General features: G+C 61.4%; 49 protein-coding genes and 1 tRNA gene (1 of these 50 cut by a window edge). 30 read left to right on the top strand and 20 right to left on the bottom strand.

The window, feature by feature from the left end; translation table 11 throughout:
• Both ABD937_RS04695 and rimO read left to right on the top strand, forming a co-directional pair.
• A protein-coding gene (locus tag ABD937_RS04695; protein WP_345253788.1) for a hypothetical protein crosses the window boundary here: on the top strand, nt 1-159 show its 3' portion. The gene continues 312 nt to the left of window position 1, outside the view; only the last 159 of its 471 coding nucleotides appear in the window; the start codon falls outside the window, past its left edge; its stop codon occupies nt 157-159.
• A gap of 429 nt (nt 160-588) precedes the next feature.
• Nucleotides 589-1,899, top strand: a complete 1,311-nt coding sequence (rimO, locus tag ABD937_RS04690; RefSeq protein ID WP_345253787.1) for a 30S ribosomal protein S12 methylthiotransferase RimO — start codon at nt 589-591, stop codon at nt 1,897-1,899.
• Between the two features lie 135 nt (nt 1,900-2,034).
• On the opposite strand, the gene ABD937_RS04685 is transcribed toward rimO, so the two are convergent.
• Nucleotides 2,035-2,187 carry a DUF2256 domain-containing protein gene (locus ABD937_RS04685; RefSeq protein ID WP_345253826.1) on the bottom strand — a complete coding sequence of 51 codons (153 nt, stop codon included), beginning with the start codon at nt 2,185-2,187 and terminating at the stop codon, nt 2,035-2,037.
• Nucleotides 2,188-2,420: 233 nt separating this feature from the next.
• Nucleotides 2,421-2,705, bottom strand: a complete 285-nt coding sequence (locus tag ABD937_RS04680) for a hypothetical protein (RefSeq protein ID WP_345253786.1) — start codon at nt 2,703-2,705, stop codon at nt 2,421-2,423.
• Between the two features lie 273 nt (nt 2,706-2,978).
• On the opposite strand from ABD937_RS04680, the gene ABD937_RS04675 reads away from it, so the two are divergent.
• The 6 genes from ABD937_RS04675 (at nt 2,979) to ABD937_RS04650 (ending at nt 12,343) form a co-directional block, all read left to right on the top strand.
• A complete protein-coding gene (locus ABD937_RS04675) occupies nt 2,979-5,300 on the top strand; it encodes a M61 family metallopeptidase (RefSeq protein WP_345253783.1) in 2,322 nt (773 codons plus the stop codon).
• Between the two features lie 396 nt (nt 5,301-5,696).
• The gene (locus ABD937_RS04670) at nt 5,697-6,482 is read left to right on the top strand and encodes a helix-turn-helix domain-containing protein (RefSeq protein ID WP_345253782.1); all 786 of its coding nucleotides are present in this window, start codon (nt 5,697-5,699) and stop codon (nt 6,480-6,482) included.
• Nucleotides 6,483-6,532: 50 nt separating this feature from the next.
• Nucleotides 6,533-7,120 (top strand): hypothetical protein, encoded by a 588-nt coding sequence (locus tag ABD937_RS04665; protein WP_345253781.1) that lies wholly within the window; start codon nt 6,533-6,535, stop codon nt 7,118-7,120.
• Nucleotides 7,121-7,330: 210 nt separating this feature from the next.
• Nucleotides 7,331-10,387, top strand: a complete 3,057-nt coding sequence (locus tag ABD937_RS04660; protein ID WP_345253780.1) for a choice-of-anchor L domain-containing protein — start codon at nt 7,331-7,333, stop codon at nt 10,385-10,387.
• 118 nt (nt 10,388-10,505) lie between these two features.
• A complete protein-coding gene (locus ABD937_RS04655; RefSeq protein WP_345253778.1) occupies nt 10,506-11,468 on the top strand; it encodes a hypothetical protein in 963 nt (320 codons plus the stop codon).
• An 89-nt stretch (nt 11,469-11,557) separates the two neighbouring features.
• A complete protein-coding gene (locus tag ABD937_RS04650) occupies nt 11,558-12,343 on the top strand; it encodes an RMD1 family protein (RefSeq protein ID WP_345253776.1) in 786 nt (261 codons plus the stop codon).
• 210 nt (nt 12,344-12,553) lie between these two features.
• On the opposite strand, the gene ABD937_RS04645 is transcribed toward ABD937_RS04650, so the two are convergent.
• On the bottom strand, nt 12,554-13,441 hold the full coding sequence (locus ABD937_RS04645) for an alpha/beta fold hydrolase (protein ID WP_345253774.1): 888 nt from the start codon (nt 13,439-13,441) through the stop codon (nt 12,554-12,556).
• Between the two features lie 173 nt (nt 13,442-13,614).
• On the opposite strand from ABD937_RS04645, the gene ABD937_RS04640 reads away from it, so the two are divergent.
• The 3 genes from ABD937_RS04640 (at nt 13,615) to ABD937_RS04630 (ending at nt 16,877) form a co-directional block, all read left to right on the top strand.
• Complete coding sequence (locus ABD937_RS04640) at nt 13,615-14,427, top strand: aldo/keto reductase (protein WP_345253773.1); 813 nt, start codon at nt 13,615-13,617, stop codon at nt 14,425-14,427.
• A 45-nt stretch (nt 14,428-14,472) separates the two neighbouring features.
• Nucleotides 14,473-14,898 carry a hypothetical protein gene (locus ABD937_RS04635; protein ID WP_345253772.1) on the top strand — a complete coding sequence of 142 codons (426 nt, stop codon included), beginning with the start codon at nt 14,473-14,475 and terminating at the stop codon, nt 14,896-14,898.
• A gap of 428 nt (nt 14,899-15,326) precedes the next feature.
• Nucleotides 15,327-16,877 carry an ArnT family glycosyltransferase gene (locus ABD937_RS04630; protein WP_345253771.1) on the top strand — a complete coding sequence of 517 codons (1,551 nt, stop codon included), beginning with the start codon at nt 15,327-15,329 and terminating at the stop codon, nt 16,875-16,877.
• Nucleotides 16,878-16,990: 113 nt separating this feature from the next.
• Here ABD937_RS04630 and ABD937_RS04625 read toward each other — a convergent pair whose 3' ends face one another.
• The 4 genes from ABD937_RS04625 to ABD937_RS04610 form a co-directional block, all read right to left on the bottom strand.
• Nucleotides 16,991-17,923 carry a DMT family transporter gene (locus ABD937_RS04625; protein WP_345253769.1) on the bottom strand — a complete coding sequence of 311 codons (933 nt, stop codon included), beginning with the start codon at nt 17,921-17,923 and terminating at the stop codon, nt 16,991-16,993.
• A gap of 168 nt (nt 17,924-18,091) precedes the next feature.
• Nucleotides 18,092-19,699, bottom strand: a complete 1,608-nt coding sequence (locus ABD937_RS04620) for a catalase (protein ID WP_345253767.1) — start codon at nt 19,697-19,699, stop codon at nt 18,092-18,094.
• 326 nt (nt 19,700-20,025) lie between these two features.
• Complete coding sequence (locus ABD937_RS04615) at nt 20,026-20,508, bottom strand: hypothetical protein (RefSeq protein WP_345253765.1); 483 nt, start codon at nt 20,506-20,508, stop codon at nt 20,026-20,028.
• 126 nt (nt 20,509-20,634) lie between these two features.
• Nucleotides 20,635-22,149, bottom strand: coding sequence for a S41 family peptidase (locus ABD937_RS04610; RefSeq protein ID WP_345253763.1), 1,515 nt, complete (start codon nt 22,147-22,149; stop codon nt 20,635-20,637).
• Nucleotides 22,150-22,368: 219 nt separating this feature from the next.
• On the opposite strand from ABD937_RS04610, the gene ABD937_RS04605 reads away from it, so the two are divergent.
• Both ABD937_RS04605 and bshC read left to right on the top strand, forming a co-directional pair.
• Nucleotides 22,369-23,895 carry an aldehyde dehydrogenase (NADP(+)) gene (locus ABD937_RS04605; RefSeq protein ID WP_345253762.1) on the top strand — a complete coding sequence of 509 codons (1,527 nt, stop codon included), beginning with the start codon at nt 22,369-22,371 and terminating at the stop codon, nt 23,893-23,895.
• Between the two features lie 186 nt (nt 23,896-24,081).
• Nucleotides 24,082-25,671, top strand: a complete 1,590-nt coding sequence (bshC, locus tag ABD937_RS04600; protein ID WP_345253761.1) for a bacillithiol biosynthesis cysteine-adding enzyme BshC — start codon at nt 24,082-24,084, stop codon at nt 25,669-25,671.
• A 50-nt stretch (nt 25,672-25,721) separates the two neighbouring features.
• Here the strand turns inward: bshC and purE are convergent, their stop codons facing one another.
• From purE to ABD937_RS04575, 5 genes are all read right to left on the bottom strand, one after another.
• Nucleotides 25,722-26,276 (bottom strand): 5-(carboxyamino)imidazole ribonucleotide mutase, encoded by a 555-nt coding sequence (gene purE, locus ABD937_RS04595; protein ID WP_345253760.1) that lies wholly within the window; start codon nt 26,274-26,276, stop codon nt 25,722-25,724.
• Nucleotides 26,277-26,357: 81 nt separating this feature from the next.
• A complete protein-coding gene (locus ABD937_RS04590) occupies nt 26,358-27,674 on the bottom strand; it encodes a TolC family protein (protein ID WP_345253759.1) in 1,317 nt (438 codons plus the stop codon).
• Between the two features lie 3 nt (nt 27,675-27,677).
• Nucleotides 27,678-30,791 (bottom strand): efflux RND transporter permease subunit, encoded by a 3,114-nt coding sequence (locus ABD937_RS04585; RefSeq protein ID WP_345253758.1) that lies wholly within the window; start codon nt 30,789-30,791, stop codon nt 27,678-27,680.
• 116 nt (nt 30,792-30,907) lie between these two features.
• Nucleotides 30,908-32,023 (bottom strand): efflux RND transporter periplasmic adaptor subunit, encoded by a 1,116-nt coding sequence (locus ABD937_RS04580; RefSeq protein ID WP_345253757.1) that lies wholly within the window; start codon nt 32,021-32,023, stop codon nt 30,908-30,910.
• Nucleotides 32,024-32,134: 111 nt separating this feature from the next.
• Entirely contained in the window at nt 32,135-33,292 is a 1,158-nt protein-coding gene (locus tag ABD937_RS04575; RefSeq protein WP_345253756.1) for a 5-(carboxyamino)imidazole ribonucleotide synthase, read from the bottom strand.
• A 271-nt stretch (nt 33,293-33,563) separates the two neighbouring features.
• On the opposite strand from ABD937_RS04575, the gene ABD937_RS04570 reads away from it, so the two are divergent.
• A complete protein-coding gene (locus ABD937_RS04570) occupies nt 33,564-34,823 on the top strand; it encodes an erythromycin esterase family protein (protein ID WP_345253755.1) in 1,260 nt (419 codons plus the stop codon).
• A gap of 47 nt (nt 34,824-34,870) precedes the next feature.
• Here ABD937_RS04570 and ABD937_RS04565 read toward each other — a convergent pair whose 3' ends face one another.
• Nucleotides 34,871-35,551, bottom strand: a complete 681-nt coding sequence (locus ABD937_RS04565) for a hypothetical protein (protein WP_345253754.1) — start codon at nt 35,549-35,551, stop codon at nt 34,871-34,873.
• 89 nt (nt 35,552-35,640) lie between these two features.
• On the opposite strand from ABD937_RS04565, the gene hppD reads away from it, so the two are divergent.
• Nucleotides 35,641-36,780: a 4-hydroxyphenylpyruvate dioxygenase gene (gene hppD / locus ABD937_RS04560; protein WP_345253753.1), complete on the top strand. Its 1,140-nt coding sequence runs from the start codon at nt 35,641-35,643 to the stop codon at nt 36,778-36,780.
• Between the two features lie 220 nt (nt 36,781-37,000).
• Nucleotides 37,001-38,182, top strand: coding sequence for a L,D-transpeptidase family protein (locus ABD937_RS04555; protein WP_345253752.1), 1,182 nt, complete (start codon nt 37,001-37,003; stop codon nt 38,180-38,182).
• Between the two features lie 72 nt (nt 38,183-38,254).
• On the opposite strand, the gene ABD937_RS04550 is transcribed toward ABD937_RS04555, so the two are convergent.
• Complete coding sequence (locus ABD937_RS04550) at nt 38,255-39,508, bottom strand: aspartate kinase (RefSeq protein ID WP_345253751.1); 1,254 nt, start codon at nt 39,506-39,508, stop codon at nt 38,255-38,257.
• Nucleotides 39,509-39,660: 152 nt separating this feature from the next.
• Nucleotides 39,661-39,954 (bottom strand): GNAT family N-acetyltransferase, encoded by a 294-nt coding sequence (locus tag ABD937_RS04545; protein ID WP_345253750.1) that lies wholly within the window; start codon nt 39,952-39,954, stop codon nt 39,661-39,663.
• 212 nt (nt 39,955-40,166) lie between these two features.
• Here ABD937_RS04545 and ABD937_RS04540 point away from each other — a divergent pair, with 212 nt between their 5' ends.
• From ABD937_RS04540 to trpA, 7 genes are all read left to right on the top strand, one after another.
• On the top strand, nt 40,167-41,579 hold the full coding sequence (locus ABD937_RS04540; protein ID WP_345253749.1) for an anthranilate synthase component I family protein: 1,413 nt from the start codon (nt 40,167-40,169) through the stop codon (nt 41,577-41,579).
• Between the two features lie 71 nt (nt 41,580-41,650).
• Nucleotides 41,651-42,229: an anthranilate synthase component II gene (locus tag ABD937_RS04535; RefSeq protein WP_345253748.1), complete on the top strand. Its 579-nt coding sequence runs from the start codon at nt 41,651-41,653 to the stop codon at nt 42,227-42,229.
• A gap of 36 nt (nt 42,230-42,265) precedes the next feature.
• Entirely contained in the window at nt 42,266-43,258 is a 993-nt protein-coding gene (gene trpD / locus ABD937_RS04530) for an anthranilate phosphoribosyltransferase (RefSeq protein ID WP_345253747.1), read from the top strand.
• A complete protein-coding gene (gene trpC / locus ABD937_RS04525) occupies nt 43,255-44,058 on the top strand; it encodes an indole-3-glycerol phosphate synthase TrpC (protein ID WP_345253745.1) in 804 nt (267 codons plus the stop codon). The genes trpD and trpC overlap by 4 nt, the downstream gene beginning before the upstream one ends.
• On the top strand, nt 44,048-44,701 hold the full coding sequence (locus tag ABD937_RS04520; protein ID WP_345253744.1) for a phosphoribosylanthranilate isomerase: 654 nt from the start codon (nt 44,048-44,050) through the stop codon (nt 44,699-44,701). The genes trpC and ABD937_RS04520 overlap by 11 nt, the downstream gene beginning before the upstream one ends.
• Before the next feature lie 11 nt (nt 44,702-44,712).
• Nucleotides 44,713-45,909, top strand: coding sequence for a tryptophan synthase subunit beta (gene trpB, locus ABD937_RS04515; protein WP_345253743.1), 1,197 nt, complete (start codon nt 44,713-44,715; stop codon nt 45,907-45,909).
• A 337-nt stretch (nt 45,910-46,246) separates the two neighbouring features.
• The gene (gene trpA / locus ABD937_RS04510; RefSeq protein WP_345253742.1) at nt 46,247-47,032 is read left to right on the top strand and encodes a tryptophan synthase subunit alpha; all 786 of its coding nucleotides are present in this window, start codon (nt 46,247-46,249) and stop codon (nt 47,030-47,032) included.
• 160 nt (nt 47,033-47,192) lie between these two features.
• Here the strand turns inward: trpA and ABD937_RS04505 are convergent.
• Nucleotides 47,193-47,265 (bottom strand) — tRNA-Gly (locus ABD937_RS04505).
• A 62-nt stretch (nt 47,266-47,327) separates the two neighbouring features.
• On the opposite strand from ABD937_RS04505, the gene hisH reads away from it, so the two are divergent.
• From hisH to ABD937_RS04475, 6 genes are all read left to right on the top strand, one after another.
• Nucleotides 47,328-47,918, top strand: a complete 591-nt coding sequence (gene hisH, locus ABD937_RS04500) for an imidazole glycerol phosphate synthase subunit HisH (protein ID WP_345253740.1) — start codon at nt 47,328-47,330, stop codon at nt 47,916-47,918.
• Entirely contained in the window at nt 47,918-48,631 is a 714-nt protein-coding gene (gene hisA / locus ABD937_RS04495; protein WP_345253738.1) for a 1-(5-phosphoribosyl)-5-[(5-phosphoribosylamino)methylideneamino]imidazole-4-carboxamide isomerase, read from the top strand. The genes hisH and hisA overlap by 1 nt, the downstream gene beginning before the upstream one ends.
• Before the next feature lie 139 nt (nt 48,632-48,770).
• Nucleotides 48,771-49,529 carry an imidazole glycerol phosphate synthase subunit HisF gene (gene hisF, locus ABD937_RS04490; protein WP_345253737.1) on the top strand — a complete coding sequence of 253 codons (759 nt, stop codon included), beginning with the start codon at nt 48,771-48,773 and terminating at the stop codon, nt 49,527-49,529.
• Between the two features lie 97 nt (nt 49,530-49,626).
• A complete protein-coding gene (locus ABD937_RS04485) occupies nt 49,627-50,415 on the top strand; it encodes a DUF2452 domain-containing protein (RefSeq protein ID WP_345253736.1) in 789 nt (262 codons plus the stop codon).
• The gene (locus tag ABD937_RS04480) at nt 50,415-51,140 is read left to right on the top strand and encodes an FkbM family methyltransferase (RefSeq protein WP_345253735.1); all 726 of its coding nucleotides are present in this window, start codon (nt 50,415-50,417) and stop codon (nt 51,138-51,140) included. Before ABD937_RS04485 ends, ABD937_RS04480 begins: the two co-directional genes overlap by 1 nt.
• Nucleotides 51,137-51,853, top strand: coding sequence for a pyridoxine 5'-phosphate synthase (locus tag ABD937_RS04475; protein ID WP_345253734.1), 717 nt, complete (start codon nt 51,137-51,139; stop codon nt 51,851-51,853). The genes ABD937_RS04480 and ABD937_RS04475 overlap by 4 nt, the downstream gene beginning before the upstream one ends.
• A 106-nt stretch (nt 51,854-51,959) precedes the next feature.
• Here the strand turns inward: ABD937_RS04475 and ABD937_RS04470 are convergent, their stop codons facing one another.
• Nucleotides 51,960-52,994 (bottom strand): MBL fold metallo-hydrolase, encoded by a 1,035-nt coding sequence (locus tag ABD937_RS04470; protein ID WP_345253733.1) that lies wholly within the window; start codon nt 52,992-52,994, stop codon nt 51,960-51,962.
• Between the two features lie 120 nt (nt 52,995-53,114).
• Between ABD937_RS04470 and ABD937_RS04465 the strand changes: the two genes are divergently transcribed.
• Nucleotides 53,115-53,465, top strand: coding sequence for a hypothetical protein (locus ABD937_RS04465; RefSeq protein ID WP_345253732.1), 351 nt, complete (start codon nt 53,115-53,117; stop codon nt 53,463-53,465).
• Between the two features lie 78 nt (nt 53,466-53,543).
• Here the strand turns inward: ABD937_RS04465 and ABD937_RS04460 are convergent, their stop codons facing one another.
• The 3 genes from ABD937_RS04460 to hisIE all read right to left on the bottom strand — a co-directional run bounded on the left by ABD937_RS04460 (nt 53,544) and on the right by hisIE (nt 56,248).
• A complete protein-coding gene (locus tag ABD937_RS04460) occupies nt 53,544-54,413 on the bottom strand; it encodes a hypothetical protein (RefSeq protein ID WP_345253731.1) in 870 nt (289 codons plus the stop codon).
• Between the two features lie 73 nt (nt 54,414-54,486).
• Nucleotides 54,487-55,632 (bottom strand): redoxin domain-containing protein, encoded by a 1,146-nt coding sequence (locus ABD937_RS04455; protein ID WP_345253730.1) that lies wholly within the window; start codon nt 55,630-55,632, stop codon nt 54,487-54,489.
• Between the two features lies 1 nt (nt 55,633).
• Complete coding sequence (gene hisIE / locus ABD937_RS04450; protein WP_345253729.1) at nt 55,634-56,248, bottom strand: bifunctional phosphoribosyl-AMP cyclohydrolase/phosphoribosyl-ATP diphosphatase HisIE; 615 nt, start codon at nt 56,246-56,248, stop codon at nt 55,634-55,636.
• Nucleotides 56,249-56,452 lie beyond the last annotated feature (204 nt).

Raw genomic sequence — 56,452 nt, 5'->3', positions numbered from 1 at the left:
CCCGACGACTTCTACCTCCGGCCCATCGCCGGCGTTGAAGCCCGCTTCAAGGGCACGGCCATCAATATGGGCATCGAATGGCGGCCGATGTTCCAGCTTACGAACGGGGGCAGCAATACGCTCACGCGCTTCAGCATCCCGATACGCATCGCATTCTAGGTTGCTCGCAATGGTTTTCGAGCTATCCCGCCGCAAGCGGCTAGCATTTTTTAAAGAGGAACGAGGGTTTCACGCGGAGATGCAAAGGCGCGGAGCTCGCAAAGAGTGTCACGATACGCGGAATGGTCGTCACTGCGAGCCTGTTCTGAGCGAAGTCGTAGGAAAGCAATCTCCAACCTTACGCAGAGTGGTCAAAAGCCAGCGCTACGCGGGGTGTCTGAACCAGTAAGTGGCGGCTGCAGGCAGATAGCTGCGTTCACTGCGTCTTGGCGGCTCCGCGTGAAACCCGCGTGCCGCTTTGGGCGACTCAAGGCCGCCAGCGGCCGGTTCACAAACGCATACTTTGGTTTCCGACCTCAGCCCTACAAAATCCTAAAATGACCGCCGCCCGACCCGCGTGCCGGCCGGATGCGCTACCTTTGCGGGCTCATGAAAGCGAAAACCCTCCGGAAAGACAAGGTCAACATCATCACGCTCGGGTGCTCCAAGAACATGGTAGACAGCGAGATCCTGAGCGGACAGCTCCAGGCGAACGCCATCGATGTGGTGCACGAAAGCGGCAAGCGCGACCATAACATCGTGATCGTGAACACCTGCGGCTTTATCGACAAAGCCAAGGAGGAAAGCATCAACACCATCCTGGAGCAGGTGAACCTGAAGCAGAAGGGCCGCCTCGACAAGGTATACGTCACCGGGTGCCTCTCGCAGCGCTACCGCGACGACCTCGAGCAGAGCATCCCGGAGGTGGACGCCTGGTTCGGTACGATGGAAATGCCGCTCATCCTGAAACGCTTCGAGGTGGATTATAAGGCCGAGCTCATCGGGGAGCGCCTGCTTGCGACGCCCCAGCACTACGCCTACATGAAGATCGCCGAAGGTTGCAACCGCACCTGCTCGTTCTGCGCCATCCCGCTGATGCGCGGCAACCATACGAGCCGCTCCATCGACGACCTGGTGGCCGAGGCCCATACACTCGCCAAAAGAGGGGTGAAGGAGCTGCTGCTCATCGCCCAGGAACTCACGTATTACGGCCTGGATCTCTATAAGAAGCGCGCGCTTCCGGACCTGCTGAACCGCCTTGCCGACGTGCCGGGCATCGAGTGGATCCGCCTGCACTATGCCTACCCGCACAAGTTCCCGATGGAGATCCTCGACGTAATGAAGGCCCGCCCCAACATCTGCAACTACCTCGATATGCCGCTGCAGCATGCGGCCGACGCCATGCTGAAGGCCATGAAGCGCCAGATCACCCGCGCCGAGATGGAAGACCTCGTGCAGGCCATCCGCGAAACGGTACCGGGCATCTGCCTCCGCACCACCCTCATCACCGGCTTCCCCGGCGAAACCCTCGACGATGTGGAGGAGCTCAAGGGCTTCCTCGAGCGCCAGCGCTTCGACCGTGTGGGCATCTTCACCTACTCGCACGAGGAGAATACGAGCGCCTACGCGTTCGAAGACAACGTACCGGCCGAGGAGAAGCAGCGCCGCGCTGAAGACATCATGGCGGTGCAGCAGGAGATCTCGCTGGAGAAGAACCAGGAGCACGTGGGCAAGACCCTGAAGGTGCTGGTCGATAAGAAGGAAGCCGGCCGCTACCTGGGCCGCACCGAGTTCGACTCCGTGGAAGTGGACAATGAAGTGATCATACAGACCGATAAGAAGCTGCCGATCGGCGACTTCGTGAACGTCGCCATCACGAAGGCCTACGACTACGACCTGGAAGGCACGGTAGTAGGGTAGGAGCCTTTTTCCGGCGCCGCTCTGCCGCCTCGCCTCCGGAAGGCCCCTGTCGTTACCGGCCGCTTTACGGATGTATTGCCCCATGGTCAGCAAACCAATAATAAACGAAGCCCCGGCACTGCTGCCGGGGCTTCCTTATTTCCGGGCCCGCTGGCCGCGACAACGGTCGCTGCAGTACCTGACCTCTGCCCACACCTTTACCCACTTCTTCCGCCACGCGAAGGGGCGCCCGCAGGCGGCGCAGGTTTTGGAGGGGAGATCGGCTTTGCGGGGGGCTTTCTTCGGCATCGGGCAACAAAAAGCCTGCACCGGGGTGCAGGCCATAACATTTTCCGTACAACAAAGGGGAGTGTGAAAAAGTTTCATGTGAAACGATTTCACTTTTACCTCGGATCGCCAGCCTGTGGGGCAAAGGAGTACCTAAGGGTTTCGCAACCGTCCGTGCTGATACAGCTCCAGTCTGATGTTTCTGTTCCAAAGGGCTTGACGCGGCCAGAACCGCGGCAAACCCGCTTTCTTTCTTAGGCAACCTTGGCGATCACCACGGGCATGCCGTATTGATCGTCCTTGGCCCACTGCTTGAGCAGGTCGCTCTTAACGGGCTCATAGATGTCCTTCAGGTCCTGATCGGTGGGCAGCTCCTTCATCGGGAACAGCACCAGGAACTGGGGCTCCACGTAATCGTAGTGGCGGTCGGTCGTGAAACCTTTCACCTGCACGTACTTGAAACCACGGTCTTCGATCTGCTGGAGGGTCTTGAGGTTGAACGGGATGGTGTTGGCCAGAACGGCTCTTTCTCGACGCATATGTTCAATTATTTAAGGACTGTAATGAAAACGATTAAAGGTCAGATAAGTTTAGATACAGATTCAATGTTGAAACAATATTTAACATTGGGCTGACAATCGGCGGCGTAAAACCGCCAGATTCTAACCGTTCTCTAAGGTGTGGGGTTGGGAGACGCCCCGTTTTTCACCTTTTTCCCGGTATTTGACCACTGATACCAATCCCGGGCCACGCACCGGCACAGGCTGCTTTATTTGCACCGGGCGCTTTCGCCTTCCTCAAAATTCCCTACAATGAACCGCATCTACAAATGCCTTCTGGCCGTGCCCATGGCGCTGCTCAGCCTAGCCGCCGGCGCACAGGACCGCTACCGCTACGCGATCGATCTGACTGCCCTGAAGAACGACGCCCTCACCGTGGACCTTCAGACCCCGCGGGTAAAAACCGCCACGACCACCTTCTCGATGCCCAAGATCATCCCGGGCACCTACGTCATCGCCGACTACGGTAAGTTCGTGCACGACGTGCAGGCCTTCGACGCCGCCGGGAAGGCCCTCCCTGTAAAGCAGCTCAATGACAACCAGTGGCGCATCTCCGGCGCCGACCGCATGACGCGGATCCGTTACGTGGTGGAAGACGTGTTCGACGCCACCGGTGTGAAGCACAAGATCTACCCGATGGCGGCTACCAATTTCGAGGAGGGCAAGAACTTCTCGCTCAACTTCCCCGGCATCTTCGGCTACCTCGAGGGCTTGCGCAACATCCCGTTCGACCTCTCGATCGACAAGCCGATGAACATGTGGGCCTCCACGAGCCTGCCCGCCGCAAGCAGTACGCCGCAGCGCGATGCCTTCAGCGTTCCCAACCTCGACGAGCTGTATAACTTCCCCGTATTCTACACGGTACCCGATACGGCATCGGTGCAGGTCGGCAACTGCCAGGTGCTGGTGTCGGTGTACTCGCCCGGCAAGAAGATCCAGGCTAAAGAGATCGCCGGCTGGATGAGCGGGCTGCTCGACGCGGCGCGCCAGTACCTCGGCGGCCGCCTCCCCGCCGACCGCTACGCCTTCCTGTACTACTTCCACGAGCCCGGAGCAAAGCATTCCTTCCCTAAAGGCCTTGGCGGTGCCCTCGAGCATCCGACGTCGTCGTTCTACTACCTGCCCGACGCCGGCTCCGAAGCGCTGAAAGAAGGCATCATCGACATGTCGTCGCACGAGTTCTTCCACATCATCACGCCCCTCACCATCTCGTCGCGCGAGGTGAAGGAATTCAATTTCGACAAGCCGGTGATGTCGCAGCACCTCTGGCTCTATGAAGGCGTCACCGAATACACGGCGCACCACGTGCAGGTGAAGTACGGCCTCATCCAGCCGCAGGAGTTTCTGGAGCGGATGTCGCAGAAGATCACCACCTCGCGCCAGCAACACCGCGACACGCTGGCCTTTACCGAGCTGAGCAAAGGCGCCACCGACAAATGGGCCGACGAGTACGGCAATGTATACCAGAAGGGCGCCCTCATCGCCGCCTGCCTCGACATCCTGTTGAATCATAAGTCGGGCGGCCACTACGGTCTCCGCAACCTGACCTACGACCTCGGCGTGCGCTACGGCCAGCACCGTGCCTTCGAAGACGCGGAGCTTTTCGACGCGATCGCCGAGCTCACCTACCCGGAAGTAAAGGAGTTCCTGGTGAAGTACGTAGCCGGCAGCGCGCCCATTCCGTATGAATACTACTTCGGGCTTGCGGGCGTCGACTTCGCACCGAAGCGCGAGCAGCGCATCTTCTCCTTCGGCGGCATCAACATCTTCCCGAACGACAAGGGCGTGATGAAGATCAACCCGCCCTTCCAGCCCAACGAGTTCGGCAAGGCGCTGGGCTACAAGCTGGGCGACGAGCTGTACAGCGCCAACGGCATTCCGCTGTCTGGCCCCGACGACGTGCAGGCCGTAAAGGCGAAGATGAAAGAGGGCGAGCCCTTCGCCGTGCGCATCGGCCGTAGAAATACGGCTGGCGGCATCGACACGCTGACGCTCACGACCACTACCGCCAAGGTGACCCAGGTGGAAACGAACAAGCTGCGCTTCCTGCCCAATGCGACCCCGCAGCAGCTGCGCACGCGCAACGGCTGGCTGAAGGCAGGTGCCGCGGCCCAGGAAAAGGCCCGCCCGGCGGCCCGTCCGGCCGACGTAGCCAGCATCGACGCCATCATAGCTGCCACCTACGACGTGATCTCCGGTCCTGCCGGCCCGCGCAACTGGGACCGCTTCTACAGCCTCTTCCAGCCCGGCGCCAAGATGGGTGCGTCGGTGCAGACGCCCAACGGTGCGAAGTTCTTCGGCATGACGCCAGAGGAATACGAGCGCGGCAACGGCCCGCTGTTCCAGAAACAGGGTTTCTACGAGGAGGAGCTGAAGCGCACCGTGCAGCAGTTCGGCAATGTGGCCCACGTGCAGAGCGCCTACCAGTTCCGCTTTACCCCTGGCGGAAAGATCGAGCAGCGCGGCATCAACTACATCACCCTCGTAAAAAGCGACGGACGCTGGTGGATCGCCAACCTCTCCTGGCAGGACGAGGAAAAAGACCTGCCGCTGCCGAAGGAGATGGAGAGATAATGTGCTGATTCGTTAATGTGCTAATGGGTTAATGGGTCGCTTTCGACTCGATTACCCAGGAACAAAGGGCCGCCGGGAGGCGGCCCTTTTTCGTAACGGAATTGCGACTCCGAACGAACCAAGCATAGCGCGCTGGCTTACGGCGGCGAAGGAGGCTTTCATACACCCTTGTCGCAACGGGTATAAACGTCGGCCCTGGGCGAATGGAAGGCGGGAAACAAGCGGCGGTACAACTGAGGTCGTTGATCGGAAAGCGCGCCGCCCGATTTCAATACGCGGTTTCGGCAACTCATGACGGATCGCGGTGAGGAGGCTGGCCCCGCTGACTACTTTAGTGCCGGTATCGACCCTTAACCGGTACCGCTTTTACCGGTGCACGACTTCTACTCCATCCCCATGCAGGCTGCCCTTCATTCCAGCGTGCAGAACCTCTGGCAGATCAACCGCAGCTACCCGGGAGCGGTGCAGGAGCGCATACTCCCCAAAGGGACCGTGGAGCTGATTTTCAACTTTGATACCACCGGCTGTATCCGGGGTGTGGTGGGGACCGGGCCGATCACGGTTCCCAGGTGCTTCGTCAACGGCTTCAACCAGCAACCGGTACACCTGCAGGTGCCGGGCCGGCACCACCTGTTCGGCGTCGTGTTTCAGCCGGCGGCGCTGCTCGGCATGTTTCGCATACCGGCCACCGAGTTCGCCGATCGTTGTGTCGACATGACCCTGGTGGACGGGGCGTTCGACAGCCTGTGGCACGAGCTGCTGGAGGCCTCCTCGTTTGCGGCACGGGTTGCGGTGGTCTGCACCTGGCTGCTCGGGAGGCAAGCCGAGCTCTGCCCGCGCGGGCTCGAGTTCAATCGATTTCTGTCGGAACACGACATCGAAGGACTATCGGTAAAAAGCCTTTCGGAGCGGATGTGCTACTCGCCGCGGCAATTGAGCCGGAAGCTAATGGCCCTCACCGGCCGCAACACCGAAGAGAACCTGCTGTTCCGCCGCTACCTGCGCGCGCTGCACCTGCTCCATGGCACTGATGCCCCGCTCACCGACATTGCCTACGACTGCGGCTTTTCCGACCAGTCACATTTTATCCGGACCTTCCGGTCGAGCGCCGGCATGACGCCTGGTGCCTACCGGCGCCAACGCAGCCACCTGGCGGGCCACCTCTTCGAAGATGTCCGTTAAATACAATCCCGCGGCGGCCAGCGCGGTGACCTTTGCAAAAAGAAATCACCATGTCAACACCAACGAACGCCTCCACAGATCGCCGCGCCCGTGCCGGCTTTACCCTCTTCTGCATTTCCTTTCTGCTGTTCTGCGCCGCCCTGGGCGGCACGCTCTACCAGTTCATCGCCGAGATCCCTAACTGGAGCGGCGGCACGCGTGCCGAGTTTGCCGCTTACCGGGGCTTCTTCCGGGTCAGCCATGCCGGGTACTTTTTCCAGACCCTGGTGCCGGCGCTGATCCTCACCTTGCTTGCCGCCACGGTGCTCCTGCGCAACCGCCCACGCAACACCAACCGCCTGCTGCTGGCCGCACTCGCTGGCGTCGTCAGTATCGAGCTCTTTACCGGTATCTACTTTCTGCCGCGCATCTTCATCATCTTTCTGGAGCCGCTCGCCGGCGTGTCCGATGCCGCGCTCTACATGGCCTCGCGCGAATGGCAGGTGGCCAACATCATCCGGTTCGGGATGACGCTGGGAACCCTGGTGCTGTACCTCCGCATCGCGTACCGGCTCGTGGCCAGCCAGGTGCTGGCGAGTAGCAAGCGCACGGTCACACAGCCGCAGCGCACCGCCGTAAACGCGCCGGTGCCGGCCTGATGCAAAGGGCTATCTGGTAAACAGGCCGCGTCCGCGCGGCCTGTTTGTTTTTGCGCGGGCGTACCGCGGGTGAACGAAAGCGCCGCGAATCTTGTTGAGTCCGGTGGATCTGTGCTTGCCGCCACCGCCTCTATGAACGTAACGCGAGGCCCCGGAAATACAGCCCCGCGGCAGGGTGATTTTCGGTAATTTTAATGCCTATCCAGAGCTATGCGCGCCGCTTCCTTGTTCGTCAGCCTCTTTTTTTACCTGCTGCTTTCGCTACCGGCACATGGCCAGTTGGTGGTAACGGAGTCGGCGGACGCCCAGGCATTGGCCCAAAAGCTCGTGGGGGCGGGTGTGCTGGTGTCGAACGTGACGCTCCGCGGGCCAACCGTCAGCGCGGGCTTCTTCGCCCATGTGGGAGGCACTAACCTGGGACTCGACAGCGGCATCGTGCTCACCAATGGCAGGGCCAGGAGCCTGAGCGGCCCGGCGAGCAGTATCATCAGCCACACTTTCGGCTTTCCCGGCGATGCCGACCTGCAGGCCATCGTGGGCCGGCGCACCGCCGATGCCAACGTGCTCGAATTCGACTTCGTGCCGCTGGGCGACAGCATCCAGTTCAACTACGTGTTCAGCTCCGACGAGTACCCGCAGTATGTGTGCTCCGAATACAACGATGCCTTCGGGTTCCTGCTCAGCGGGCCCGGCATCGTGGGCGTCCGGAACCTGGCGGTGGTACCGGGTACCAATATCCCGGTGTCCATCAACTCCATCAACAACGGGATCCCCGGCCCTCCGCCGGATGGCGACATTGCCCTTTGCCTGGACCAGGGGCCCGGTGCGCCGTTTACCGCCTACTATACCAGTAATGCCGGCAACCTGCAGCTCACGCACAATGGCCACACGGTGGTGATGCAGGCAGGCACCCGCGTGCAGCCCTGCCAGACCTATCACCTGAAGCTGGTGATCGCGGACGGTGGCCCGCGCAACGGTCCGCCCGACGATTCGTACGACAGCGGTGTCTTTCTCGAAGCACGCAGCCTCAGCTCGCCCACGCTCTCTGTCGTAAGCCTCAACCCCGACGACAACGGTCAGCCCTACCTCGTGGAAGGCTGCCATACCGGCGGCATCCGGATCCGTCGGAGTGCCGCTTCGCCGCTTCCCGAAACCGTTAGCCTGGTGGTGTCCGGCTCCGCGCAGCCCGCGGCCGACTTCGTTGCGCTGCCGGCAACCGTGCAGATACCCGCTAACCAGGTCTTCGTGGAAGTGCCGATCGAGGTGCTCGTCGATAACCTGGCGGAAGGAGTGGAGCGGCTCCGGATCGGGGTGGCTGCCGGCTGTGGGGGCCCTGCCTTCATCTCCGACGAGATCGAGATCGAGCTGCGCGATTACGACACGCTGGCCATCACCCCTAACGGCGGCGGCTTCTGTAAGGATGTGCCCCTGTCGCTCCAGCTGACCAACACCTATACCTCCTACCAGTGGACGCCGGCCGCCGGTATCAGCAACGGCGGCACGGCCAACCCGGTACTGCTGCCGGTAGACGGGCAAACCTATATCTGCGAGGCGGCAGTCGGCAATTGCCGGGCCCGCGACTCCGTGCGCTTCGTGCAGAAGCGCCTCACCCTGCTTTCCAAGACCGACGTGCTGTGCAGCGGTGCCCGCACCGGGGAAGTAAGGCTGGCGCCGAATGACGCCTGGATGCAGCCTGTAACATACAGTGTCGATAACGTAGCGGCCGGCAGCAGTCCTGTGCTGGGCGGACTCTCCGCGGGCCCGCATAGCATCCGGATCACCGACGCGGCCGGCTGCTCCGACAGCATCACGGTCACGATCCTGCAGCGGTATCCCGATCTCGCCTTCACCGAAACCGTGCAGCCGGCGCCCTGCCAGGGTGCGAACGGCTCGGTGACGCTGGCCGGCACCGGCGGGCTTCCGCCGTACCAGTTTGCCGCCAACGGCGGTGGCTTTTCTGCCGGCACGGTGTTTTCCCTCGTCAACGGACCCCACCAGCTCAGTGTCATCGATGCGAACGGCTGCACGGCGACGCGCACGGTGACCGTCGGCGTTTCCGTGTCGATCCGCTTTAGCGCGCTGATCACGCCGGCAGGCTGCTCCGGCGACGGGCAGGTGCAGCTGCAGGTCGAGAGCGGGGGAGGAAGCCCGTTCACCTATGCCATCAACGGCGGTGTCTACGGCAGCAGCAGCACCCTGAGCGGACCGCCTGGGCCGGCTACCGTATCGGTCCGGGACGTCAACGGGTGCGCGAAAGACAGCAGCCTGACCATCCCCCTTCTGAGCGACCTGGTCGTTGATGCGGGCCCGCGCGATACGATCTGCGAGGGCACCAGCGTGCGGCTGGCGGCGCAAACGAATGCGACGACACTCAACTGGAGCGGGGGAACTTTTTCGGACCCGGCTGTAGCCGATCCAACGGTGTCCCCCGCGGCTGATTCGTGGTTCCGGCTTTCGGTCGTGCGAGGCCGCTGCACCGGCGTCGACAGTGTGTTCATCAAGGTATGGCCGGCCCCGAGGCCCAATGCGGGGCTGGATACCGGCATTTGCGTCGGGTTGACCGTGCGGCTCCGGGGCAGTGGCGGCGTTCAATACCAGTGGCGCCCGGCCGCGGCCCTCAACGATCCGCGTTCCCAGGAACCAATCGTGCAACCCGAGCGCGATACGGAATATTACCTCGACGTAGTAGATGCCAACGGCTGCTCCTCGCTCCGGCCCGATACGGTCTTTATTGACGTGGTGCCCGCGGTGCGGGCCTTTGCCGGGCGCGATACCGTAGCGGCCGTGGGCCAGCCCCTGCAGTTGCGTGCCCTCGACCTGGGCAACAGCGGGGTGACGTCCTACCAATGGACACCGGCGGCAAGCCTCGATTTCCCCGACCGGCCCGATCCCGTCGCTCTCCCGGACAGGGACACGCGCTACCGCGTGGTGCTCCGAACGCCGCAGGGATGTACGGGCACCGCGTATGTCAACGTCAAGGTGTTCGACCGCGCGGATATCTATGTGCCCGATGCTTTCACCCCGAACCGCGACGGCCGCAACGACGTGCTCCGCGGCATTCCCGTCGGGATCCGGACCTTTCGCTTCCTGCGCATCTACAACCGCTGGGGCGAGCTCATCTTCGAAACCACCACCGAGCGGAGCGGGTGGGACGGCACCGTGCGCGGGCTGCAACAGGACACCGGCGTATACATCTGGGTGGCCGAAGGGATCGACCATCGCGGGCAGCCGGTGAGTCGCCGGGGAACGGTAACGCTTATCCGCTGATCACGCCCGCTTCGGGTTCTTTTACGACGATACATGCGTGGTTTCCGCCGCTTCAGGTCACTACCGTTCCTGCTTTGACAACGTCCGGATAATTTAGTATCCGGGAAAAAATCATCGCATGAAATCAATGCTAATGGCCATTTGTTTATTCCTGAGCGCCGCACTCCACGCACAGCCTGCCCTGCAGCAATACACCGCGCTCTCCGGCACGCTCCGCATCGGCCCCGGCGCGAAGGATGTGTTGCCGCTGGGCGAGCGGGGCTACACCCTGCTGCTTCCGGAAGGTCCGTTGCTTGGGCTGATCGTTTCGCTCGACGACCGCCGCCCTGATACTGCCGCCAGAGCCCTCGTAGCACTACGGGCGGCGGCGCGACCCGCCGGCCTCGGTATCCTGCACCTTTCCTCCGGGATACCCATCGACCTCTTTCACGACGATACCGGCCCCCGCCGCGCCGACTCCCTGCTGCGGCGCCTGTTGCAGCAATACGGTAAACCCGGACTGCCGCTGTTTTTCCTGGGCGTAAACCTGTCGGGGCACCGCGCGATGCGCTACCTCCGCTACCAGGAGCGCGCGAAGCGGCCGCCGCTCAATGTAAGGGGCATCGTTTTCTGCGACGGCGTGCTCGATTGGGTGCGGATGTGGCACGAATCGGATAAAGGCCTCCGCGACCGCTTCGCCGAGAGTGCCGTCTTCGAAGGACGCCTCGTGACCTACCTGCTCCAGAAGTTTTTGGGCGGCACGCCCCGTGCCCGCGAGGATGCCTACCTCGAGCTGTCGCCGTACAGCTATTTCGATCCGCGCAACCGCCACCTCCACCTGCTCCGGAACCTGGCCGTGCTTGCCTATTCAGAGCCCGCCACCCATTACTGGATGAACGTGAAGGGCAAGACCGTATTCGATACCAATTTCCCCGATATGGTGGGCATCGTGAGCGAGCTGAAACGCACCGGGCACGCCGACGCCACCCTGCAGCTTTTTAACCAGCCCGACGACAACACCGACCGGCGGAACCCCGACTACACCTGGGGACTCGTTGATAAAAAAGTGCTCGTAGGCTGGATGCTGGAGCGGTGCCGCTGAAAACGCCGGGTGCACTGCTGTGCAGTGGTACAATTGTTTTAGCACCTGCTCCGGAGCCGGCGCCGCCGGCCGGTTAAAGCGCAGGGAATATGATCATGCAGGTTCAGGCATACCAGGTGGCCGACAGTATCGACATCAAAGGCTTTCGCACGGTGTTCAAAGCCGAGCTCTACCACAGCGATGCCGATGAGCTGCTGTACCGGATGGCTGATCACCAGCTGCTCTACGTGTTCAAATACGGGGTGGTGTGCCTGCTCAATTACGACCCGGTGACGGCTGCCTCGGTGCTGCAGATCATCCGGCCACACAGCAGGAACCCGCACGAGGAGCCGATGGTAGAAGACTTCATCATCGAGACCGACGCCCCCGAGAACAAGATCAGCAACAACAAGATCGAGGTGGTGCGTACCGATATGGACGTGCTCCGCCTCGTGATGCTGAACGTGTCGCAATCGGTGGCCCTCGATTACTTCGAAGACCAGGCCTCCCGGCTGCTCGGCGAGACCAACACGCATACGAAGCACCTCGAGCAAAAGGGGCGCCTTTCCATCTCGGGCCGAAAGCTCCAGCAATTCATCGCACACACCCTCATGCTGCGCAACAGCATCGTGGAGAACCTGTACATCTTCGATTCGCCGCCCGAAACCTGGGAAGACGAAAGCCTCAACCGCGTAGACATGGGCATGCGCCGGGTCTTCGACCTGCAGGAGCGCTTTCGCAACATCTCCGAAAGCCTCAGCATCGTTAAAGATAATCTGGAGCTGTTTCGCGACATCCTCAAGTACAAGCACAGCAACACGCTCGAGTGGATCGTGATCATCCTCATCGCCGTAGAGGTAGTGAACATGGTGCTGGAAAAGCTGAAAGGTGATTAGATGATGACTCAAAATCGAAGCCTCCGCGCTATGCCGTCAGGCGTGAGGCGTGAAGCGTGAGATGACGTGTCCAACAGGGGCGGCTTTCTGCGCACGCCTCACGCCTGACGCTACACGAATATTCAAGGAGCACCCGATGTAGCGACTGCCTCAAATGGTACACACATAAGAAAAGGCCGCCGGGGCGGCCTTTTCTTATGCTGATGTGGTTCAGAAAGGACGAGCGTCGCCGGAAGCAGCGCCCACTGCCGGAGTGGCCGCGCCAGCCCCGATAAAGCGGAGCAGGTCGGCATTGAGCCGCTCGCGGTGCGTATAGAAAAGCCCGTGCGGCGCGTCTTCGTACACGATGTATTCGCTGTTGGGGATCATGCGGGCCGTGCGGGCACCCGAGGCATCGATCGGCACCGTTTTGTCGGCATCGCCGTGGATGATGAGCGTGGGCACGCGCACCGCCTTCACGTCCTCACGGAAATCCGTATGCGCAAAGGCAAGGGCGCACTGAAGCGTGGAGCGCTGGGTGGCGTGCGCCGCCAGCATCCGGTAATATTCGAGCAGCGGCGTGCTCACCGGGTGATGCAGCAGCCCAACGCCGAAGAACTTCTTGCCAAACTCGTCGAGGAAGGCGATGCGGTCTTCGCGGATGCTGGTGAGCATGTCGGCAAACACGTTCTCGGGTACACCCTCGGGATTGTCTTCGGTGCGGCCGAGGTAGGGCGTTACGGCGCTGATGAGCACGATCTTCGCAACACGGTCGCTGCCGTAGCGGCTCAGGTAGCGCACCACCTCGCCGCCGCCCATCGAGAAGCCGACGAGCGTCGCGTCGCGAAGGTCCAGTTGCGTCATGAGCTCGTGCAGGTCGCCCGTAAGGCTATCGTAATCATAGCCGTCCCAGGGCTTGCCCGACTTGCCGAAGCCGCGGCGGTCGTACTTGATCACGCGGTGGCCGGCGTTCACGAGGGCATCGATCTGGTATTCCCACATTTCGCGGCTCAGGGGCCAGCCATGCAGCAGTACCACCGGGCGGCCTTTGCCGTAATCACTATAGGCGATCTTCATGTCTTCGCCACTGGCGGCGTCCTTGAAATTCAGGGTTTTCATCTTGCTTCGTTTAATAGAGGAAATCAAGGGCCGAAAAAAAGGGTGCCGGCTCCCTTTGTGCAGCAATGCGTGGCAAGCGGACGTTACGGCTTCGACAAGAGGGCGCTGTTGCCGGCTGAGCTGCTGCCCGTGGTGGGGAAGATGCAGGGCATTCGGCTTGCAATAGGAACGCTATGGAACAACGCGTCATCCCCGCCACCGGCGAAGCCCTTCCGGTGCTTGGCCTGGGTACCTGGCAATCGTTCGACCGCCAGCCCGGCAGCGACCTTTCGGCGCAGCGATCGGTCGTAGAAATACTGGAGCGCGGCGGCGGGCGGCTCATCGACTCGTCGCCGATGTATGGGCATGCAGAGGCAGCGGTGGGCGCCGTTACCGGCGGACGGGCACCCTTCTTCTATGCCACCAAGGTGTGGACCGAGGGGCAGGAAGCCGGCGTCCGGCAATTGGAGCGCTCGATGACCCTCATGGGCTGCCGGGTACTCGACCTTGCGCAGGTACACAACCTGGTGGATTGGCGCACGCACCTGCGCACGCTGCGGCGTTGGAAGGAGGCCGGCCGCGTGCGCTATATCGGCGTCACGCACTATACCGAGAGCGCTCATGCCGCGCTCGGGCAGGTGCTGATCGATGAGCCGCTCGACTTCGTGCAGGTCAACTATTCGATCGTGGAGCGGGCCGCCGCAAGCCGCCTGCTCCCGCTTGCGCAGGAGCGGGGCGTGGCCGTGCTTGTGAACCGGCCGTTTGGCGAAGGGCGCCACCTGCGCGCGCTCGCGGCAAAGCCCCTGCCTCCCTGGGCGGCCGGGCTCGGCATTCAATCCTGGAGCGCCTTCCTGCTGCGCTACATCCTCGGGCACAGCGCCGTTACCTGCGTCATCCCGGCAACGGCCAACCCGGCGCATGCCGCGGAGAATTATGCAGCCGGCAGCGGTCCTTTCCCCGACGCAGCTGCCCGGAAGGGGATGGAGGCGTATGTCGACAGCCTTTAGCCCACCTTTGCCCGCTTTTTGCAGGGGTGGAAGAAAATTGTACCCATGCGCATTTTGCTCCCGTTCCTGTGTGCCTTCCTGTTGCTCCTAGCGCCCTCGTGTAAGAAAAGCAATGACGATAACGATAACCTCATCAACGTGGGCGCCTTCCTGCAGGGGGGCGACTGGCGGGTGACGAAGTTCGTGGACAGCGGCCAGGACGAGACGTCCAACTTCAGCGGCTACTCGTTCACGTTTGCCGCAAGCGGCACAGTGACGGCCACCAACGGCGCCAACACCGTCACCGGCAACTGGGGCTCCACCGTTTCCGACGACCGCAGCAAGGTGTTGATCGTGTTCACCAGTCCTGCCACGTTCCAGGAGTTGAGCGAGGACTGGGAGGTGCTCGAGAGCGGAACACAGCGCATCAGCCTGCGGCACGTCAGCGGCGGCAACGGCAGTACCGACGAGCTCGTGCTCGAGCGGAATTGAGTTGCTTCTGATGCCAGGGATAGACCGATGCATTTTGTCTAAGTAGGCTGTATTTGCGGGCCGCAATCTTTCGGCGCTTCCGACAACGGTCGGCGGTAAGCAGCCTTAGCGCGGCGCGGCGCAACGCGGCCCCCGAAGCTTTGGGGGGCGCGACGAAGAAATGACGGTCGGTTTTCAGCCAATCTTCGTTTTCGCCGTGCCGCCTCACGTTGCGCCACTGCGCAAAAAAAAGGCCCCTTGCGGCCTGTCCCGACCCTGTGCCTATTCAAACAGCCTCTTGCCGGGCTAAGTTCGTCCGGCCGGGGTTTCTGATCCGACCCGGTTGCGCAAAGGCGCCGCCCCCTACCTTTGGGGCTCATCCGAATACCATACGCCGGCTAGGGGCCGGCAGGCGCTGCCAATTACCACTTATGTCCGAAACCACGGGGATGCACTTATACATGGAAACCGGCACCGGTGCCAGCAGCGCTCCTGCGGCGGTGCCCGCAGCCACGGGTTATGCCCGGAAAGCGATCATCCTCATCGCCGTCCTCACCCTCTTCCGGCTGTTCACAGCTTTCAGTCTCGAGCTCGGCAACGACGAGTCCTATTACTGGATGTACAGCGGGCAGCTGAAGGGCAATTACTTCGACCACCCGCCGGGAGTTGCCTTCCTGATCCGCCTCTTTACGCTCAACGGCTTGCTCCAGGGGGCGGGCTGGCTGCGGCTGGGGGCCGTGCTCTGCGGCGCCGGCGCAGCCTGGTTCCTGTTCCGCGCCGTGGCGCTCCTGCATTCGCCGCGCGCCGGCCTGTATGCCGCCGGCCTGTACAGCGCCTCGTTTTACGCCGGAGTCACTGCAGGCGTCTACATCATGCCCGACTCGCCGCAGATGCTCTTCTGGACTGGCGCACTCTGGGCTATCGCCCGCATCCACCAAAACGAGCGCGACTGGAAAAGCTGGCTCCTGTTCGGCGCCGCCGCAGGTTGCTGCATCATGAGCAAGGTGCACGGCGCCTTCCTGTGGACCGGATTGGGGCTTTATATACTGGTGCACCGGCGCCACTGGCTGAAGCTGCCCCAGCTCTACGCGGCCGCTGCCGTCACCGCCCTGTTCATCAGCCCGATCCTTTTCTGGAACATACGGCACGACTTCATCACCTACCGCTTTCACAGCCGCCGTGTTACCGTCGATCATTTCGAGATCCGCACCTGGGACTTCCTGCGGGAGACGGTGGGGCAGTTGCTGTTCAACAACCCGGTGAACGTCGTGCTCATCTTTTTGGCGCTCCGGGCCTGGAAGCGCTTTGGCCCCGGCCTGCGGCAGGTGCTGCCGGTTTTTCTCTGGATCGCGGTGCCGCATATCGCCTTTCTGCTGTTCGTGGCGCTGTTTCGCGATACCACCTTGCCGCATTGGAGCGGTCCGGCCTATGTGTCGCTGCTGCCCCTGGCCGCAGTGGGCCTGGCGAGCGGTAAGCGCCGCCGTTTCCTGCCCCGCCCGCTGCTGGGCGCTGTATTGCTATATCTCATTACCGTATCTGCCTGGATTGGCGTTGTGCATTTTTACCCGGGCACTTATGGCAGCCAGGAGCGGCGGCAGCTGGGGCGCGGCGACATCTCGCTCGATCTGTATGGCTGGGAGGAGGCCGGTGAGCAGTTCCGGCGTCGCTATGCCGCCGATGCCGCTGCCGGACTGATGCCGCCCGGGGCGCCGGTGCTGGCCTCGTATTGGTGGGGGGCGCACGTGGAGTACTATTTCTGCCGTGCGGCAAAGATCCCTTTCCGGGGCGTGGGCCCGATACCCGACATCCGCGAATACCACTGGCGCAACGCAGAGAAAACGGACCGGGCCGATCTGTCGGTTGCCTATTGCATCATGCCTGCCGACGAGCAGTACCAGCTGCCTGCCGGGTATCCCAATGTGCGGCATCTCTACGACATCGAGGTTGCGCGTGGCGGTAAGCCCGCGCACATCTTCCAAGTGTACCGGCTTGCCCAATGATCCATTTCCTTTATTGGAGCACTCTTTTTACCGTCGTGATGCGTGAGGCGTCAAGCGTGAAGGGGCATAAAGCTTTGCTTCAAATCATTGATGCACGGCTCACGCTTCACGCATCATGCCTCACGTTTTCTCGCTGGCTGCCATTGCGCCAACAGGAGGCCGCAGAGGATGAATGCGAAGGCGGCCAAAAGGGTAGGGGTGATGCGCTCGCCGAGCCAGGCCGCCGCTTCGAGCGTGCTGAACACCGGGATGAGGTTGCCGAACAGCGAAGTGCGGGCGGGGCCGAGGCGGCGGATGGCCTCATTCCACAACAGGAAGGCGGCGGCAGAGGCACACAGCGCCAGGTAGGCCACCGAGAAGATCGCCGGTGCATCCCACAGCGGGCCAGCTGCCATCTGGCTTCGCTCCCAGAGGTAGGCCGGCAACAGGAGTACGGTACCCAGGGCCACATTCACGAACAGGTAGGAAGTGGCACCGATACCGGGCGGACGCCGCCGCACGAGGAGGGTATACACGGCGAAGGCAAGGGCAGCGGCAAGGATCCACAGATCGCCCCCGCTCAGGCGCAGCTGCCCCACTGCCGCCAGGTTGCCGCGCGTGAGCAGCACCAGCAGCCCGACGCAACACAGGAGCGCGCCAAGGTAGGCCGGCAGCGGCAGCCGCTCGCGGAACAGGAGGTACGACAGGAGCAGTACAAATACGGGAGCGGCCGTGGTGCCGATCAGCGCCAGGTGGATGGCGGGCACTTCACGCCCCGCAATGTAGATGAAGGTGTTGAACAGCGTAATGCCGGTTAGGGCTGCTCCGAAAAAATGCAGCTTGTGCCGGAAGATCAGCGCTGCGTCGCTACGGAGCGCCTTCCAGGCCATTGGAAGCAGCAGCAGCGTTGCCAGCAGCCAGCGCCAGAAGGCCAGCGATACCGGCGGCATCCGTCCCTGCAGGCCCCGCGCGATCACGAAATTGCCCGACCACAGTAGGGTGGCCAGCACTGCCAGGAGCATTCCGCTACGACGCACGGCAGGTGAGATACGGACCGGTTCAGCCATTGCGTAAAAGTACAGGAATGCGCACAGTGCAGGCTATTTGCTGCGCTCATCCAGGTAATGGGCCTGATGGGCAACTCCTCGCAGCACGAGCCGTGGAAGAACGTCTTTGGAACAAGCGGCAACAAAAAGCCCCCGCACCTGCGGGGGCTGTAGTTCTATTGATTGGTCTCAATACGGCTTTGCGTCGTGCGCGTTTTGCTCCGCCTGGTCTACCGCGTCCTGCGACTGCGTGGTGCCGATCGGGCCCTTCTGCTGGTTGCCACTATTCTGGCGCAGGCCTTCCTCCACCCGGCGGCCATACTCCGGATCGCACTGTTTGAACAGTTCGATCATGCGTTTCTGGATGAACTCCTTGCAGGGCGCGAGCGTGTTCACGAGGTTCCGGATCAGCTCGTCGCGCTCCCAGTCTTCGAACATCCGCCAGCGCTCGCCGGCCTGCCCGAAGTTGTTCTGCCGCGGGATCTTCTGGCGCACGAGGTGGGCGTTGTAGTGTGGCGTATGGTCCTTTCCGGTGCGCTTTGCCTCGGTCACGTTGTTCTGCGAGGAGGGCTCGTAGTTCACATGCGGGTTGGAGCCTTCGGTGATGTCCTGGTGATAAGCCATCTGCCCGTCGCGCTGGTTGGTGGCTACGGGCGACTTGGGCGCATTAATCGGCAGCTGCAGGTAATTGGTGCCCACGCGGTAGCGCTGTGTGTCCGAATACGAGAAGGTACGGCCCTGCAGCAGCTTGTCGTCGGAGAAGTCGAGGCCGTCCACGAGTACACCTGTGCCGAAGGCCACCTGCTCCACTTCCGCAAAGTAGTTGACCGGGTTGCGGTCGAGCACCATGCGGCCCACGGGGAGAAAGGGGAACTGCTCCATCGGCCAGATCTTGGTGGGGTCGAGCGGGTCGAAGTCGAGCTCGGGGTGCTCGTCGTCGCTCATGATCTGCACGCACAGCTCCCACTCGGGAAAATCGCCGCGCTCGATCGCTTCATAAAGATCCTGCGTGGCGTGGTTGAAATTAAGGGCCTGGATCTCCTGCGCCTCGGCCTGCGTGAGGTTGCGGATGCCCTGCTTCGGCTCCCAGTGGTATTTCACCAGCACGCCTTCGCCGTCGGCATTCACCCACTTGTAGGTGTTCACGCCCGAGCCCTGCATCTGCCGGTAGTTGGCCGGGATGCCCCAGGGCGAGAAGAGGAAGGTGACCATGTGCATGGCCTCGGGCGTATTGCTTACGAAGTCGAAGATGCGCTCGCCGTCCTGCCGGTTGAAGACCGGGTCGGGCTTAAAAGCATGCACGAGGTCCGGGAACTTGACCGCGTCGCGGATGAAGAACACCTTGAGGTTGTTGCCCACGAGGTCCCAGTTGCCTTCTTCGGTGTAGAACTTCACAGCAAAGCCGCGCGGGTCGCGAAGCGTTTCCGGAGAGTGCCCGCCATGGATCACGGTGGAGAACCGTACAAATACGGGGGTGCGCTTGCCTTTCTCCTGGAACAGCTTTGCGCGGGTGTATTTGGATACGGGCTCGCTGCCGGCCGTGCCGTAGGCCTCGAAGTAGCCGTGGGCGCCGGCGCCGCGCGCATGCACCACGCGCTCGGGGATGCGCTCCCGGTCGAAGTGTGAGATCTTTTCGAGGAGGTGGTAATTCTCCAGTGTCATCGGGCCGCGCGGGCCCACAGTGCGGGTATTCTGGTTGTCGTACACCGGGTGTCCCTGCCGGGTGGTGAGGGGGTTCGGCTGCTGGTTGCCGTTATCCGTGCCGTTGCCGCCGGCTGCGTTCGGATCGATCGCCATGTTTCGCTGGTTTAATGGGTGAGGGTTGAGCATAAAAGTACTTGATGGCGCCTGCCCCTCCGTGGCTGAGCTCGGCAAAAAGTTCCGATGGTCCGATCGGCAGGATCGATCGGATGCAAGTATCGGGTCGTACGTGTCTTGGTTTAGCTTGGCTGGGAAGGTGCCAAAAATACGTGAGGCGTGAGGCGCCAGGCTTGGGAGAAAGTAACAATTGTCGGGCAGGTCGCTCCACGCGTCACCTTTCGCCTGGTCCCGTCGGGGGGCTGGCGCACACAAGTAACTTCAATGAAAATATCCGGAAGCGGGTAGCGTCTGCTCCGTACCGGTCAGGCGGGCACCAGCATCGGCACGGGCAGCAGGTAGCGTTTCTTGCTCATGCGCCCGTCGAGCAGCAGCGTGTCGAGGTGGGTGGCGCCGAGCTCGCTGCAGGCGCTTTCCAGGGCACGGTTGGCCTCGTCGAAGGTGATGAGTACCTCGCGGATGCCGTGTGCGCGGTAGAGCGGCAGCACCGCCGACGTAGCGCGGGCCGGCAGGCGCTGCCCGTAAAAGGAGCGCTCCAGCAGGATGCCCACGTGCCCGATCTCCGGGATCTTGCCGGCGTCGCGCTCGATGAGCGCCGAGTAGGTGCCGGCAAAGCGCCCGCCCAGGTGGATGTCGAACAGGTAGCCCGGGATCTCGTGGGGCGCGTAGAAGAAATGATGCCGCAGGCGCAGCTCAAGCCCCTGCGCGCGCAGGGTGGTCAGCGGGCGGAAGGCCGGGTGTCCTGCACCATCCACGATCTGAACGAAGCCGCCGGAAGGATAGGTCATGGGGTTACCGTTTGGTTCCTTAAATATACTTCTCCTTCGGGGGATTCAGCGCCACCGGTGACCGGTACCCGAAAATCTTTTCGGGTGGCGGTTCCTGCCTGCCCGGAGCACTTCTTTGCTCCGGGGCTATTGGTTGCCCCTTCCTGCCCGGAGTTGCTGGTATTCGTCGATCCATTTTTGCGCGGCCTGCACCGCAGCCTGATCGTGGAGCGGGGCCCCTGCCGCGCTTTCAGGGGTACGCACCTCCGGCCGGATGGAAATAGGATAAGCTACCCCTTTCCGGTCGATGCAATGCCCTTCGGGCAGGATCAGGTAGCCGCCGCCGGGCAGGTCGCAAACACCGGGCAGGAAAGCCGCCCCGGCACTTTCCTGGCCGAAGCTCTTTGTGCGCCGGCTGCTTTTGAGGGCAATCAGCGCCATTTCCGCCGCGCCGCTGGTTTCCTTGTCGAGCAGTACCGCCACCGGCAGGTCGCGTCTTGCCTTTACGAGCAGGCTCATGGTCACCGGGTCGGGGGATCCGTCGGTTTCGGGATCGTAGTGGTCTTCACGGGTTTCGGTTGCGCTTACACGGTAGTACAGGCGCAGGGAGTGGCCGGCATCCAGCAGCGGAAAAAGGCCCTGGACCATGGGCCGGAAGCTGCCACCGCGGTTGCCACGCAGGTCCAGGATCCAGCCCGATACCGCACTGTCCTGGTCAAGATTCCCGATGGTGCGCAGCAGCGCGCGGGTATAATCCCAATGGTCGCGTGGGGCGCTGCTCAGGAGCGTGGGCACGCGGAGGTAGGCATACCGCTTTTGGAGGATATTCCCGGATGGGAGCAGCGCCGGTTCGCCGGAGTGGGGTAACCCCGCCTTGGGCGCCGCGGTTCGGTCCGGAAAATGCAGCGACACCCGGCGGTCGCCGATCCCGGTGGTCAGCGCCAGCAAAGAAGGGTAGAGGTCCAGCGAGTCTTCCGCGCCGCTGGCCATGAGCTGCATTTCGCCGGCGATCCTGTTCCAGTCGATGCCCGGCTCCACATACCGCTCCCGCGCGAAGGCCAGCACGGTGTCGAGAACGGCTTGCCGGATGAGGGGCAGCCCGGCAGACGGCTCCCGCTTCACGAAAAACTGCAGGTAATCGAACCACGCCGCACCGGCGCCGCCGGCTGCCAGGCTGATCACCATCGAGTCCGTTCCCTGCGGCAGCGGAAACCGGCGCTCGAACACCGTCCAGGCGGTATCGGCGATACGCCTTGCCGAGAGGGGCGTGCGCGGCACACCGGTAAGTTTCCCGTTGCGGTAGAAGGTGAGCAGCATGTCGGCGCGGCAGGCGTCCGCCACCCGGGCTGCAAAGAATACCTGTATTTGCCGCATCGCTCCGGAAGGGGCGATCGCAATGCCCTGCGACAGGGTCACCCTGCCATCGCGCTTTCGTACCTGGAGGCGCACCGCTCCACCGCCTTCGAACACCTGTTGCTGATCGAACGATACCGCCGGTGGGCGACCGGCAGGGACTTCCGCGGCGGTCCAGTCGCTAAACAGGGAGGCGGCTTCCTCAAAGCCCTGGTTGCGGACCCGGAGGGCCTGCGCCTGCCCGTGCTGAGTGGTGCCGAGGAAGAGTGCGATCGCGATAAAAAGGCGTGTGGGTTTGTTTTGGTACATTGCTGTAATGGGTCTGCTGACGGTGCTTCCTAGGTGACGTTTCGATATACGGCTGCAACCGGCTGCGCGCGAACGGCTTGGGTGCTCAGAAGCAGTGGTATGCCGGAAGGTAAGTAAAAATACGGCCCGGCTATGCGTGCGAAAGAGCGGGTGGATGCGATTTCCGGAACAGGCGAGGTCTGTGCCGTTCCCGGCCCCAACTTTGCCCAAAGCCCACGTATGGAACCGCAATCACAAACCTTGTCCGCCGTCGCCGCAGCCCTGGAGGCGTCGGTCGCCGCCGGTGCTGTATACCGCCGTAAAACCCTTCGTGAGCGAACCGCCTTCCTGCATGCGATCGCCCGCGAGCTGGAAGCCGATGCAGACAAGCTGATAGCCACCGCTGCCCGCGAAACCCACCTCGACGAGGCCCGGCTCCGGCTCGAGCTCCGGCGCACGCAGTGGCAGCTGTTCAGCTACGGCAACGCCTCCCTCGACGGCATCCCGCTTGGCATCAGCATCGATACGCCTTCGGCCGCAGGAGGCCGCAGTGAAGCAGACGGCGGCAAGCTCCCCGATTGGGGCAAAGTGCAACCGAAGCAGGACCTCCGTAAGATGCAGGTGCCCCTGGGTCCCGTAGTTGTTTTCGGCGCCTCGAATTTTCCGTTCGCCTACAGTACCGCCGGTGGCGATACGGCGGCCGCCCTGGCGGCAGGCTGCCCGGTGATCGTAAAGGCGCACCCGGCCCACGCGGAAACCTCGTGCGGCGTGGCTACGGCAGTGCAGCGCGCTGCCGCCGCCTGCGGCCTTCCCGAAGCCCTGTTCCAGCACCTGGAAGGCGGTTTCGATTTGGGCGGCGCGCTGGTGCAGCACCCGCTCACGGCGGCCGTGGCCTTTACCGGTTCGCTGGAGGGTGGGCGTGCGCTGTTCGATCTTGCGGCGGCGCGCCCCCGGCCGATACCGGTATTTGCCGAGATGGGCAGCGCCAATCCAGTATTTCTACTGCCCGGACAGCTCGCGGAGCAGGGCGCGGAGCTTGCGAAGCTGCTCACGGCCTCCATCACCAGTTCGGCGGGACAGTTCTGCACGAAGCCGGGCCTGCTCATTGGCATCGAAGGGCCGGAGCTGGATGCGTTCGCGGATGCGCTGGCGAAGCGTATTTCGATCGTGCCGCCGGCGGAGATGCTCCACTCCGGCATCGCCAAGGCCTTCCAGCACAAGCGCGCCGATGCGTTGGATATAGCCGGGGTGGAGGTGGCCGGAACGCTCTCCTGCCCCGTAGGGCGCAACGAGAGCATCCCGACGCTGGCCACGGTGCCGGGCGAGATCTTCCTCGCGCAGCCGGCGCTGCACCACGAGGTGTTCGGCCCCTTTGCGCTGCTGGTGCGTTGCCGCGATGCGGCGCAGTTGCTGGATGTAGCGCTGGCACTGGAAGGTCAGCTCACCGGAACCCTGATGGCCACCACCGAAGAACTACGGGAGCTGCCGGAGCTGCTCGAAGCCCTTCAGGCGCGTTGCGGCCGGATGGTGCGCAACGGTGTTCCGACGGGTGTGGAGGTGGTGACGGCGATGCATCATGGCGGTCCGTACCCGGCCACCACCGATGCGCGCTTCACCGCGGTGGGCGCCGATGGCATCGGCCGCTTCACGCGCCCCGTGTGCTTCCAGAACTGGGAAGAGGAGCTGCTCCCCGAAGAACTGCAACGCCATAATCCGCTCGGCGTCTGGCGAAGAGTGAACGGGGTGCTTTCGCGGGAAGGTTTTTAAGGTTCTTCGGGTTCTTAAGATTCTTATGGTTCTGGGGTTCTGAGGGTTCTTTAAGTTTTCAAGAGTTTGGGTTTGTCAGGGATACCGTTTGACGAAGGAAGCCGGAGCAACGTAATAGCGCAACAACCATCAGCACCCTTAAAAACCCCAGAACCTTAAGAACCTTTTCCTGTTTACTTTTGCCGCATGTTTTCTGCGCAGACGCTCGCTTATGAAAAGACCGGCAGCTTTTCGAAGATCGTAACCGATTACCTGGCGGGAGCGCCTGCCCTCGCGCCCTTCTACCGCTACAGCCCCGACCTCGAAGGGATACGGGCCGCGCTCGAAGCGCGCAAGGCCGCGCCCCAGCACCGTGCGACCCTCGTGGCCGCCCTGCGCGATCAATACAAGTCGGTGGCCGCGAGCCCCGAAGTGGCGCAAAGCATCGAGGCGCTTCTTGATGAAAACACGTTTACCGTCACTACGGCACATCAGCCCAACCTGCTGAGCGGGCCGTTGTATTTCCTCTACAAGATCCTGCACGCCATCCGCCTTGCCGCCACCCTGCGGGAGCAGCTTCCCGGCTACAACTTCGTTCCCGTTTTCTACATGGGATCGGAAGATGCGGACCTCGAGGAGCTCAATCATTTCTCGATCGAAGGCAAGCGCTATACCTGGAGCACGAAGCAGACCGGCGCGGTGGGCCGCATGACCATCGACAAGGAGATCTCCGGCCTCCTCAAAGGCGTGGAAGGGCAGTTGTCGGGACTTCCCGAAGGCGGGGCACTGCTGTCGCTGTTGCGTAGCTGCTTCCAGGAAGGCTGCAGCATCCAGGAGGCGACGTTCAGCCTCGTGCATGCGCTCTTCGCGCGCTTTGGCCTCGTGACGCTGATTGCCGACGATGCGCGCCTCAAAGCCCTGATGGGGCCGGTGTTCGCCACCGACCTTTTTCAGCAGCAATCGTCGACCATTGTTTCCGATACCTCGGCACGCCTGCAGGAGCACTATAACATGCAGGCACACCCGAGAGCCATCAACCTGTTCTACCTCAAAGACGATATCCGCGCCCGCATCGAGCAGCGCGGCGACCGATACCAGGTGCTGCAAACCGACATCTCGTTCTCCGAAAGCGAGCTGCGGACCGAACTGGAGGAACACCCGGAGCGCTTCAGCCCGAACGTGATCCTCCGCGGTCTTTACCAGGAAACGATCCTGCCCAACGTAGCGTTTATCGGCGGCGGCGGCGAGCTCGCCTACTGGCTGCAGCTGAACGACCTCTTTACGCATTACGGCGTGCCCTTCCCGGTGCTGGTGCTCCGCAACTCCTTTCTCCTCCTCGGTGCCGGGCAAAAAGAGCGCGCCGATGCGCTCGGCCTCGATGCGGAAGCGCTGTTCCTTCCGGTGCTGGAGCAGGTGAACCGGCATCTGGCGCGCAGCGGGCAGCAGCCGCGGCTCAACGGGGAGGTGCAGGAGCTCGGCGCGCTCTTCGAAAAGCTGCGCGCGTCGGCTGCGGCCGTCGACAGTACGCTCGACCAGCATGTGGCGGCGTTGCGCACCCGCTCGCTCCACCTCGTAAACGAGCTGGAGAAAAAGATGCAGCGCGCGGCCCGGCGCCGTGAGGCAGCCACGCAGCGGCAGCTGGAGCACCTGAAGCAGCAACTCTTTCCGAAAGGCGGACTCCAGGAGCGCGTAGAGAATTTCAGCACTTTTTATGCGCGCTACGGCGATGCGTTCATCGATGCGCTCTACCGGCATTCCGGTGCGCTGGAGCAGCAGTTCACGATACTATATCCCTAATAGAAAAACCCCGGCGATACCCGCCGGGGTTTTTCTTTAGCGTCGTTCCTCTATTTGCCGTCGAATTCGTTGCGCCAACCGGAGGACCGGAGGCGGCCCGCTTTCTCGAGCACTTCGTCGTTGAGGGATTGCTTGTAGGCCGTCATTTTCTCCCCGACCGCTGCGTCGGACGACCCGATGATCTGGGCGGCGAGAATGCCCGCGTTCTTGGCGGCGTTGAGCGCCACAGTGGCCACGGGTACGCCGTTGGGCATCTGCAGGATGGACAACACCGAGTCCCACCCGTCGATGGAGTTACTCGACTTCACGGGTACGCCGATGACGGGGAGGGGCGTGATGGCCGCCACCATACCGGGCAGGTGGGCAGCGCCGCCGGCGCCGGCGATAATGACCCGTAGCCCGCGCCCGCGCGCCGATTGGGCGTAGTCAAACATGCGTTGCGGCGTTCGGTGTGCCGATACCACGGTCAGCTCGAACGGGATCCCGAATTGCATCAGGATATCGGCTGCGGCCTGCATCACGCCCAGGTCGCTGTCGGAGCCCATGATGATGCCGACGAGGGGAGTTTGAGGATTGGGGTTTGAAGTTTGGAGTTGGTCGCTCATGGTTCGAGAGAATGATTGTTGGATAACGGTCGCAAGATCGGACTATTCACGTCAAACCTCAAACTGCAGACGTCACGTGTCTTATCGCACGATATCCCCGCGCAGCCTTGCCAGCTCGATCTCCGCGGCTTTCATATTAAAGCGGGCCTGGATGAGGCGTGACTGACCATCAAAAAGGTTTTGCTCCGCGGTGCGCATTTCGAGGAAGGTGGAAAGCCCGAGGCGGTAACGTTCCCGGGCGATCACGAGGTTTTCGCGGATAAGGGCGATGTTGCTTTCCTCGAGCTGCAGCGTCTGGCGCGAAAGCTCGTAGTTCTGGTAGGCGGCCATGATGCCGGAGCCCACCAGTGCCTTCGTGGCGTCGTACTGCAGCTCCAGGTTCTGTACGTCGATCTGGGCCGCCCTGATGTTGCGGCGTGCCTGGAACCCGTTGAAGATCGGGATCGTGGCCGTGAGGCCGTAGTTGAAGCCCTGCGTCTGGTTCAGCAGCGGCGAGAAATTGTTGGGCGGGGTGTTGTTGTTGGTGCGGTTGAAATTGTAGGCTGAAATGACCGACACGGTGGGGAAGCGCTCGGCCTTCCGTTCCTTCACCACAAGTTCAGCGATGTCGATCTGCTGTTTATTGAGCTGCAATTGCGGGTTGCCGGCTTCGATCGAAAGCTGCACCGAGTCGAGCAGGAGGTTGCTGTTCACCGGTATCGAATCCACTACGCGGTAGGTGGTGCCGGGCTGGAGCGTGAGCTGGCGATTGAGTACTTCCATCTGCTGGCGCTTCGTGTTCTGCTGCGTCAGCAGGGCCGTACGCTGGCCGTTGAGGTCGATCTGCGCCTGCAGCACATCGCTCTTGATGCCGGTGCCGATGTCGAACTTGTATTGCGCGAGCTTGAGGCGCTCCTCGCTCAGCGCCATGGCCTCCTGGGTGGCCGTCTGCTGCTGTTGCAGCCGGGCGATGTCGAAGTAGGTACGGAGCACGTCGGCGATGGTGGTCACCACCTGGGCGCGGATCTGCAGCTCGCCGAGTTTCACAAGCTCGCCGAGGCGTTCACGGGTCACGAACATCCGCAGGCCGTCGAACACCGTCCAGTTGAGGTCGGCGCCGTACTGCAGGTTCGTCGAGTTTACCTTGCGCTCCACCTTGGGATTGCTCGCAAAGGTCTGCTCCACGTTGTTGTTGTTGCGCAGGTAGGTGGCCCGCCCGTTGAGGCGCGGGAAGAATGCGTATTTGGAGTAGCTGTAGTCGAGGGCCGCGAGCGTGGAGTCGTTGCGCGAAAGACGGATGTCGTAATTCTGGCGCAACGCCATGCCTACGGCTTCCTCCACGGTGAGGAGGCGCGCCGTGTCCTGGGCATGCGCGGGGCCGGCGGCTAGAAGGGCAATGGCGAATAAGGTCTTCTTCATGGGTCAATGCACGGGTTGAGCGGCTTGTTTCTTTTTGTCTTCCTCGTCGATGAGCTCGAGCTGATTCCGCTTCTTGCGGCTCGAGAGCATGGAGTAGATGGCGGGGATGACATAGAGCGTCAGCACGAGCGAGAAAATGATTCCACCCACGATCACAATCCCCAGCGGGATCCGGCTCGTGGCGGCGGCACCGAGCGAAAGGGCGATCGGGAGCGCACCGAGGGCCATCGCGAGCGAGGTCATCAGGATGGGGCGAAGGCGCTGCTGCGAGGCATAGATCGCGGCCTCGCGGCGGTCCATGCCCTGCAACCGGCTCTGGTTGGCGAACTCCACGATGAGGATGCCGTTCTTCGTCACAAGGCCGATGAGCATGATGATACCGATCTGTGAGAAGATATTGAGCGTTTGCCCGAAGATCCACAGCGACAGCAGGGCGCCGGCGATGGCCAGCGGCACCGTGATCATGATGATGAAGGGATCGATGAAGCTCTCGAACTGGGCCGCGAGGATCAGGAAGATAAGGCCGAGGGCGAGGTAGAGGGCAAAGGAGATACCGCCGGAACTTTCCTGGTAGTCGCGCGCGGTGCCGGTGAGCGCCGTCGAGAAGGTGGGGTCGAGCAGGCGCTTGGCAATGGCCTGCATCTCCTCGATGCCCTGGCCTACCGTGGCGCCGGGGGCAAGGCCGGAGGAGATCGTTGCCGACTTGAAGCGGTTGAAATGGTAGATCGTAGAAGGCGTCGTGGCTTCCTCGATGGTCACGAGGTTGTCGAGCGACACCATCTGCCCGCTGTTGCTGCGCACATAGAGGCCCCGCAGGTCGCTGGGGTCGTCGCGCTCGGCGCGCTCCACCTGGCCCATCACCTGGTATTGCTTGCCACGCATCGTAAAGTAGCCGAGGCGCTGGTTCGACAGCGCAAGCTGCAGGGTGCGGGATACGGCCTCCACGCTTACGCCCATCTGGTTGGCCTTTAGACGATCCACGTTGATGCGCAGCTCGGGTTTGTTGAACTTGAGGTCGGCGTCCACCTGCTGCAGGATGCTGCTCTTGTTGGCCTCTTCGAGGAAGCGGGGGAGCACCTGCGCCAGCTTTTCGAACTGGTTGTTCTGGATCACGAACTGCACGGGCTGCCCGCCGCGGCGGTTCACCGAGATGGTCTGCTCCTCGATGGCGAAGGCGCGTCCTTCGTTGAACTTGCCCAGGTTCTTGTTCACCATCTCCACGATCTCTTTTTGCGAGCGGTTCCGGTCCTTCGGATCCACCAGCGCCACGCGCACAAAGCCCGAGTTGGTGGAGCCGCTCATAAAGCCCGGCGCCGTCAGCGACAGCACGGTCTTCTTCTCCGGTACCGAGTCAAGCATGAAGTCGGAGAGGCGGTTGATGTAGCGGTCCATGTAATCGTAAGCAGTGCCCTCGGGAGCGGTTACCTGGAGGCGGAACTGGCTGCGGTCTTCCATGGGAGCGAGCTCCGAGGGCAGCGATCCGCCGATGAACCAGATGATGCCGCCGCAGAGCGCCACGATCACCCAGGCCATCCAGCGCACGCGCAGGAAGCCGCGTACCGACCGGCCGTAAGTGCTTTCCATCCACTGGAAGAAGGGCTCCGTTTTGCGGTAGAACCAGCCGTGGTCGTGGATCTTCTTGGAGCTCGTCAGCTTTACGTTCAGCACGGGCGTCAGCGTCAGCGACACAAAGGCCGAGATGAGCACGGCGCCGGCCACCACGATGCCAAACTCGCGGAAGAGGCGTCCGACGAAGCCTTGCAGGAAGATGATCGGGAGGAACACAAAGGCCAGCGTGATCGACGTGGCGATCACCGCGAAGTAGATCTCCTTGGAGCCCTCGCGCGCCGCGCGCCATTTGTCCATGCCCTGCTCCATCTTCTTGTAGATGTTCTCCGTTACCACGATACCGTCGTCCACCACGAGGCCCGTGGCCAGCACGATGCCGAGCAGCGTCAGCACGTTGATGGTGAAGCCGCAGACGTACATGATGAAGAAGGCGCCGATGAGCGACACGGGGATGTCGATGAGCGGGCGGAAGGCGATGGCCCAGGAGCGGAAGAAGAGGTAGATGATGAGGATCACCAGCACGAGGGAGATGATCAGGGTCTCTTCCACCTCGGAAATCGAGTTCTTGATGAAGCGCGTCTGGTCGAGGGCGATGTTGAGCGTGATGTCCTGGGGCATGTCGGCCTTCAGCTGCTCGAAGCGCTTGTAGAATTCGTTGGAGATCGATACGTAGTTGGAGCCGGGTTGCGGGATGATGGCGAGTGCGATCATCGGGATGCCGCTCTCGCGGAGCTGCGATTCCTCGTTCTCCGGGCCCAGCACCGCCTCGGCCACGTCGGAGAGGCGCACTACGGAGCTCGAGTCGCTCTTCACCACCACGTTGTTGAAGTCTTCCTCGGTGTTGAGGCGTCCGAAGGTGCGCACGGTGAGCTCCGTGGCGTTGCCGGCGATCTTGCCGGAGGGCAGCTCCACGTTCTCGCGCGTCAGGGCCTGCGATACGTCGATCGGGGCGAGGCCGTAGGAGGCAAGCTTTTCGGGCTTGAACCAGATGCGCATCGCGTAGCGCTTCTCGCCCCAGATCTGGATCGCCGATACGCCGGGGATGGTCTGCAGGCGCTCCACCAGTACGTTGTTGGCCCATTCGGAGATCTCGAGCTGGTTGCGCGTGTTGCTCTGCACCGTCATCGAGAGGATGGGGTCGGAGGAGGCGTCGGCCTTGCTCACAACGGGCGGGGCGTCGAGGTCGGCGGGCAGCTGGCGCGTGGCCTGCGATACCTTGTCGCGCACGTCGTTCGCGGCCGCCTCGAGCTCGATGCCAAGCTCGAATTCCACGTTGATGTTGGAGGAGCCGGCGTTGGAGGAGGAGGTGATGTTCTTGATGCCCGCGATGCCGTTGATGGCCTTCTCCAGCGGCTCGGTGATCTGCGTTTCGATGATCTCGGGGTTGGCGCCGCCATAGGAGGTGCGCACGTTGATATTGGGCGGGTCGATGGCGGGGTAGTCGCGCACGCCCAGGAACTTGAAGCCGATCACGCCGAACACCACAATGATGATGTTCATCACGATGGCCAGCACCGGTCGCCGTAGGGAGAGTTCACTGATGTTCATGGAATCAGTTTAGAAGAGTGTTTCGAAGGGTTCAGAAGGGTTCAGACAGGTTCAGAAGGGTTATGGGGTCTCAACCAACCTTCCTGAACCCCTCTGAACCTTCCTGAACCTTGGTTCTAGGGTTTCGCTCCTGCCGGACGGGCCGTGTCTGCCGTATTCCGGTTGCCGCCGGGCGCGTTCACGACCTTCCGCACGATGGCCTTGGCGTTCGGCTTCAGGCCCAGGATGCCGGTGATGGCAACCGTGTCGCCCACGTTGAGGCCGCTGGTGACCTGCACGAAGCTGGAGTCGCGGATGCCGGTGGTGACGTCCACGAACTTCACGGTGCCGGAGTCGATCACGTATACTTTCTTACCCCGGGCCTGCGGTACGATGGCCTGCGTCGGGATCATGATGGCGTTGGGGTTGGGGTCGAAGGCGATCTTGACCCGGGCGAAGGAGCCGGGCACGAGGCCGGTCTGGTCGCCTTTTACGAGGGCCCGCATCGTGAGGGTGCGCGTAGCGCCGCCGATGCCCGACTCGGTCGCCATCACCTGCGCGCTGTATACGCGGCTGTCGTTGGTGGTGGTAAAGTTGACCCAGGTGCCCTTTTGCACCCGGCCGATATATTGCTCGGGGAGGCTGAAGTCGATGCGCATCCCGGTCGTCTTCTGGATGGTGGTGAGCACCGATTGCGGCGTCACGTAGGCGCCGGTGCTTTCCATCTTGAGGCCGAGCTTGCCGGTAAAGGGCGCGCGCACCTCGGTGCGGCGGATGTTGGTGTTGATGATCTCGAGGTCGGCGCGGGCGTTGGAGATCTGGAGCTGCGCCACGTCGAGGTCCTGCCGGCTGATGCCCCCTATCTTGGCGAGGGCCGAATAGCGGTCAACGGTGGTTTGCGCCTGCTGTAGTTGCACCTGGAGCTTGCGGCGCTGGGCCTGCAGGTCGCCATCGTACAGCTTGGCGATGAGCGATCCCTGCGACACCACGGCGCCCTCCCGTACGTTCAGCGACACGATCCGGCCCGACACTTCGGGATGGATCTCGGTGGATTCGGAGGCTACGAGCGTGCCGGGCACTTCGATCTGCTCGGAAAGGGAGCGGGTTTGTACGAGGAAGGCGTCTACGCGCGCCGGCGGCCGCGGACCGGCCTTTTGCTGGGACTCGGCTTCCTTTTTCCGGTCGGAGGCGCCGCAGGCCTGCAGCAGCAGGGCGAGGGAAAGAAAGGGTAAAAGAGCGCTTGATGGTTTCAACGGGTCTCTGGTTTATGGTGCGAAGAGGGCAAAATTATTAAGAGGACGCAATCTACGTTGGAACATCGTCTGCGGTGCCCCTATTAACCTTAATTAACCGCTAACGAAAGCTTAAGAAGTCGCACCGGCACCGGAGCCGGATGAGCGGTCGCTGACTACTTTCAACACCTGGCGCACCTTATGGGCTTTGTACACCAGGTCCTGTTTCTCCGCGCTCAGCAGGGTCACGTGGCCCATCTTCCTGCCCGGCCTCGTTTCGCGCTTTCCGTAGAGGTGTACGAAGGCATTGTCGATCCCAAGCACCTCGCTCAATCCCTCGTACCGCGCCGGCCCGCTGTGTCCGGGCTCGCCGATGAGGTTGATCATCACCGAAGGCAGGATCGCCTTGGTGTTGCCCAGTGGGAAGCCGAGCAGCACCCGCCACAGCATGTCGAACTGCGAGCTGTAATGCGCCTCGATGCTGTGGTGCCCGCTGTTATGTACCCGCGGCGCCGTTTCGTTCACAAAGATCTCGCCGCTCTCGTCGATGAGCAGCTCCACGGCAAAGAGTCCGGGCGAGCCGAGGTGACGCACCACCGACAGCGCAATAGCCTCCACCTTCCAGAGCGCCTCGGTGGGGATCTCGGCAGGAGAGAGCTGGTAGTCGAGCAGGTTAAGGTCGGGGTTGAAGACCATCTCCACCGGCGGGTAGAGGGCGTGCTTGCCGGCGGCGTCCACGGCGATGATGAGCGCCACTTCCTTTTTGACGCGCACCATCTTCTCCAGCACGCTCGGGGCGTCGAAGCCGGCGTCGAGGTCGGTGCTGCCGTGGAGGAGCTGCACGCCGCGGCCATCGTAGCCGCCCTCGCCGATCTTGTGTACGGCGGGCAGGAAGGCGGCCTGTGCGCGGAGCTCGGCTTTGTTGGCCGTGACCACGTAGGCGGCCGTAGGAATACCGTGCTGCGTATAGAATTCCTTCTGCCGGATCTTGTTCTTGATGATGCGGAGTACCGCGGGCTTCGGGTATACGCGCACCCCTTCGCTTTCAAGGCGCTCGAGGGCGTCGATGTTCACGTTCTCGATCTCGATCGTAAGCGCGTCGAGACCTTTTCCGAAAGAATAGACGGCATCGAAGTCGCGAATATCACCCCGGGTGAAGTGGTGGCAGAGGTGGGCCGAGGGGCAATCGGGATCGTTTTCCAGCACAAAGGTTTCCACCGGGTAATTGGCTGCGGCCTGCAGCAGCATGCGGCCGAGCTGCCCGCCGCCAAGAATGCCCACTTTTTGCATGGAGCGAAGGTAGGGAAGGGAGGTTTATTAGTCTATTGGTCTATTAGTTTATTGGTCTATTTGTAAATGACCTCTGTGCTGCTCGCTTTCCGGCAGGAAGCTTTGAGCGGGTGCATGGCCGATACGGCGCAGCCGCTTCGAGATTCTATATTGGGCGACACACCATGGGGCGTCGTTACGGTTCGTTTTTCGATATTCCTTATTACCTGTTCCATTGTTCCCTCCACCTCTTTGGCGCGCTCCTTGCGGCCCTTTGCCCACATTTTATTCTATGAACCTTCTGAATAATTCCAGGGACCTCGACGCACTGATCAGCGACATCGACGACCGGCCGCTGGTGCTGCTCGGCGAGGCGAGTCACGGCACGCACGAGTATTACACCTGGCGCAGCGCCATCAGCAAGCGTCTCATCGAGGAAAAGGGCTTTCGGTTCATAGCCGTGGAGGGCGACTGGCCCGACTGCTACCGCATCAACCGCTACGTAAAGGGCTATCCCGATGCCGGCGACTCCATCCACGCCGTGCTCCGCACGTTCGACCGCTGGCCTACCTGGATGTGGGCCAACTGGGAGGTGGCGGCACTTGCCGAATGGCTCCGCGACTGGAACAAGGGCAAGGCGCCGGATCAGCAGGTGGGCTTTTATGGGCTCGACGTCTACAGTCTCTGGGATTCGATGCGTACGCTGCAGGACTACCTGGAAGGGGAGGACCCCGGACTCGCGGCCGCCCTGCGGGGAGCGATGCGCTGCTTCGAGCCCTACGCCGATAACGAGCATGCCTATGCGCGGGCCGCGCTCTCGAAGCACAGCTGCCGCGACAAGGTACTGTCGCTCCTGCAAGAGGTACGGCAAAAGGTGCCCGCTTTCGCCGACGATCCCGAAGCGGCCTTCAGTGCCGAGCAGAACGCCCTCATCGCCGTCAATGCCGAGCGCTACTATACCAGCATGATGGGCTTCGACAACGAGAGCTGGAACGTGCGCGACCGCCACATGATGGAAACCCTGGCGCGCCTCATGGATTTTCACGGGCCGGCGGCGAAAGGCATCGTGTGGGAGCACAACACGCACATCGGCGACGCGCGCGCCACCTCTATGAAGCAGGCCGGCATGGTCAATACAGGGCAGCTGGCGCGGGAGGCGTACGGTATCAATAGGGTGTACCTGGCGGGCTTCGGCTCCTACGAGGGCACGGTCATCGCAGGTGAGGCCTGGGGGGCGCCGATGCAGGAAATGCAGGTGCCGGAGGCCCGCGAAGGCTCCATCGAGGAGCTGCTGCACCGCGAAAGCCCGAAGAACCGCTACCTCCTGTTTACGTCGGAAGAGGCGCGGGAGCTCTTCGCAGAGCCCATTCCGCACCGGGCCATCGGCGTCGTGTACGATCCTGACCGCGAGCGCTACGGCAACTACGTGCCCTCGCGCATGGCCCTGCGCTACGATGCCTTCCTCTACATCGACCGCACCCGTGCACTGCACCCGCTGAACACCCGCGAGCAAAGTGGCAAGATTCCCGATCTGTACCCCTTCGGCTATTAAAAAAGCTCCGACGGTACCGTCGGAGCTTCATGCGTTGATCAAATTAATTATTGTATGCCGGCAATGACTTTCACCGTGCGGAATTTGGCGGTAACGGGATCGAAGAGTTTTTTCTCGATCCAGGTGAAGGCCAGCTTTTTGCCTTTGACGGCCGGCAGGTTGCCGGTGATCTTGTCCGACCCCTGAACCGGGTGCAGCAACAGCAGCCGTTGCTCACGTCCCGACTCGTCTTTCACTACGAGGGTAAGAACCTCGCGCCCCTCGGTGCGGATCACGGTGCCGGCTGTGGATTCCACCACAGCGATGCGGGTGTCCTCGATTCGCTCCATCGGTGGCGGTAGCTCACTCGGGTCGATCACTTCCTTGTCGGTGCCGGTATCCGCACGCTTCGGCGTCGCCTGCGGCTTCCGGATCTCGGCCAGCAAGGGACATTGGATCCGGGCGAGTGCCATCCCGATCTCGACCCCGATTTTTTCGAGTCCCTTCTGGTCGGTCATTTCCACGTTGCGGGCCTCAGCAATAGCCATAAAATCAGAAAGGGCCGTTGTAGAAATACACTCGCCGGCAAGCTGATGCATCTCGGTAACGGTTACATTCGCCGATTTTTTGCTCATCATGCAATCGCACACTTTGCGGGCTGCGGCGGTAATGAGTTTAGCGGTGCTATCCTGGGCGGTGGCGCTGCCGGCGAGCACCAGCAGGAGCAGGGTGGTAAGGATCGTTTTCATGCGGGATTTGCCCGGAAGATAGCCTAAATCGTGGTGCAGCAAGCCAAACTGCCTTAATTTTGAAGCCTACCGCATAAAAAGATTTTTATATGTCACATGTTGCTGCTAATGAAACGATGGATCGCCGTGAAGCCGGGGCCGACTTCCTGCCGCTGCAGGGCACCGATTACGTGGAGTTTTACGTCGGCAACGCCAAGCAGGCCGCGCATTATTACATGAGCGCCTTCGGCTTCCAGGCCATCGCCTACGCCGGCCCCGAAACGGGCGTGAAGGACCGCGCCTCCTACGTGGTGCGCCAGAACAAACTCACGTTCGTGCTCACGACGCCGATCCGCGCCAACAACCCCATTGCCGACCATGTACACAAGCATGGCGACGGCGTACGGTTCCTGGCCCTGCGCGTCGACGATGCTACGGCGGCCTGGGAGGAAACGACCAAGCGCGGCGGCAAGAGCTACCTCGAGCCCCAGCGCCTGCAAGACGACAACGGCGAGGTGGTCATGAGCGGCATCCATACCTACGGCGACACCGTACACCTCTTCATCGAGCGCAGGAATTATACGGGTGCCTTCATGCCGGGCTTCCGCCCCTGGAGCAACCCGCACTTTGCGCCCGCCGACACCGGGCTTCTCTACGTCGACCATTGCGTCGGCAACGTGGGCTGGAACCAGATGAACCCCTGGGTGAAGTTCTACGAAGACGTGATGGGCTTCAGAAACATCCTCACGTTCGACGACGAGGACATCTCCACCGAGTACTCTGCACTGATGAGCAAGGTGATGAGCTCGGGCTCCGGCTTCGTTAAATTTCCGATCAACGAGCCGGCCGAAGGCAAGAGGAAGTCGCAGGTAGAAGAGTACCTTGAGTTCTACGACGGCGAAGGGGTGCAACACGTAGCGCTGGCCACCGCCGATATCGTGAAGACCGTAAAGGACCTCATGAGCCGCGGTGTGGAGTTTCTGAAAGTACCCAACTCTTATTACGAAGACCTCTTGGACCGCGTGGGTCATATCGACGAGGATCTCGAGCCGCTCAAGGAGCTCGGCATCCTGGTAGACCGCGACAATGAAGGCTACCTCCTCCAGCTCTTCAGCAAGCCCGTACAGGACCGCCCGACGCTCTTCTTCGAGATCATCCAGCGCAAAGGCGCTAAAAGCTTCGGCAAAGGCAACTTCAAGGCACTGTTCGAGGCCATCGAGCGCGAGCAGGCCGCACGGGGCAATTTGTAAGGAACAATGGAACAGGGAATAAGGAACAGGGAACAATTGAAGTAAAGTACCTATAGGGAATGCGTTTAGTGTTTTCTTTTCGGCACTTGGTTCGTCGGTTCCCTGTTCCTTATTCCCTGTTCCCTGTTCAAAATGCCGGCCTGCCGGCATTTTGGAGTTTTTTTTGCATTTGATTGAGGAACTTGCTGTCCCGTTCACCGTAACCTTCCAGGACCCCCTCATGCGTAGATCCCTTTTGTTTTCTGTAGCCGTTGCGGCTGGTCTTGCGGCCGGCGCCCAGGGCGATGTGGCGCCCATGCTCCGCCCCGACAACTTCTCCTTTGTTTCCTACCAGAAAACCCTCGCCCGCCCTGCCGAGGCCATGAAGCATAAGGTGGACACGCTCCAGAAGCAGTTTGCCGCCAAAGGACTGAAATGGCCCGCCGCGCAGCTCTATATCCGCAATTTCAAGTACGACGGTCAGCTGGAGGTATGGGTGAAGAACGACCGGAAGGAGCCGTTCAAGCTGTTCAAGACCTACCGCGTCTGCGCCCTCGCCGGATCCCTCGGCCCCAAGCGCATGGAGGGCGATTACCAGGTGCCCGAAGGCTTCTATTACATCAACGAATTCAACCCATCGAGTACCTACCACCTTTCGCTCGGGCTCAACTACCCCAATGCTTCCGACAAGCTGCTGAGCGACTCGCTCCAGCCCGGCGGCGACATCTACATCCACGGTTCCTGCGTTACGGTGGGCTGCATCCCCCTCACCGATACCTATATCGAGGAGCTGTATGTGCTCGCGGCCTTTGCACGGGAGTCGGGGCAGGACTTTATTCCCGTACACATCTTCCCGATCCGCTACAGCAATAAGAAAAGCGTCGATTACCTCAAAACCCTGAGCAAGACCGACGCGGAGCTGAAGGCGTTTGCGGAGAACCTGGAACGCGTATACGACCACTTCGAGGTGGCGAAGCAACTGCCGGTGATCATGACCAACGACAAGGGTGAGTACGTGTACGCCAACCTTTCGAAGAAGGTGGCGCCCGCACCGCCGGTGAAAAAAGTGCACCCGGCCCGGCGTACCCGCACCATCACCGATATTGCCGACGTGGTACACCAGTGGCCCCAGTTCCCGGGCGGCAACGAGAAATTCCTCGACTACCTGAGAACGGCCGGCAATGCGCTGGCCGACGAGCTTCCGGCCACGCACAAGAAGGCTTATGTACAGGTCGAGTTCGTGGTAGACAAAGACGGCACGCCCCTCAACTTCAAGGTAACGAAAGGAGTCACTGCCGATTTCAACGAGGAGATCGTCACCCAGCTCGAGAAGATGCCCGCCTGGCAACCCGCCCAGCTCAACGGGCAGCCCGTAGCCAAGAAGATCGTGCAAGGCTTTGCCATCGAGAAAGCTTCCAACTGATAATCAGACTCAAAAAAAACAGCCCCCCGACGCTACTACCGTCGGGGGGCTGTTTCATTTGTAGAACTACGGTCAACCCAGGAGTACCTGTATCGTTTCCTTTGTTTGCTGCTTGAGGATGCTGCTGCTCTCGCCGCAAAGCTGGCTTACCAGCGCATCGTTGTAATGACGGACGGTGAGCAGCGTGAGGCCGCGGGTAATCTGTACATTGAAGTACTGCGTGGCGTGGTGCGCAAGCGCCTGCACCTTTTCATCATGATCGTCGAGCACGCAGAGAAAGGAGACGGCGCCGTTCTGGGTCAGGTTGGGCCGGAACTTAACGGTGTCGAAAATGCGGTACAGCTCCGCCGTAAGCCCTTCACTGACGAAGGAAAAGTCTTTGGACTGCAGCTCCATCAGCACCTGCTTCTGCTTGTGCACGATGATGGGCGGGAGATCGGCCACGCTGGCGTTGTGGATCACCGTGCCTTCGGCTTTCGGATCGAGGAAGGACTTTACATACAGGGGAATGCCCTTGTTCTGCAGTGGCTTGATGGTTTTGGGGTGAATTACCTGCGCGCCGTAGTAGGCCATCTCGATCACCTCGCGGTAATTGAGTTCGCGGATCCACTGCGCATCGGGGTATTGCTTCGGGTCGGCATTCATCACGCCCTGCACGTCCTTCCAGATCGTCTGGCCTTCGGCCTCGAGGAGGTTGGCGAACACGGCCGCGGTGTAGTCGGAGCCCTCGCGCCCGAGCGTGGTGCTTTCGTTTTCGCCGGTGGCCCCGATGAAGCCCTGCGTGAGCACGATAGAGCCGGAGCTGAGCACTGGCTGCACAAGCTCCTTCACCCGCGCTGCGGTAAACGGCCAGTCGATGCGGGCGTCGCGGAAGTTATCGTCGGTGCGGATGATGTCGCGTACGTCGATCCAGTGATTGGCCACGCCGTTTGCATTGAGGTATTGGCTTACAACGGCCGTGGAAAGAAGCTCGCCCACGCAGACCACCTGGTCGTAATAATAATGGTGGTCGCGCACGGGTTTATCGTGCAGCAGCCATTCCACCTCGGTGAAAAAGTCGGTGAGCTGAACGGCGGCCTGCGCCTCTACCCCGAGGTCGCGCGCCATGGCCAGGTGTTCGGTCTTGATGCCCTCGAAGAGGCGCAGCGCCTCCTCCTTGTCGCCGCCGAAGAAGGCGGTGACCACTTTCTCGAGTGCGTTGGTGGTTTTGCCCATGGCCGAGATCACCACCAGCAAGGGTCCCTCGAAGGAGGCGATGATGCTCCCGACATTGCGCACGCGCTCCGGCGTCGACACCGACGCCCCTCCGAACTTGAAGACTTTCATGGATGCGAAAAGGTTTGTGCAAAGAAAGGGGAAGAACAGGTTTTGAATGGTTTTGGTGGGTTTTCAAAGGTTTTGGAAGGTTCGGATCGCTGGCAAGCCCGGTTGCCTTTAAAAACAAACTCATAAAACCCTCCAAAACCTTCTAAAACCCGTTACTCCGGCTCCGTCTGCAACACATCCCTGAGCTCGGGCTTCTTGTCGAACATGGCGCGGGCGAAGGAGCATACCGGTACGATCTTGAGCCCTTCGGTGCGGGCGTATTCCACGGCGCTCTGTACGAGCTGCAGGCCCACGTTCTTGCCTTTGAGCGCGTCCGATACTTCGGTATGATCGATGACGAGGGTCTTCGGATCGTGGCGCCGGTAGGTCATTTCGGCGAGGTGCTCGTTGTTGCCGGGTACGAAAAAGGTTCCGTCTTGCGCGTTCTGTACGTGTTCGATGGTCATGGCCGGGTTTTATGGTGAAAAGAAAAATATTTGGGCAAATGCCGTACCCGTCTCATATTTGTGGCCACATGACACGTATTCTCAACAATGGCTGGTGGTGGCATACAAACTCTTTCGGGGTTCTGTAAGGTCATTGCTGTCATTGTCAACGCATAGATCGGAGCCCCTGCAAAGGGGCTTTTTTCATGCCCGTGTCCTAATCGTTTGTCGCTATGAAAAAGATCGTTGTCACTACCACCGTTAAACGCAGCCTGGCCGACGTGCATACGCCGGTAGGCATCTACCTGCGCCTCCGCGACCGCTTCCGCGACACGGTGCTCCTCGAGAGCACCGACAGCCACGCGGCCGAGAACTCCTGGTCCTTCATCGGCATCAATGCCATTGCCGGCATCGAAGTGCTGGATGGCGGAGGGGTAGAGGTGAAGTTCCCCGGCCAGCCCCCGCAACGCCAGCCCCTGCAGGGCCCGGGCGCCCTACAGGAGGCCCTGGGCGCTTTCCTGCAGCGCTTCGAGCCCGTGGCCAACGACCCGCAGGCCCGCTACGCGCAGGGCCTGTACGGCTACTTCACCTTCGATGCGGTGCAGCTCTTCGAGCGCCTGCAGTTCAAGCAGGACAGCGACGGCCGCAACGGGGTGCCGGCTGCCCGCTACCGGATGTACCAGTATGTGATCGCGATCAACCACCACCGCGACGAGCTGCTGCTGCTCGAGAACCAGGTGGCGGGGCTGGAGAGCGAGGCTTCCGTGGTGGAATCGCTGATCGCGAGCCGCGACGTACCGCAGTTCCCGTTTGGCAAGAAAGGGGAGGAGGCTTCCAACCTGGAAGACGAAGCCTACCGCGCCCTGGTGCGCCAGGGCATCGCCCACTGCCACCGCGGCGACGTGTTCCAGATCGTGCTGAGCCGCCGCTTCGAGCAGGGCTTCCGGGGCGACGAGTTCAACGTGTACCGCGCGCTCCGCCACATCAACCCCTCGCCCTACCTGTTTTATTTCGACTACGGCGATTACCGCCTCATGGGCTCCTCGCCCGAGGCGCAGCTGATCGTACAGAACGGCGCCGCGGTGATGCACCCCATCGCCGGCACCTTCCGCCGCAGCGGCGATGAGGAGGAGGACCGCCGCCGTGCCGAGGCCCTGCTGCAGGACCCGAAGGAGAATGCCGAGCACGTGATGCTCGTGGACCTTGCCCGTAACGACCTGAGCACACTGTGCAGCAACGTTGAGGTTACCCGCTACCGCCAGATCCAATACTATTCACATGTCATTCACCTGGTAAGCGAGGTGAAAGGACAGCTGCCTGCCGGCACCAATCCCTTCGCGGTGCTGTTCCGGACGTTCCCGGCGGGCACGCTGAGCGGCGCGCCCAAGTATCGGGCGCTGCAGCTCATCGACGGGCTGGAGCCCACGGCCCGCAGCTTCTATGGCGGCGCCATTGGCTTCGTGGGTTTCGACGGCTCCTGCAACCATGCCATCATGATCCGCACCTTCCTGAGCCGGCACAACACGCTGTTCTACCAGGCCGGCGCCGGCGTGGTGGCCGCCAGCGTGCCGGAGAGCGAGCTGCAGGAGGTGAACAACAAGCTCAACGCGCTGAAAAAGGCGGTGGAGCTGGCAGAAACCCTTTAGAAGGTTTTTAAGGTTTTTGAGGTTTTGTGGGTTCGAGCCCGCTTTTGATTAACCGTACTAATACGATACACGTGATACTTGTTTTCGACAACTACGATTCTTTTACGTATAACCTGGTGCACCTCGTGCGCACGCTCACCGACGAGCCTGTGGAAGTGCACCGCAACGACCAGCTGCCGCTTAGTGAAGTGGCCCGGTTCGACCGCGTCATCCTCTCGCCCGGTCCGGGTATCCCGGAGGAGGCGGGCCTGCTGCTGCCGCTCATTAAGGAATATGCCGGCAAAAAACCGATCCTGGGCGTCTGCCTCGGTCACCAGGCCATCGGGCAGGCCTTCGGCGGAACGCTCGTGAACCTCGATACCGTGTTTCATGGGGTGGCCACGCCGGCGCGCGTGAAGCGTGAATCGTCAATCGTCAAAGGGGACCTGTTCCGCGGGTTGCCCGACGACATCGAGGTTGGGCGATACCATAGCTGGGTGGTGAGTAACGATAACTTTCCGAAGGAGCTCACTGTAACGGCAACCGACGACAATGGCTACATTATGGCCTTACGCCACAAGGAGCTGGACGTCCAGGGCGTGCAGTTCCATCCCGAAAGCGTGCTTACCCCCAACGGCGCACAAATCATCAAGAACTGGCTCGGTAAATAGCGCGCATTGACCATTGACCATTCACCATTGACCCAGATGAAAAAGATCCTCCAACAACTCTTCGAGCACAAGACCCTCGACCGCGCCACGGCCCGCCAGATCATGCTGGACCTCGCCGGCGCGCGCTTCAACGATACCGAGATCGCGGCCTTCATGACCGTGTACCTGATGCGCACCATCACGATCGACGAGCTCCTCGGCTTCCGCGATGGCCTCCTGGAGCTGGCCGTTCCGGCGCCGCTCGCCGACTTCGCGCCCATCGACATCGTAGGCACCGGCGGCGACGGCAAGAACACCTTCAACATCTCCACCCTCGCCTGCTTCATCGTGGCGGGTGCAGGCGGCAAGGTGGCCAAGCACGGCAACTACGGGGCCTCCTCCATCTCCGGGGCTTCCAACGTGATGGAAACGCTCGGCTACCGCTTCTCGAGCGATACCGGGCGCCTGCAGCGCGAGCTCGAAGCGACGGGCTTCACCTTTCTGCACGCACCCCTTTTCCACCCGGCGCTTAAAGTAGTGGGGCCGCTTCGCAAAAGCCTCGGCTTCCGCACCTTCTTCAACATGCTGGGACCGCTCGTAAACCCGGCCGCACCCGCCTTCCAGCTGGTGGGCGTGTACAGCCTCGAGCTGGCACGGATCTACAACTACCTGCTGCAGCTGGATGGCCGCGCCTTCACCCTCATCCACGGGCTCGACGGCTACGACGAGGTATCGCTGACCAACGACACGAAGGTGATCACCCCGGAAGGCGAGCGCGTACTGTCGCCCCAGGTGCTGGGTAAGCGCAGCGTGCAGCCGGCCGACATCAGCGGCGGCAACAGCGTGGCCGACGCCGCCAAAATATTTGTGAAGATCCTTCGCGGAGAAGGCTCCTGGGCGCAAAACGCCGTGGTGCTGGCCAATGCGGCCCTCGCTTTGCAGGGCTCCGGTGGGTACGCGGCCTACGATGCCGCCTATGATGCTGCCGTGGAAAGCCTCGAAAGCGGCAGCGCCCTCCGCTCCTTCGAAAAACTCATCTCCCTCCAATGAACATCCTCGAAAAAATCGTACAGCAAAAGCGCCACGAGGTGGCCGACCGGAAAGTGGAGCGTACGCTCACGGAGCTGAAGGAGCGTCCGTTGTACGCTGCCCCGCGCCGCTCCCTCGCCTATACGCTGGCCCTCCCGGGCAGCACCGGCATCATCGCCGAATTCAAGCGCAAATCGCCGAGCAAGGGCTGGATCGCCCATGAGCTGGCGTCGCCCCGGATCGCCGTGCCGGCCTACGACCAGTATGGCGCTGCCGGTATCTCGATCCTGACCGACGCGCCCTTCTTCGGTGGCAACCTGTCGGACCTGGAAGAATCCCGCACTATGGTCGAGGCGCCGCTGCTCCGCAAGGACTTCACCATCGATCCGTACCAGCTGCACGAGGCGCGTGCCTTTGGCGCCGACGTGATCCTCCTGATCGCCGCCATCCTGGAGCCGGCGCAGGTGCGGGAGCTGGCGGCAGAGGCCAAAAGCCTGGGCCTCGAGGTACTGCTCGAATTGCACGGCGACGAGGAGCTCGGGCACGTTTGCCCCGAAGTGGACCTCGTGGGCATCAACAACCGGAACCTGAAGACCTTTTCGGTGGATCTGGACCGGTCGGTGCAGCTCGCAAAAGCCCTGCCTGCGGGGAAGCTGAAGGTGGCCGAGAGCGGCATCAGCTCGCCGGAGGACTTACTGTTCCTGAAGGCACACGGCTTCGACGGCTTCCTGATCGGGGAGCGGTTCATGAAGGAGGCGGATCCCGGCTCGGCCTTTGCCGCTTTTGTAGGGAACATTAAAAAATTATCCGATGAAGCTTAAAGTATGCGGGCTGACCTCGATCGCCCAGATGGAGCGGGCCCATGAGCTGGGTGTCGACTACGTCGGTCTGGTGTTGTATGCCGGGTCGAAGCGGTCCGCGCTGCCCTTTACCGAAGCGGCAGCCGACGAGCTGGAGCGGGTCGGTATCTCCAAGATCGGTGTGTATGTGAACGAGGATGCCGCGAAAGTAATGGCCGATACGGAGCGCTACAACCTCACGGCGGTGCAGCTGCACGGCGACGAGTCGCCCGAATATTGCGCCGGCCTGCGCGACCGCGTCAACATCATCAAGGCCTTCCGCATCGGGGCCGACACGGATATTGACGCCCTGGTGGCACCCTACCACGCGGTCTGCGATTACTTCCTGTTCGATACGCGCACGGAAGATTACGGCGGCAGCGGCCGCTCCTTCGACTGGAAGCTGCTCGAGAAGGCGCTGGTCGACAAGCTGTTCTTCCTGAGCGGCGGTATCGGTCCCGACGACCTCGAAAAGATCCGCAGCTTTTATCATCCCTTCCTGTATTGCATCGACATCAACAGCCGCTTCGAAACGGAGCCCGGCGTCAAGGATATGGCCGTGGTGGCGACGTTTCTGAGCGAACTCCACGCCAGCCGCTCGGGCCACGTACAGAACGATCATTAAACAAACCGACGATGAACGCAAGCACCACAACGAACTTTCACCCCGATGAGGAGGGCTACTACGGCCGCTTTGGCGGAGCCTACATCCCCGAAATGCTGCACCGCAACGTAGCGGAGCTGCGCAGCCGCTATAAGGAGCTGCTCGAGGATCCTTCGTTCCGGGAAGAGTATGCGCAGCTGCTGCGCGACTACGTGGGCCGGCCCACACCGCTCTTTTTCGCGGAGCGCCTCAGCCGCCTCCACGGCACCCAGGTATACCTGAAACGCGAGGACCTTTGCCATACCGGCGCACACAAGATCAACAACACCGTTGGCCAGATCCTGCTCGCGCAGCGGCTCGGCAAAAAGCGCATCATCGCGGAGACGGGCGCCGGGCAGCACGGAGTGGCCACGGCCACGGTGTGCGCGCTCAAAGGCATCGAATGTATTGTGTACATGGGGGAGAAAGACATGGAGCGACAGGCGCCCAACGTGGCGCGGATGCGGATGCTCGGCGCCACGGTGCGTCCTGCCACCAGCGGCTCCAAGACCCTGAAGGATGCCACCAACGAGGCCATCCGCGACTGGATCGGTCATCCGCACGATACGCATTACATCATCGGGTCGGTGGTGGGTCCGCATCCATACCCCGACCTCGTGGCGCGCTTCCAGAGCGTCATCAGCGCCGAGGTGCGCCGGCAATTACACGAGCGCACGGGCAGCGAGCTGCCGACCCACGTGGTGGCCTGCGTGGGCGGGGGTTCCAATGCCGCCGGTGCCTTCTACCACTTCCTCGACGAGCCGTCGGTGCAGATCATTGCTGTAGAGGCCGCGGGTCATGGCGTGGAGAGCGGCCGCAGCGCCGCCACCACGCGCCTTGGAACGGAAGGCATCCTGCATGGCAGCCGCAGCCTCGTAATGCAGACGCCCGACGGGCAGGTGGTGGAGCCGCACAGTATTTCTGCGGGACTCGACTACCCGGGCATCGGGCCCCTGCATGCGCACCTGCATGCCAGCGGCCGGGGGCAGTTCCTCTGCGTCACCGATGAGGACGCACTCAACGCTTCCTTCGAAGTAGCCAGGCTCGAAGGCATCATTCCGGCCCTCGAAACCGGCCATGCCTTTGCGGCCCTGCGCCAGCTGGATCTGAACGAAAAGGATGTTGTGGTCGTCTGCCTCAGCGGCCGCGGCGACAAGGACCTCGCCACTTATATGAGTGCGATGGGTTAATGTGCTGGCTTCGGCTGCGCTCAGCCTGACAAAAGGCACTTGTCATCCAGAGCGGAGCGCAGCGGAGTCGAAGGAGGGTGATGGGGTAATGGGATGATGGGATGATGGGATGATGGGGTGATGGGGTGATGGGGTGATGGGGTGATGGGGTGATCAACCCGGCAAGATATTCACGGAACCGTTCTCGACGCTGGTAAGGACGCATCAAAATGCATTTGCGCGCTTGCCAACTGAGAAATGATCCGGGTCAGAAAGACAATTACGGAGAGACGACCTTACCAATAAACCAATAGACCAATAAACTAATAAACTAATAAACTAATAGACCAATAAACCAATGTCCCGACTAACGGAATTGTTTGAGCGAAAAAAAGAGCGGCTCCTGAATGTGTATTGCACCGCGGGCTTTCCCGAACCTGATAGCACGCGCACCGTGCTCCGGGCGCTGCAGGATAACGGTGCCGACCTCATCGAGCTGGGTATGCCCTATAGCGACCCGCTGGCCGATGGACCCGTGATCCAGGCGAGCAGCGCGCGCGCGCTGGCCGGTGGTATGACCATCGGGAAGCTGCTGGCGCAGCTGAAGGACTTCCGGGAAGAGATCCGGGTGCCGGTGGTGCTCATGGGCTACCTGAATCCCTTGCTGCAATACGGCTTTGAAAAATTCTGCAACGAAGCGGCTGCCGTGGGCGTCGACGGGCTCATTATACCCGATATCCCGATGTATGAATACGAGCGGGAATACCGGGCCGTTGTGGAAGGAGCGGGGCTCAATTTCATTTTCCTGGTGACGCCCGAAACGTCCGACGAGCGCGTACGCCGGCTCGATGCGCTGAGCAGCGGCTTCCTCTATGCCGTATCGTCGTCCTCGATCACGGGTGCCGGCACCGAAATGGCGCCGGTGGAAGCCTACCTGCAGCGCCTGAAAGCACTCGGCCTCCGGAACCCGCTACTCGTGGGCTTCGGCATTCGCGACAAGGCCAGCTTCGACGCGGCCTGCGCGCACGCCGAAGGCGCCATCATCGGGTCGGCCTATATCCAGGCGCTCGAGCAGGGCCCGGACATCGAAACGGCGACCCGTACGTTTTTAACCCGCGTGCTGGGTGAACAAAAGACGGGATGAGCCGTTAGGTGGGCAAGATAGAACGACGATGGATTCGAAGGGGCGACGGACGTTACTGCTTTTAGGGAAGGTTCACCGCTCGAACGCGGTAGCCGGGACCCCGCCGGCGGACTACGAGGTGAGCGGGCAAAAAAAGAAAGAAGAGGAACTTCTTTCTTTGAGCGGGAGACGGGACTCGAACCCGCTACCTACAGCTTGGGAAGCTGTCGCTCTACCAGGTGAGCTACTCCCGCGATTCATTCCGGACTACTTCGCCAAAGCATCAGCAACGGCGAATAACTTTGACAAAGTAACAATGAAACTTGCAATAATCAAATATAACGCCGGCAACATCCGCTCTGTGCTGAACGCGCTGGAGCGGCTCGGCGCCGAAGCCGAAGTGACCGATGAACCGGAAGCGCTGCGCCGGGCCGACAAGGTCATCTTCCCCGGCGTGGGCGAGGCGAGCACCGCCATGGCCAGCCTCCGGCAGAACGGCCTCGACGGGGTGTTGCGCTCACTCACGCAGCCCGTGCTCGGCATTTGCGTGGGTATGCAGCTGCTCTGCGCCCATTCGGAGGAGAACGATACCGAAGCGCTCGGCATCGTACCGGTGCGGGTACGCCGCTTTCTGCCGGCAGATGCACTGCTCAAGGTGCCGCAGGTAGGCTGGAACCGGCTCTTCAACCTGCGCTCCCCGCTCTTCGCCGGCATCGACGAAGGTAGCTATGTCTACAACGTGCATAGCTATTACGCCGAAGACAGTCCGTATACCATTGCCCACTGTGAATACGGGCTCACCTACGCAGCCGCCGTACACAAGGACAATTTCTACGGCGTACAATTTCATACCGAGAAAAGCGCCGCCACCGGCGACCGCATCATCCAAAACTTCCTGCAACTCTAATGGAACTCATTCCCGCAATCGACATTATCGACGGCAAATGCGTGCGCCTCACGCACGGCGACTACGGACAGAAAAAGGTCTACAACGAGCATCCCCTTGAAGTAGCGCTCCAGTTCGAGGACGCGGGTCTCCGCCGCCTCCACCTGGTGGACCTCGACGGCGCCAAGGCCGGACAGGTGCGCAACTGGAAGGTGCTGGAAACGATCGCCGGCAAGACGGGCCTGGTGATCGACTTCGGCGGCGGCATCAAAGCCGAGAAGGACGTCCAGATTGTGTTCGACTCGGGCGCCGCGCTCGCAACGGTGGGCAGCATCGCCGTCAAGGATGCCGACACGTTTACGAGGTGGCTGGAGCGCTTCGGCGCCGGCCGCTTCCTGCTCGGTGCTGACGTGCGCGACGAAAAGATCACGATCTCCGGGTGGACGGAAAGTACCGACATCTGGATCTATGACTTCATTCAGCAGTATGTGGAGAAGGGCATCACCCAGCTCTTTTGCACCGACGTGGCCAAGGACGGCGCCCTGCAAGGGCCGTCGCTCGAGCTATACCAGAACATCGTTCAAAAATTCCCGGAGCTGCACTTCATCGCCTCCGGCGGCGTGGCCTCCCTCGACGACCTGCACCGCCTCCGCGACGCCGGATGCCGGGGCGCCATCATCGGAAAGGCCATTTACGAGGGATTCATTTCACTGGAGCAGCTAAAAAGGTTTTGAAAGGTTTTGGGGGTTTTGAACAGTTATCCCGAGACCAAGTAAGCCTTGATCAAAAACCATCCAGCAAACGACGGAAAGAAATGGCCGGTTTGAACGACCCTTACCAATAAACAAATAGACCAATAGACCAATAAACATTATGCTCGCCAAACGCATCATTCCCTGCCTCGACATCAAGGACGGCCGCACGGTGAAGGGCACCAACTTCGTGAACCTGCGCGACGCGGGCGACCCGGTGGCACTCGCCGCGGAATATGCGCGGCAGGGGGCCGACGAGCTCGTGTTCCTCGACATCACCGCAACGGTAGAAAAACGGAAGACGCTGGCCGCGCTCGTGCACGAAGTGGCCCATACCATCAATATCCCGTTCACGGTAGGAGGCGGCATCCGGTCTACCGAGGATGTGAGCGCCCTGCTTGCCGCGGGTGCCGACAAGATTTCCGTGAACACCGCTGCCTTCGACAACCCGGGGCTCGTTTCCGACATAGCCCGCATGGCCGGGAGCCAGTGCGTGGTGCTGGCGATCGATACCCGGCTCGAAGATGACGGCGAGTGGTATGTGTACCTGCAGGGCGGCCGCAAAAAGACCGACGTGCGCTGTTTCGATTGGGCCCGCCAGGCCGTTGATCTGGGCGCCGGTGAGATCCTGCTCACTTCCATGAACCATGACGGCACGAAAACAGGCTTCGCCCTCGACATCACGCGCCGTCTTTCCGATGCCCTCCCGGTACCCGTCATCGCCTCCGGCGGCGGCGGCACAATGGACCACTTCGCGGATGCCTTCACAAAGGGCGCTGCCGACGCCGCCCTCGCCGCCTCGGTGTTCCACTTCGGCGAGATCTCCATCCCCGACCTCAAAGCCTACCTGAAGGAGCAAGGTGTAGAAGTTCGGTTGTGACCTTGCCTGTTATCCGGCAATACGTCAGCCCAAGGAAATGGATGGCCTTTTATCAGCACATTAACTCATTAGCACATTAGCACATTACTTTTGCCGAATGGTTCAAGCCTATAACTTCCTGGGTAGCTGGCAGCTGTTTCCCGAAAAGGGAACCTACGAGTCGGGTACCCGGCCCCAAAGCGGGATCTACAAGATCGAGAGTCCCGAGGGACAGCGTGCCCTTCAGGTGACACACAGCTGGGTGAGCCTGGAAAACGAAGCGTTTACCTCTTCCTACAGCATCGAGGCCGACGGCGACCTGCATCCCTTTGCCGACAAGGCGTTGGCCGACGAGGTGCAGGTATCGTTCACCGACAGCATTTCCTTCGAGCTGCATTTCTACAGGGCCGGCCAGGTGGCGCTGCACATCGTGCACGAGATCCAGCCCAACGGCTACCTGAAACTGACCGTGCAGGGCTTCCGTGCCGATGGCGCGCCCTATACCAACGTGGAAGTGTTTCACCGTCAGATGAGCGTGCTGCCCTATTCGGCATCCGTGTCGGGCGCGCTGATAAAGCCCACCGAGGAAGGTGTGATCCGCCACAAGGCCCTGACGGCCATGGAGGAGCAGACCAACATGCAGCTCGACCAGATCCGCAAGCAGATCGAGCTGCTGGCGCTGCAGGCCCAGGAGATCCACAAGCGCAAGGAGCTATCGCTGATGATCTACAACGCGAAGATCTCCTTCAAGCCCGAGATCGGGCAGATCTATTACTTATACGAAAAGCAGGACGGCAATCACATGATCTCCCTCATCTCTCCGAAGGAATGGGGCGCGGCCATGCCCTACCAGGGCTTTGTAGCCGCCGTGCAGTTACTGGCCGATCACACCTGGAAAGAACTCTGATGGCGACACTCAAGCAAACCCTGAAACTTTATTACCGCGCCTGGAAATACCGGCGCGCCGACCAGAATGAGATCGATTGGATGCTCCAGCACCTGAAGCCGGGTGCCACCGCGATGGATGTGGGCGCCCACAAGGGTGCCTATACCTACTGGATGCTGAAAGGCGTAGGCGCCGAAGGACGCGTGGTAGCCTTTGAGCCGCAGCCAAGCGGTACCGTATTGCTACGGTCGCTCTTCGGCCGCAAGGTCACCGTGGAGCAACTCGGGCTCTCCGACCAGTCGGGTCAGAACTTTTTTTACATCCAGCCGCAAAAGGGCAATGTGTCGTACGAGGCCTCGCTGATCGATAAGTACGGCGATTCCGAAGAGCAGGTGATTGAAACGATTACGCTCGACCAGTATTGCACGCAGCGGCAGTTGAAGCCGGCACTGGTGAAGATCGACGTGGAGGGGCACGAGTGGGAAGTGCTGCAGGGCGGGCTCGATACGCTGAAGCAGCTGCGACCTTACCTGCTGATCGAGATCGAGGAGCGCCATGTCGGGCCCGAGCGTATGGGCGCCATCTTCGGCCTGCTGCGCGATTGCGGCTATGCAGGCTATTTCTTTGCCGGCGGCCGCAAGCTGCCGTTGTCGGAGTTTCGGGCCGCAGTACACCAGTCGCTGCAGTCGCTGAAAGGCGACGGCGCCGCATATATCAATAACTTTGTTTTTGAACCCAGCATATGACCAAGCTCTCCGTCAATATCAACAAGATCGCTACCCTGCGCAACAGCCGCGGCGGCAATAACCCGGATGTAGTCAAAGCCGCCATCGACGCACAGGAATTCGGAGCCGACGGCGTGACCGTGCACCCACGCCCCGATGAGCGGCACATCCGCTATGCCGACGTGCGGGCCATCAAGCCGGTGATCACTACGGAATTCAACATAGAAGGCAACCCGCGCGAGCGTTCGTTCGTGGACCTTGTGCTCGACGTGCGTCCGCACCAGGTAACGCTCGTGCCCGACGAGCTCGGACAGCTTACGTCGGATCATGGTTGGGACACCCGCCGGCACCACGACTACCTGCGCGATATCATTGGCGTCTTCAAGAAGGCCGGCATCCGGGTTTCGATCTTTGTAGACCCCGCCATCGATATGGTGGAAGGCGCAGCCGACACCGGCACCGATCGCATCGAACTGTATACCGAAGCCTACGCCCGCGGCTATGCCTCCGACCGGGAAGCCGCGGTAGCGCCGTATCGTGCTGCCGCGAAAAGGGCTGCCGAGCTGGGCCTGGGCATCAACGCCGGCCACGACCTCGACCTGCAGAACCTTGCTTTCCTGAAGCAGCACCTGCCGCAGCTCGACGAAGTCAGCATCGGCCATGCGCTCATCGCGGACGCGCTGTACCTGGGCTTTGAAAATACCATCCAGCTCTATAAGCGGCAACTGGCTTGACCGGTTGCCCTGAACGAAAAGAGCCCCGACAACTTCGTCGGGGCTCTTTCTTGCCGGGCGCTGCGGCACCGTAATGCTACGGGCCATCGGGGCGCCGCTGGTATCATTAGCGCTGCGCATCGCCCAGCTGGCGCATCACTGCGGCCCATTCCTGGCGGTTGCGGCGGCGCTGGCGCATCAGGTAGATGCCCAGGCCGATGGCAACGGCTGCAACGGCGATGGTTGCTACGAAGGTGTAGTTCTTCTTCTCCGGCGGGATGTAGGTCACCCCGTCTTCATTGGTCAGTGCGGGCTCGTGCACATAGCGTCCTTCTTCGGGCATCGCGATGTCCCAGAACTCACGCGTGAGCTTGTTGAGGGCCTTCCGCGCTTCCGCACCATACATGCTCTGGCCGTGTCCGGTGGCGATCACCTGCGGCTGCAGCTGCGCCAGCAGGCGCACCGAGCGCGCGGCGGCACCCCAGTCGATGGTGAAGTAAGCCGGCGGGCCAAGCAGCGTCTTTTTCTGCGTCATCACCGATATCGCGGAATTCTGGTTGGTGGTGGTGAGGGCATCGCCGGCCACCAGCACGCCATCGCGCTCGCGGTAGATGCTGATATGCCCCGGGGCATGACCGGGCGTATGAAGCCAGCGCCACTCCGGCAGCCCGGGAAGCGTGCCGTCTTCCTCGATCACCCGCAGGCGGTCTTCTACGTTGATGGGGCCACGCGGGAACGTGAACGACATTGTGGCCATGAGGCCGCCGCCTACCGACGGGTCTGCAGGCGGATACTCTGCCTTGCCGGTAAGGAAGGGCACCTCGAGCTTATGACAATAGATGGGAACGCCCCACTCGTCGGCGAGCTCGATGAGCGCACCTACGTGATCGAAGTGACCGTGAGTGAGCACGATGGCCGTGGGGCGGCTGTTGCCCGAGCCGAACACCGTCTTTGCCAGGTCGCGGATCTTGGAGGCCGACGACTTGATGCCGGCGTCGACTAGCACCCAGTTGTTGGTGCCTTCTGAGTTCTGCACGATAAAGGCGTTTACGAATTTATCCTTCACCCGCCACACCCCGGGTGCCACCACATACTGGTTCTTCCCGATCTCGTGCTCTGCGGTGGCAGTTACCACCCGGTTATTTATGGCCGTTCTGTTCATAAATGCATTTTGGGATAAAGGGCACAAATAACATACCATCGAAGTGGGCGCGCTTCCGCCCCAAACCGCCTCAATCTGGCCCCCCGTTTGCGGCAACACACCGGACAAAATCGGTACAACATGAAGCGAATGATCCTGATAGCCGGCGTACTGCTCTGCCTGGGCGCGCCGGCAATGGCACAAAGCTCAGGCGGCGGAAACGGCGGCTCGCGCGACGCCGCATCGGTGTCGGCCTCCGGTGGCAACCGGGGCGCTTTACATCATAAACAGGTCAGGAAGGTGAAAAAGACGAAGTCGGGAAAGAAGAAGGTCGCTGTTCAGAAGGTGCCCCTGGAAGAAGACAAGATGTACCCGTGGAAGAACGGGCAGCGAGCGACGCCTACCGGCAACGAGGCCACGGGCACCAACGGACAGGGCTTCAGCGCACCCCGAAAGGACAGCGTGCTGCATCCCCGGCGCGAGCGTCGGTAAGTGAGCACTTGCCCTCATACCGTATTTCTACAAACCGGGCGGCCAAAGGCCGCCCGACTTTTTTAGATTCATGGGCTACTATCCCTTGAAGGAGAACAAGCGAGCAGGGGCATCGCCCGAGCCCTCGGTGCTGATGTAAAGAGTGCCGTCGGGGCCAAAGCAAAGACCCTCGGGCTGCGGCATCAGCGCGTCGCGGATCGGCGTAAAGGAGCGCAAAGAACCGTCGCGGCCGAAGCAGGCCAGCCCGCGGATGCCTGCCGAGCCCAGCACGCAAATCTCCCCGGTGCGCGGATGCACGGCGATCGCGGAAGGGTGGAAGCCTCCCTTGCCGTTACCCATCTTCGCCACCGCCTCCGGTCCGATCTCCAGGAAGGGCTCGGGCAGCAGGGCGCCGGCTTTCAGATCGTACGCGTAAATGATGCGGCTGTCGTTCTTTCCCTTCTTCCCCTTTTTACCTTGGAACTCTTTCGAAGCGAGCAGCAGGTGCCCGGAAACCGGGTCGTAGGCAATGCCCTCGATATTCTCGCGTTCGGGAATGCCGGTCTGGAGCTCGCGCACTTTGGGCGAGCCGGCCCAGTCGGTGATTTCGAGCAACATCCCGTTACTGCGCACGGCATAGGCCGTGTTGCCTACGAGCTCGATGCCTTCCATATCGATCTTCGTATTGTCGCTGGTGCGCAGCAAGCCCTTGTGCCGCACGCGGGCGCCGCTGGCGAGGTCCAGCAGGTACACATGGCGCGTTGCATCCTCGATGGCCAGGATCTGGTTGCGTCCGGCCGGCGTGATCCCCGAGATCTCGATGAGGTCGGGGGAGAGATTCCAGGTGTTCAGGGGCTTGTCGAGGTTGTGCGCAGGCAGCGCAGCGCCGTTGCTTTCTGAGGTGGTCGCGTTCCCGGTGCAGGCAGCAAGCGCCACAGGAAGCAGAAGTACGGAGAGCAAGTTTCTCATGCCTTCTTTCGTGCAATGAACGTTCCATAAAAAAACCTGTCCGCAGACAGGTTCTTAAATTCTTTTTTAGCGCTTAGTTACACCCGAGCAGCTCGCACAGCTTGGCTTCGAGCTCGGCGCCGCGGAGGTTCTTGCCTACGATCTTCCCGTTGGGATCGATGAGGAAATTTTGCGGGATGCCCTGCACGTGGTACAGCTGCGCCACGGCGTTGCTCCATTGCTGCAAGTCGCTGACGTTGGTCCAGGTGAGCTTGTCGTCGTTGATCGCCTTGATCCATGCTTCGCGGCGCTGGTCGAGCGAAACGCCGAGGATGGTGAAGTTCTTGTTGCTGAATTTCTGGAAGGCCTTCACTACGTTCGGATTCTCGATCCGGCAGGGCTTGCACCAGGAGGCCCAGAAGTCGAGCAGTACCCATTTGCCTTTGAAGGAGGCCAGTGAAACGGGCTTGCCGGTAGTATCGGCCTGTGTAAAGTTGAGGGCGTCGGAGCCGATCGCGCCTACGAGGCCGTTGGCGATGTTCTGGCCAAGCGCGCGCCCGATGTTGGAGTTGCGGACCGTGCTGTCGAGCTGGCCGAAGCGCTCGTTGAGCACCACGTAGTTGTCGAGCACGGGCGCTGTGATGTACATCAGGAAGGGCGACACGTAGGAGCTGCGCTTTTCCTGCACGAAGCGGCCGACCTCGTTATTGAGTTGCTGGCGTACCGAGTCGTAGGAAGCGATGAGCCCGTTGCGGAGCGCGGGGTCCTGGGTCGACTGGATCTGGTTGCCCATGCTCTGCACTTTGCCAAGGATGGGGGAGAAGATCGCCTGGAACTGCAGGAAGTCGGCATGCGAGCGGGAGCCTTCGAGGCGGATGCTGGCGAGGTCGGGCGCGGGGCCTTCCGACTTTACTTTGGTTGTCGGCGTTTTTGTTTTCTCCTTCACCTCCAGCGCCGGGCCGGCACTGAGCTTCATCTCGGTGTTCTCGACGTATACGTACACGGAGCCCGTGGTGCCCAGCGAGAGCACGGCAAGGGCCGGCTCGCCCACCTGTCCGCGGAGCTCGAAGGCGCCCTTCTTGCTGTGCGCGGTGGCGATCACCGTATTGTTCTGGTGCGTGTTGAGCAGCTTCACCTCGGTGCTGTCTTTAAGCCCGGGAATGCTGGCGCTGATGCGAAACCCTTCCTGCGACCAGGCGGCGGCAGGGAGGAGCAACAGGAGCGTAAAAAATCTTTTCATGTTATTTCGGTTGATGGCGGTGCTGGAGTTCCTTCACAACGTCGGCCAGCGTGCAATCTTTCGCTTGCAATAATACCAAATAGTGAAAAAGCAGGTCGGCCGCTTCTCCCAAAAATAACGCCCTATTAACGTCCTTCGACTCGATCACGAGCTCCACTGCTTCCTCGCCCACTTTCTGGGCGATCTTATTGATGCCTTTGGCAAACAGCTTCTTCACGTAGGAGCTTTCGTCGGTGCCCTTGCGGCGCAGCTCGATGATGTGCTCGAGGTAATACAGGAAGTCTTCGCGGCTGTTCTTTTCGGTCCAGCAGGTGTCGGCGCCGGTGTGGCAAACGGGCCCCGACGGCACGGCCTTCACGAGCAGGCTGTCGCGGTCACAGTCGACAAGGATCTGGCGGAGCTGCAGGTGGTTGCCGCTTTCTTCGCCCTTCGTCCAGAGCCGGCCCTTGGAGCGGCTGAAAAAGGTGACCAGGCCGGTCTGCTCGGTATGATGCAGCGCCTCTTCGTTCATAAAACCGAGCATGAGCACTTTCTGGGTGCCGTAATCCTGCACCACGGCCGGGATGAGGCCATCGGCATACTTGGAGAAGTCGAGGTTTTCGAGCGCTGTATTCATGCCCGCAAAGGTAGGCGAGGGAGTGCAAGGTTCAGGAAGGTTCAGGGAGGTTCAGGAAAGTTTAGGAAGGTTTCAGGGAGGTAGGCTGGCGCCAACAACCATTCTAAACTGTAATAGTTAGGAGTTGATCTGACAGTTCGGGTTGTTTGGAGGGTTATTCAAAAGGATTTGGATTTTAGGATAAGGGTTGATTGAACTGCGTGT

The sequence above is a fragment of the Flaviaestuariibacter amylovorans genome, assembly GCF_039541815.1.
Classification (GTDB): domain Bacteria; phylum Bacteroidota; class Bacteroidia; order Chitinophagales; family Chitinophagaceae; genus Flavisolibacter; species Flavisolibacter amylovorans.
This window is presented reverse-complemented; position numbering and strand designations above follow the sequence as displayed.

Excerpts from the sequence above, each read along its gene's own strand:
- rimO (WP_345253787.1), top strand. The coding sequence starts at position 589 with ATGAAAGCGAAAACCCTCCGGAAAGACAAGGTCAACATCATCACGCTC.
- ABD937_RS04685 (WP_345253826.1), bottom strand. The coding sequence starts at position 2,187 with ATGCCGAAGAAAGCCCCCCGCAAAGCCGATCTCCCCTCCAAAACCTGC.
- ABD937_RS04680 (WP_345253786.1), bottom strand. The coding sequence starts at position 2,705 with ATGCGTCGAGAAAGAGCCGTTCTGGCCAACACCATCCCGTTCAACCTC.
- ABD937_RS04675 (WP_345253783.1), top strand. The coding sequence starts at position 2,979 with ATGAACCGCATCTACAAATGCCTTCTGGCCGTGCCCATGGCGCTGCTC.
- ABD937_RS04670 (WP_345253782.1), top strand. The coding sequence starts at position 5,697 with ATGCAGGCTGCCCTTCATTCCAGCGTGCAGAACCTCTGGCAGATCAAC.
- ABD937_RS04665 (WP_345253781.1), top strand. The coding sequence starts at position 6,533 with ATGTCAACACCAACGAACGCCTCCACAGATCGCCGCGCCCGTGCCGGC.
- ABD937_RS04660 (WP_345253780.1), top strand. The coding sequence starts at position 7,331 with ATGCGCGCCGCTTCCTTGTTCGTCAGCCTCTTTTTTTACCTGCTGCTT.
- ABD937_RS04655 (WP_345253778.1), top strand. The coding sequence starts at position 10,506 with ATGAAATCAATGCTAATGGCCATTTGTTTATTCCTGAGCGCCGCACTC.
- ABD937_RS04650 (WP_345253776.1), top strand. The coding sequence starts at position 11,558 with ATGATCATGCAGGTTCAGGCATACCAGGTGGCCGACAGTATCGACATC.
- ABD937_RS04645 (WP_345253774.1), bottom strand. The coding sequence starts at position 13,441 with ATGAAAACCCTGAATTTCAAGGACGCCGCCAGTGGCGAAGACATGAAG.
- ABD937_RS04640 (WP_345253773.1), top strand. The coding sequence starts at position 13,615 with ATGGAACAACGCGTCATCCCCGCCACCGGCGAAGCCCTTCCGGTGCTT.
- ABD937_RS04635 (WP_345253772.1), top strand. The coding sequence starts at position 14,473 with ATGCGCATTTTGCTCCCGTTCCTGTGTGCCTTCCTGTTGCTCCTAGCG.
- ABD937_RS04630 (WP_345253771.1), top strand. The coding sequence starts at position 15,327 with ATGCACTTATACATGGAAACCGGCACCGGTGCCAGCAGCGCTCCTGCG.
- ABD937_RS04625 (WP_345253769.1), bottom strand. The coding sequence starts at position 17,923 with ATGGCTGAACCGGTCCGTATCTCACCTGCCGTGCGTCGTAGCGGAATG.
- ABD937_RS04620 (WP_345253767.1), bottom strand. The coding sequence starts at position 19,699 with ATGGCGATCGATCCGAACGCAGCCGGCGGCAACGGCACGGATAACGGC.
- ABD937_RS04615 (WP_345253765.1), bottom strand. The coding sequence starts at position 20,508 with ATGACCTATCCTTCCGGCGGCTTCGTTCAGATCGTGGATGGTGCAGGA.
- ABD937_RS04610 (WP_345253763.1), bottom strand. The coding sequence starts at position 22,149 with ATGTACCAAAACAAACCCACACGCCTTTTTATCGCGATCGCACTCTTC.
- ABD937_RS04605 (WP_345253762.1), top strand. The coding sequence starts at position 22,369 with ATGGAACCGCAATCACAAACCTTGTCCGCCGTCGCCGCAGCCCTGGAG.
- bshC (WP_345253761.1), top strand. The coding sequence starts at position 24,082 with ATGTTTTCTGCGCAGACGCTCGCTTATGAAAAGACCGGCAGCTTTTCG.
- purE (WP_345253760.1), bottom strand. The coding sequence starts at position 26,276 with ATGAGCGACCAACTCCAAACTTCAAACCCCAATCCTCAAACTCCCCTC.
- ABD937_RS04590 (WP_345253759.1), bottom strand. The coding sequence starts at position 27,674 with ATGAAGAAGACCTTATTCGCCATTGCCCTTCTAGCCGCCGGCCCCGCG.
- ABD937_RS04585 (WP_345253758.1), bottom strand. The coding sequence starts at position 30,791 with ATGAACATCAGTGAACTCTCCCTACGGCGACCGGTGCTGGCCATCGTG.
- ABD937_RS04575 (WP_345253756.1), bottom strand. The coding sequence starts at position 33,292 with ATGCAAAAAGTGGGCATTCTTGGCGGCGGGCAGCTCGGCCGCATGCTG.
- ABD937_RS04570 (WP_345253755.1), top strand. The coding sequence starts at position 33,564 with ATGAACCTTCTGAATAATTCCAGGGACCTCGACGCACTGATCAGCGAC.
- ABD937_RS04565 (WP_345253754.1), bottom strand. The coding sequence starts at position 35,551 with ATGAAAACGATCCTTACCACCCTGCTCCTGCTGGTGCTCGCCGGCAGC.
- hppD (WP_345253753.1), top strand. The coding sequence starts at position 35,641 with ATGTCACATGTTGCTGCTAATGAAACGATGGATCGCCGTGAAGCCGGG.
- ABD937_RS04555 (WP_345253752.1), top strand. The coding sequence starts at position 37,001 with ATGCGTAGATCCCTTTTGTTTTCTGTAGCCGTTGCGGCTGGTCTTGCG.
- ABD937_RS04550 (WP_345253751.1), bottom strand. The coding sequence starts at position 39,508 with ATGAAAGTCTTCAAGTTCGGAGGGGCGTCGGTGTCGACGCCGGAGCGC.
- ABD937_RS04545 (WP_345253750.1), bottom strand. The coding sequence starts at position 39,954 with ATGACCATCGAACACGTACAGAACGCGCAAGACGGAACCTTTTTCGTA.
- ABD937_RS04540 (WP_345253749.1), top strand. The coding sequence starts at position 40,167 with ATGAAAAAGATCGTTGTCACTACCACCGTTAAACGCAGCCTGGCCGAC.
- trpD (WP_345253747.1), top strand. The coding sequence starts at position 42,266 with ATGAAAAAGATCCTCCAACAACTCTTCGAGCACAAGACCCTCGACCGC.
- trpC (WP_345253745.1), top strand. The coding sequence starts at position 43,255 with ATGAACATCCTCGAAAAAATCGTACAGCAAAAGCGCCACGAGGTGGCC.
- ABD937_RS04520 (WP_345253744.1), top strand. The coding sequence starts at position 44,048 with ATGAAGCTTAAAGTATGCGGGCTGACCTCGATCGCCCAGATGGAGCGG.
- trpB (WP_345253743.1), top strand. The coding sequence starts at position 44,713 with ATGAACGCAAGCACCACAACGAACTTTCACCCCGATGAGGAGGGCTAC.
- trpA (WP_345253742.1), top strand. The coding sequence starts at position 46,247 with ATGTCCCGACTAACGGAATTGTTTGAGCGAAAAAAAGAGCGGCTCCTG.
- hisH (WP_345253740.1), top strand. The coding sequence starts at position 47,328 with ATGAAACTTGCAATAATCAAATATAACGCCGGCAACATCCGCTCTGTG.
- hisA (WP_345253738.1), top strand. The coding sequence starts at position 47,918 with ATGGAACTCATTCCCGCAATCGACATTATCGACGGCAAATGCGTGCGC.
- hisF (WP_345253737.1), top strand. The coding sequence starts at position 48,771 with ATGCTCGCCAAACGCATCATTCCCTGCCTCGACATCAAGGACGGCCGC.
- ABD937_RS04485 (WP_345253736.1), top strand. The coding sequence starts at position 49,627 with ATGGTTCAAGCCTATAACTTCCTGGGTAGCTGGCAGCTGTTTCCCGAA.
- ABD937_RS04480 (WP_345253735.1), top strand. The coding sequence starts at position 50,415 with ATGGCGACACTCAAGCAAACCCTGAAACTTTATTACCGCGCCTGGAAA.
- ABD937_RS04475 (WP_345253734.1), top strand. The coding sequence starts at position 51,137 with ATGACCAAGCTCTCCGTCAATATCAACAAGATCGCTACCCTGCGCAAC.
- ABD937_RS04470 (WP_345253733.1), bottom strand. The coding sequence starts at position 52,994 with ATGAACAGAACGGCCATAAATAACCGGGTGGTAACTGCCACCGCAGAG.
- ABD937_RS04465 (WP_345253732.1), top strand. The coding sequence starts at position 53,115 with ATGAAGCGAATGATCCTGATAGCCGGCGTACTGCTCTGCCTGGGCGCG.
- ABD937_RS04460 (WP_345253731.1), bottom strand. The coding sequence starts at position 54,413 with ATGAGAAACTTGCTCTCCGTACTTCTGCTTCCTGTGGCGCTTGCTGCC.
- ABD937_RS04455 (WP_345253730.1), bottom strand. The coding sequence starts at position 55,632 with ATGAAAAGATTTTTTACGCTCCTGTTGCTCCTCCCTGCCGCCGCCTGG.
- hisIE (WP_345253729.1), bottom strand. The coding sequence starts at position 56,248 with ATGAATACAGCGCTCGAAAACCTCGACTTCTCCAAGTATGCCGATGGC.